Origin of the sequence: Companilactobacillus miaonis, from assembly GCF_036913615.1 — a bacterium.
In the GTDB taxonomy this organism is placed as follows: Bacteria; Bacillota; Bacilli; order Lactobacillales; family Lactobacillaceae; genus Companilactobacillus.
Map to the genome: position 1 here is coordinate 1 of NZ_JAYKTX010000015.1, position 57,671 is coordinate 57,671.

General features: G+C 35.8%; 58 protein-coding genes and 1 riboswitch (1 of these 59 running past the window's edge). Of the genes, 13 read left to right on the forward strand and 45 right to left on the reverse strand.

Going from position 1 to position 57,671, the window contains the following annotated elements; all coding sequences use genetic code 11:
• Positions 1-121: 121 nt before the first annotated feature.
• Positions 122-832 (reverse strand): GntR family transcriptional regulator, encoded by a 711-nt coding sequence (locus U8521_RS11395; protein WP_334352785.1) that lies wholly within the window; start codon positions 830-832, stop codon positions 122-124.
• Between the two features lie 226 nt (positions 833-1,058).
• Here U8521_RS11395 and U8521_RS11400 point away from each other — a divergent pair, with 226 nt between their 5' ends.
• Together U8521_RS11400 and U8521_RS11405 are read left to right on the forward strand one after the other, a co-directional pair.
• Positions 1,059-2,363, forward strand: a complete 1,305-nt coding sequence (locus U8521_RS11400; protein ID WP_334352786.1) for a PTS sugar transporter subunit IIC — start codon at positions 1,059-1,061, stop codon at positions 2,361-2,363.
• A 27-nt stretch (positions 2,364-2,390) separates the two neighbouring features.
• Complete coding sequence (locus U8521_RS11405; protein ID WP_334352787.1) at positions 2,391-3,305, forward strand: DUF7916 family protein; 915 nt, start codon at positions 2,391-2,393, stop codon at positions 3,303-3,305.
• A 64-nt stretch (positions 3,306-3,369) separates the two neighbouring features.
• Here U8521_RS11405 and U8521_RS11410 read toward each other — a convergent pair whose 3' ends face one another.
• The 12 genes from U8521_RS11410 to U8521_RS11465 all read right to left on the reverse strand — a co-directional run bounded on the left by U8521_RS11410 (position 3,370) and on the right by U8521_RS11465 (position 14,393).
• Positions 3,370-4,251 (reverse strand): aldose 1-epimerase family protein, encoded by an 882-nt coding sequence (locus U8521_RS11410; protein WP_334352788.1) that lies wholly within the window; start codon positions 4,249-4,251, stop codon positions 3,370-3,372.
• Between the two features lie 9 nt (positions 4,252-4,260).
• Positions 4,261-5,706 (reverse strand): ATP-dependent protease ATPase subunit HslU, encoded by a 1,446-nt coding sequence (gene hslU / locus U8521_RS11415; protein ID WP_334332514.1) that lies wholly within the window; start codon positions 5,704-5,706, stop codon positions 4,261-4,263.
• 18 nt (positions 5,707-5,724) lie between these two features.
• Complete coding sequence (gene hslV / locus U8521_RS11420) at positions 5,725-6,249, reverse strand: ATP-dependent protease subunit HslV (protein WP_135373355.1); 525 nt, start codon at positions 6,247-6,249, stop codon at positions 5,725-5,727.
• Between the two features lie 4 nt (positions 6,250-6,253).
• Positions 6,254-7,153, reverse strand: coding sequence for a tyrosine recombinase XerC (xerC, locus tag U8521_RS11425; RefSeq protein ID WP_334352789.1), 900 nt, complete (start codon positions 7,151-7,153; stop codon positions 6,254-6,256).
• Positions 7,154-9,238 (reverse strand): type I DNA topoisomerase, encoded by a 2,085-nt coding sequence (gene topA, locus U8521_RS11430; RefSeq protein WP_334352790.1) that lies wholly within the window; start codon positions 9,236-9,238, stop codon positions 7,154-7,156.
• Positions 9,239-9,347: 109 nt separating this feature from the next.
• Positions 9,348-10,166, reverse strand: a complete 819-nt coding sequence (gene dprA / locus U8521_RS11435; protein WP_334352791.1) for a DNA-processing protein DprA — start codon at positions 10,164-10,166, stop codon at positions 9,348-9,350.
• Between the two features lie 46 nt (positions 10,167-10,212).
• Positions 10,213-10,983 (reverse strand): ribonuclease HII, encoded by a 771-nt coding sequence (gene rnhB, locus U8521_RS11440; protein WP_334352792.1) that lies wholly within the window; start codon positions 10,981-10,983, stop codon positions 10,213-10,215.
• Entirely contained in the window at positions 10,973-11,827 is an 855-nt protein-coding gene (ylqF, locus tag U8521_RS11445) for a ribosome biogenesis GTPase YlqF (RefSeq protein ID WP_334332519.1), read from the reverse strand. The genes rnhB and ylqF overlap by 11 nt, the downstream gene beginning before the upstream one ends.
• 9 nt (positions 11,828-11,836) lie before the next feature.
• Entirely contained in the window at positions 11,837-12,061 is a 225-nt protein-coding gene (locus tag U8521_RS11450; RefSeq protein ID WP_135373343.1) for a YozE family protein, read from the reverse strand.
• 12 nt (positions 12,062-12,073) lie between these two features.
• Positions 12,074-12,664 carry a YpmS family protein gene (locus tag U8521_RS11455; RefSeq protein ID WP_334352793.1) on the reverse strand — a complete coding sequence of 197 codons (591 nt, stop codon included), beginning with the start codon at positions 12,662-12,664 and terminating at the stop codon, positions 12,074-12,076.
• Positions 12,664-13,509, reverse strand: a complete 846-nt coding sequence (locus U8521_RS11460; RefSeq protein WP_334332521.1) for a DUF459 domain-containing protein — start codon at positions 13,507-13,509, stop codon at positions 12,664-12,666. The genes U8521_RS11455 and U8521_RS11460 overlap by 1 nt, the downstream gene beginning before the upstream one ends.
• Positions 13,510-13,547: 38 nt before the next feature.
• Positions 13,548-14,393, reverse strand: a complete 846-nt coding sequence (locus U8521_RS11465) for a DegV family protein (protein WP_334332522.1) — start codon at positions 14,391-14,393, stop codon at positions 13,548-13,550.
• Between the two features lie 208 nt (positions 14,394-14,601).
• Between U8521_RS11465 and trhA the strand changes: the two genes are divergently transcribed.
• Entirely contained in the window at positions 14,602-15,252 is a 651-nt protein-coding gene (gene trhA / locus U8521_RS11470) for a PAQR family membrane homeostasis protein TrhA (RefSeq protein WP_334352794.1), read from the forward strand.
• On the opposite strand, the gene U8521_RS11475 is transcribed toward trhA, so the two are convergent.
• From U8521_RS11475 to U8521_RS11560, 18 genes are all read right to left on the reverse strand, one after another.
• A complete protein-coding gene (locus U8521_RS11475) occupies positions 15,249-15,737 on the reverse strand; it encodes a dihydrofolate reductase (protein ID WP_334352795.1) in 489 nt (162 codons plus the stop codon). The genes trhA and U8521_RS11475 overlap by 4 nt on opposite strands.
• 11 nt (positions 15,738-15,748) lie before the next feature.
• The gene (locus U8521_RS11480; RefSeq protein WP_334332525.1) at positions 15,749-16,699 is read right to left on the reverse strand and encodes a thymidylate synthase; all 951 of its coding nucleotides are present in this window, start codon (positions 16,697-16,699) and stop codon (positions 15,749-15,751) included.
• Between the two features lie 9 nt (positions 16,700-16,708).
• Complete coding sequence (locus tag U8521_RS11485; protein ID WP_334352796.1) at positions 16,709-18,604, reverse strand: ABC-F family ATP-binding cassette domain-containing protein; 1,896 nt, start codon at positions 18,602-18,604, stop codon at positions 16,709-16,711.
• Positions 18,605-18,710: 106 nt separating this feature from the next.
• Positions 18,711-18,884 carry a hypothetical protein gene (locus U8521_RS11490; protein ID WP_334332527.1) on the reverse strand — a complete coding sequence of 58 codons (174 nt, stop codon included), beginning with the start codon at positions 18,882-18,884 and terminating at the stop codon, positions 18,711-18,713.
• Positions 18,885-18,939: 55 nt separating this feature from the next.
• The gene (locus tag U8521_RS11495) at positions 18,940-19,404 is read right to left on the reverse strand and encodes a hypothetical protein (RefSeq protein WP_334332528.1); all 465 of its coding nucleotides are present in this window, start codon (positions 19,402-19,404) and stop codon (positions 18,940-18,942) included.
• Between the two features lie 53 nt (positions 19,405-19,457).
• On the reverse strand, positions 19,458-20,663 hold the full coding sequence (locus U8521_RS11500) for a CCA tRNA nucleotidyltransferase (RefSeq protein ID WP_334352797.1): 1,206 nt from the start codon (positions 20,661-20,663) through the stop codon (positions 19,458-19,460).
• Between the two features lie 88 nt (positions 20,664-20,751).
• The gene (locus U8521_RS11505; protein ID WP_334332530.1) at positions 20,752-22,002 is read right to left on the reverse strand and encodes a tetratricopeptide repeat protein; all 1,251 of its coding nucleotides are present in this window, start codon (positions 22,000-22,002) and stop codon (positions 20,752-20,754) included.
• A 62-nt stretch (positions 22,003-22,064) separates the two neighbouring features.
• The gene (locus U8521_RS11510) at positions 22,065-22,340 is read right to left on the reverse strand and encodes an HU family DNA-binding protein (RefSeq protein WP_010019909.1); all 276 of its coding nucleotides are present in this window, start codon (positions 22,338-22,340) and stop codon (positions 22,065-22,067) included.
• Positions 22,341-22,528: 188 nt separating this feature from the next.
• Positions 22,529-23,842 carry a ribosome biogenesis GTPase Der gene (gene der, locus U8521_RS11515; protein WP_334352798.1) on the reverse strand — a complete coding sequence of 438 codons (1,314 nt, stop codon included), beginning with the start codon at positions 23,840-23,842 and terminating at the stop codon, positions 22,529-22,531.
• A 3-nt stretch (positions 23,843-23,845) separates the two neighbouring features.
• A complete protein-coding gene (gene cmk / locus U8521_RS11520) occupies positions 23,846-24,508 on the reverse strand; it encodes a (d)CMP kinase (RefSeq protein WP_334352799.1) in 663 nt (220 codons plus the stop codon).
• 60 nt (positions 24,509-24,568) lie between these two features.
• A complete protein-coding gene (locus tag U8521_RS11525) occupies positions 24,569-25,675 on the reverse strand; it encodes a LysM peptidoglycan-binding domain-containing protein (RefSeq protein ID WP_334352800.1) in 1,107 nt (368 codons plus the stop codon).
• A 91-nt stretch (positions 25,676-25,766) separates the two neighbouring features.
• Positions 25,767-26,318, reverse strand: a complete 552-nt coding sequence (locus U8521_RS11530; RefSeq protein WP_334352801.1) for an ECF transporter S component — start codon at positions 26,316-26,318, stop codon at positions 25,767-25,769.
• Positions 26,319-26,388: 70 nt separating this feature from the next.
• Positions 26,389-26,508, reverse strand: a riboswitch (FMN riboswitch).
• Between the two features lie 79 nt (positions 26,509-26,587).
• Positions 26,588-27,310, reverse strand: coding sequence for a pseudouridine synthase (locus U8521_RS11535; RefSeq protein WP_334332535.1), 723 nt, complete (start codon positions 27,308-27,310; stop codon positions 26,588-26,590).
• Positions 27,297-27,842, reverse strand: coding sequence for an SMC-Scp complex subunit ScpB (gene scpB, locus U8521_RS11540; RefSeq protein WP_334352802.1), 546 nt, complete (start codon positions 27,840-27,842; stop codon positions 27,297-27,299). The genes U8521_RS11535 and scpB overlap by 14 nt, the downstream gene beginning before the upstream one ends.
• Position 27,843: 1 nt before the next feature.
• Positions 27,844-28,566, reverse strand: a complete 723-nt coding sequence (locus U8521_RS11545) for a segregation and condensation protein A (RefSeq protein ID WP_334352803.1) — start codon at positions 28,564-28,566, stop codon at positions 27,844-27,846.
• Positions 28,566-28,958 carry a RibT protein gene (locus U8521_RS11550; protein WP_334332538.1) on the reverse strand — a complete coding sequence of 131 codons (393 nt, stop codon included), beginning with the start codon at positions 28,956-28,958 and terminating at the stop codon, positions 28,566-28,568. Before U8521_RS11550 ends, U8521_RS11545 begins: the two co-directional genes overlap by 1 nt.
• A 13-nt stretch (positions 28,959-28,971) precedes the next feature.
• Entirely contained in the window at positions 28,972-29,892 is a 921-nt protein-coding gene (gene xerD / locus U8521_RS11555) for a site-specific tyrosine recombinase XerD (RefSeq protein ID WP_334332539.1), read from the reverse strand.
• 11 nt (positions 29,893-29,903) lie between these two features.
• Positions 29,904-30,764: a CvfB family protein gene (locus U8521_RS11560; protein ID WP_334352804.1), complete on the reverse strand. Its 861-nt coding sequence runs from the start codon at positions 30,762-30,764 to the stop codon at positions 29,904-29,906.
• A 252-nt stretch (positions 30,765-31,016) separates the two neighbouring features.
• Between U8521_RS11560 and U8521_RS11565 the strand changes: the two genes are divergently transcribed.
• From U8521_RS11565 to U8521_RS11585, 5 genes are all read left to right on the forward strand, one after another.
• On the forward strand, positions 31,017-32,138 hold the full coding sequence (locus U8521_RS11565) for an NAD(P)-dependent alcohol dehydrogenase (RefSeq protein WP_334352805.1): 1,122 nt from the start codon (positions 31,017-31,019) through the stop codon (positions 32,136-32,138).
• Between the two features lie 184 nt (positions 32,139-32,322).
• Complete coding sequence (locus U8521_RS11570; RefSeq protein ID WP_334352806.1) at positions 32,323-33,189, forward strand: ABC transporter ATP-binding protein; 867 nt, start codon at positions 32,323-32,325, stop codon at positions 33,187-33,189.
• Entirely contained in the window at positions 33,190-33,948 is a 759-nt protein-coding gene (locus U8521_RS11575; protein ID WP_334352807.1) for an ABC transporter permease, read from the forward strand.
• A gap of 149 nt (positions 33,949-34,097) precedes the next feature.
• On the forward strand, positions 34,098-35,063 hold the full coding sequence (locus U8521_RS11580) for a sensor histidine kinase (RefSeq protein WP_334352808.1): 966 nt from the start codon (positions 34,098-34,100) through the stop codon (positions 35,061-35,063).
• Position 35,064: 1 nt separating this feature from the next.
• Positions 35,065-35,670: a DNA-binding response regulator gene (locus U8521_RS11585; RefSeq protein ID WP_334352809.1), complete on the forward strand. Its 606-nt coding sequence runs from the start codon at positions 35,065-35,067 to the stop codon at positions 35,668-35,670.
• 142 nt (positions 35,671-35,812) lie between these two features.
• Here the strand turns inward: U8521_RS11585 and U8521_RS11590 are convergent, their stop codons facing one another.
• From U8521_RS11590 to dnaE, 6 genes are all read right to left on the reverse strand, one after another.
• Positions 35,813-36,148 (reverse strand): RNA-guided endonuclease InsQ/TnpB family protein, encoded by a 336-nt coding sequence (locus tag U8521_RS11590; protein WP_334352810.1) that lies wholly within the window; start codon positions 36,146-36,148, stop codon positions 35,813-35,815.
• 90 nt (positions 36,149-36,238) lie between these two features.
• Positions 36,239-36,508, reverse strand: a complete 270-nt coding sequence (locus U8521_RS11595; RefSeq protein ID WP_334352811.1) for a hypothetical protein — start codon at positions 36,506-36,508, stop codon at positions 36,239-36,241.
• A gap of 395 nt (positions 36,509-36,903) precedes the next feature.
• Positions 36,904-37,701 carry a DUF4931 domain-containing protein gene (locus U8521_RS11600; RefSeq protein ID WP_334352812.1) on the reverse strand — a complete coding sequence of 266 codons (798 nt, stop codon included), beginning with the start codon at positions 37,699-37,701 and terminating at the stop codon, positions 36,904-36,906.
• 122 nt (positions 37,702-37,823) lie between these two features.
• Positions 37,824-39,593, reverse strand: coding sequence for a pyruvate kinase (pyk, locus tag U8521_RS11605; RefSeq protein ID WP_334332549.1), 1,770 nt, complete (start codon positions 39,591-39,593; stop codon positions 37,824-37,826).
• 81 nt (positions 39,594-39,674) lie between these two features.
• Positions 39,675-40,634, reverse strand: coding sequence for a 6-phosphofructokinase (gene pfkA, locus U8521_RS11610; protein ID WP_334332550.1), 960 nt, complete (start codon positions 40,632-40,634; stop codon positions 39,675-39,677).
• Between the two features lie 100 nt (positions 40,635-40,734).
• On the reverse strand, positions 40,735-44,058 hold the full coding sequence (gene dnaE, locus U8521_RS11615; RefSeq protein WP_334352813.1) for a DNA polymerase III subunit alpha: 3,324 nt from the start codon (positions 44,056-44,058) through the stop codon (positions 40,735-40,737).
• Positions 44,059-44,160: 102 nt separating this feature from the next.
• Here dnaE and U8521_RS11620 point away from each other — a divergent pair, with 102 nt between their 5' ends.
• A complete protein-coding gene (locus tag U8521_RS11620; RefSeq protein ID WP_135371062.1) occupies positions 44,161-44,358 on the forward strand; it encodes a YjzD family protein in 198 nt (65 codons plus the stop codon).
• 202 nt (positions 44,359-44,560) lie between these two features.
• On the opposite strand, the gene U8521_RS11625 is transcribed toward U8521_RS11620, so the two are convergent.
• The 7 genes from U8521_RS11625 to obgE all read right to left on the reverse strand — a co-directional run bounded on the left by U8521_RS11625 (position 44,561) and on the right by obgE (position 50,933).
• Positions 44,561-45,295: a hypothetical protein gene (locus U8521_RS11625; protein WP_334332552.1), complete on the reverse strand. Its 735-nt coding sequence runs from the start codon at positions 45,293-45,295 to the stop codon at positions 44,561-44,563.
• 63 nt (positions 45,296-45,358) lie between these two features.
• The gene (gene rpmF / locus U8521_RS11630; protein WP_135371053.1) at positions 45,359-45,541 is read right to left on the reverse strand and encodes a 50S ribosomal protein L32; all 183 of its coding nucleotides are present in this window, start codon (positions 45,539-45,541) and stop codon (positions 45,359-45,361) included.
• 88 nt (positions 45,542-45,629) lie between these two features.
• Entirely contained in the window at positions 45,630-45,950 is a 321-nt protein-coding gene (locus U8521_RS11635; RefSeq protein WP_135371052.1) for a lipopolysaccharide assembly protein LapA domain-containing protein, read from the reverse strand.
• A gap of 14 nt (positions 45,951-45,964) precedes the next feature.
• Positions 45,965-46,762 (reverse strand): SDR family NAD(P)-dependent oxidoreductase, encoded by a 798-nt coding sequence (locus U8521_RS11640; RefSeq protein WP_334332553.1) that lies wholly within the window; start codon positions 46,760-46,762, stop codon positions 45,965-45,967.
• A gap of 14 nt (positions 46,763-46,776) precedes the next feature.
• Positions 46,777-47,703, reverse strand: a complete 927-nt coding sequence (gene rnz / locus U8521_RS11645; protein WP_334332554.1) for a ribonuclease Z — start codon at positions 47,701-47,703, stop codon at positions 46,777-46,779.
• A 14-nt stretch (positions 47,704-47,717) separates the two neighbouring features.
• Complete coding sequence (locus U8521_RS11650; RefSeq protein WP_334332555.1) at positions 47,718-49,646, reverse strand: acyltransferase family protein; 1,929 nt, start codon at positions 49,644-49,646, stop codon at positions 47,718-47,720.
• A gap of 12 nt (positions 49,647-49,658) precedes the next feature.
• Positions 49,659-50,933 carry a GTPase ObgE gene (obgE, locus tag U8521_RS11655; RefSeq protein ID WP_442886156.1) on the reverse strand — a complete coding sequence of 425 codons (1,275 nt, stop codon included), beginning with the start codon at positions 50,931-50,933 and terminating at the stop codon, positions 49,659-49,661.
• Between the two features lie 199 nt (positions 50,934-51,132).
• Here obgE and U8521_RS11660 point away from each other — a divergent pair, with 199 nt between their 5' ends.
• The 4 genes from U8521_RS11660 to U8521_RS11675 all read left to right on the forward strand — a co-directional run bounded on the left by U8521_RS11660 (position 51,133) and on the right by U8521_RS11675 (position 56,806).
• On the forward strand, positions 51,133-51,885 hold the full coding sequence (locus U8521_RS11660; RefSeq protein ID WP_334332556.1) for a DeoR/GlpR family DNA-binding transcription regulator: 753 nt from the start codon (positions 51,133-51,135) through the stop codon (positions 51,883-51,885).
• Positions 51,886-52,806 carry a 1-phosphofructokinase gene (pfkB, locus tag U8521_RS11665; protein WP_334332557.1) on the forward strand — a complete coding sequence of 307 codons (921 nt, stop codon included), beginning with the start codon at positions 51,886-51,888 and terminating at the stop codon, positions 52,804-52,806.
• A gap of 19 nt (positions 52,807-52,825) precedes the next feature.
• A complete protein-coding gene (locus tag U8521_RS11670) occupies positions 52,826-54,772 on the forward strand; it encodes a PTS fructose transporter subunit IIABC (RefSeq protein WP_334352814.1) in 1,947 nt (648 codons plus the stop codon).
• A gap of 336 nt (positions 54,773-55,108) precedes the next feature.
• Complete coding sequence (locus U8521_RS11675; protein WP_334352815.1) at positions 55,109-56,806, forward strand: hypothetical protein; 1,698 nt, start codon at positions 55,109-55,111, stop codon at positions 56,804-56,806.
• A gap of 94 nt (positions 56,807-56,900) precedes the next feature.
• Here U8521_RS11675 and map read toward each other — a convergent pair whose 3' ends face one another.
• Positions 56,901-57,671, reverse strand: partial view of a type I methionyl aminopeptidase gene (gene map, locus U8521_RS11680; protein WP_334332560.1) — the 3' portion only. It continues 66 nt past the right edge of the window; only the last 771 of its 837 coding nucleotides appear in the window; the start codon falls outside the window, past its right edge; its stop codon occupies positions 56,901-56,903.

Genomic DNA, 57,671 nt, shown 5'->3' on the forward strand with positions numbered 1-57,671 from the left:
ACAAAAGGTATGTCCCCCCGTGAATACAGGGAACATACCTTAGTAATTTAAAAAATATAATTTTGTCTAACTTTTCTGTTGCACTTCATTAATTTCTTAATTGATGCCGGGCTTATTTTTTTTAAACTGTAATATCAGAAATCAAATCACTCTTTGCAAAAGGGTATCTAGTTTCTAGAAGTTGGAAAGGTTGACCATCATCTAAATAATTCAGTTGCCTTATAACTAGTACTGGATCAGAATCGCTTTGAGCAATTCCATTTTTTAAATCCTTCTCACTGGCCCTTTTGGCATTGATAATCCGATGAGTTCCTTCAATATGAAAATTTTGTTCTCTTAAATTTTGATAAACTGATTTTTTCAAAATTTCCTTAGTTAATTTAATAATAGTTGTCGGCATTAAAAAATGTTCGTATGAAAAAACTTCCCCAGCTAAGAATCTAATCCGCCGAACCTCATAGATTGAGACTTCAGGCTCTATTAATAAATGGTTCCTTTCAGCATCACTTGGCATTCGTACTGAAAATTGTAAAATTTTACTTTCCAACTTATTCGATAATTCACTACTAAAAGGATCATCAAAATCAGTCACACTTTGATGATGATCATTAAGCAATGAATAGTCTTTTCTGACAAATGTTCCAGCTCCACGTTTTGAATAAATCATTCCCTCAATAATCAAATCCTTTAAAGCTTTGTGAACCGTAGAACGGGTGGTATTAAATTCCTTTGCAATTTGAGTTTGATCTGGGAGAAGGTCCCCTGGCAAATAGGTTCCATCATTAATTTTTTCTTTAATGGCTTTAGCAATTTCAATATATTTATAATTCATAAGCGATCTCTCCTAATTTATACAAACAATTTTATCATGTTTTAATATATTTTTCTTTTGCTTTTAAAAGACTAGTCATTTAATTTTAAAAGATGTTTACATTGATTTATATTTATATTATACTGTAAGCACATTCAACAGAAAGGAGAAAAATAATTAGTCTAAAGTGAGTTTTTAAAATAATTGGAGAATAGAATTTTATCAGATTATATTGGGGGAAAAGACTATGAAAGGCGGATTCAATGATTTTTTAAATAAAAAGATTCTACCTTATGCCAACAAATTAGCGGCCAATCGTGCCCTGACTGCTATCAGAGATGGCGTTGGACTAGCTGTTACTCTAATTATCATCGGTTCAATTCCTTTGATCATTAGTGCCTTACCGATAGATAATTGGGCAGAAATACTTAAGGGAATATCCCTTCCCTATTTTGGTAATCTTAGTAATTTATTAAAAGGGATGACAGATATGACCTTTGGAATTATGGTAATTCCAACTGTTTTTGGTATTGCCTACTCTTACACTAAAAGTTGTATCCAAGACGAATTAAAATCAATTGGATCAGGTTTTGTTGCTTTAGGATCTTTCCTAACTATTACACCAGTAATCGTTACAAAAGAGGGTATTGCTGGTATTGATTTAACTTACTTAGGAAGTAAAGGTTTGATTGTCGCAATTGTTTTAGGTTTGATTTCGGCAAAAATATTCTCGTGGTTCATTCTACATAATGTTGAAATCAAAATGCCAGAAAGTGTTCCACCGGCAATTTCAAAAACCTTCAGTGCATTAATACCTGGTGTTGTTATTGTCTTCATGTGGATCATCATTGCTTTAATTATCGGAATGTTTGGTTTTGATAATATCCACGAAGTAATTCTTGAAGTTTTGGAAAAACCACTTTCATTCTTAGGTGGAACCTTAGCAGGAACACTGATTGCCGTTGGTTTAAATAGTTTGGTTTGGTCAATTGGTGTGCACGGAACAGTTATCAACTCAGCTATGGGTCCAATTTGGTTAATGAACTCGGACGCTAATCGTTTAGCACTTCAACAAGGTAAAGAACTACCACATATTGTCACAAATTCATTTATCGCTAATTTCACTTATATGGGTGGATCAGGTGCCACCGCATGTCTAGTATTAGCTTTATTCATTTTGATTTTTATGAAAAAAGGCAGTGCTGAAAGTAAAACTTTAACTTCAGTTGCTACTGCCCCAGCTGTTTTTAATATTAACGAACCAATCATGTTTGGTTATCCAGTTGTTTTCAATGTCGCCATCTTGATTCCTTTCATCATCGTACCAATGATTTTTGCTACAACGACCTACTTCAGTATGAAACTTGGAATCGTTGCTAAACCGACAGGAACCGTTCTTAACTGGACTATGCCACCAATCATTTCTGGTTATTTAGCCACTAATAGTATCAGTGGTTCAATTTTACAAATTTTCAATTTAATCATCGGAACATTAATTTATTTACCTTTTGTCTCTTCTATTAACAACAAGCAGTTACTTGCCGAACAATAAATGTAAACTAAAAGGATGGTAATAAAAATGGTTAAAAGACTTATCAGTGCAACTGCCAGTGAAATTTCAAAAATGTCCAAAGATGATCTTTTCACAGCGATTAAAGCTAGTGAGGGTCGTGTTGTTATGAGTGAAAATGTTGTTGTCCACGAAACTGTTGAGGGCGGAATTACTACTAGTGAAATGGTTCGTGCTTTCGGAGCAGATATGATTCTCTTAAATGGTTTTGACACCTTTAATCCAATTGTTTTAGGAACCCCTAACCAATTAACTCTTGCAACTGCTCAGCCGGATGAATCAGTTATCAAAACTTTAAAGAAGCTAGTTGGCCGCCCAATCGGTGTTAATTTAGAACCAGTTGATCCCGATATTGAAATGCTTGAAGAAAGGCGAGAAATAGCCAAAGGTCGGCAGGCTTCAATAGAATCACTAAAAAAAGCTAAAGAACTCGGTTTTGACTTTATTTGTTTAACTGCCAATCCTGGTGTTGGAACTTCTAACAAAGCCATTGCAAATGCTATTAAACTTGCTAAAGAACATTTTAAAGGCCTGATTATTGCCGGAAAGATGCACAAGGCTGGCGGTAATGAACCGATTTTTACAAAAGAAGTAATCGAAGAATACATCGCTGCTGGGACTGATATTTTACTCTTACCTGCGGTTGGCACAGTTTGGGGGATTCGTCGTGAAGAATTGAAAGAAGCGGTTGATTTAGCTCATCAACACAACGTTTTAGCTCTTAGCGCTATTGGAACATCCCAAGAATCCAGTCAACCTGATATTATCCGTAACATGGCTATTCTCAATAAAGAAATTGGTTTTGATCTTCAACACATTGGAGATTGCCAACGTAATCGTTTTGAAAATATTGCTGAATTAAAACAGGCCTTAGGTGGCTATCGACACTATCTTGCAAGCATTGCTCGTAGTGTTGAAAGATAAATTTATTTTTCCCTACACAAAAAAGCTCAGTCAGAAACTTCTGACTGGGCTTTTAGTTTTAATTTCAATTCACTGAAATACTATAATAAGCTTCAAATTGCTCTCCCGGAGCTAAATGATTGATGCCATACTTAGTCTTCAATTGATTGTCAGTGTCACTCTTATCAGCAACGCCCCACCAAGGTTCGATACACATAAAGTTACCTTCGGTTGGATATGAGGACCACATACCGAAGAATTTAGCATTTCCGGTATCCAAAATCACTTGACGATCACTCTTTGGACTAGCAATCGTTACTTGCGTTGGTTCATTCAATCGATAAACTATCGCATCATTAACAAAGGCATCATGTTTCAAATCAAAATCTTGATTATCAACCTTTTCTTCATTGTTTAAATCAATATTTCCTGTTTCACCATTGATTGGAATCAAAGTTCTAGTTTCTTTAGGGTCTACTGAAACTTTGAAATCTTCATAATTAACGCCTTTTTCAAAAGGTACGGCAAATCCAGGATGAGCTCCGATTGAGAAGTACATTTCCTGAGATTGTTCCAAGCTATCAACTAAATAAGAAATTTGTAGCGTTCCCTTAACTAACTGATAAACTACCCGTAATTTGAAATGATAAGGATACTTTTCCAAGCTCTTTTCACTAGTTGTCAAGCTCAAAACTAGTTGTGAATCAGATTGTGAATCTAAACTAAACTCTTGATCACGAGCAAATCCATGTTGGGTCATATGATACTCTTGATCATCAACAAAGTAATGATTATCTTTTAAGCGACCAACAATTGGAAACAGAACTGGAGCATGTCTACCCCATACGTTTGGATTAGCTTGCCAAATAAATTCAACCCCATCTTTATTTGTAACACTAATAATTTCAGCACCCAGTGATTCAATTTTTACGGTTAAAAAATCATTTTTTAATTGATAGACTGTCATAATTGTCCCCTATAGTATATAACGTGAAAGGTCTTGATCTTCGGCGATTTTACCGACTTGTTCACGAACATACTCACGAGTGATGGTTATATCACCCATTTGCATATCAGGACCTTCATAAAGAATATCGGCCAAAATTTTCTCCAGAACGGTTGAAAGTCTTCTGGCACCTATATTTTGATTACTATTATTTAACTCAAAAGCAATCTTTGCAATCTCTTCGACGGATTCTTTAGTAAAAGTTAAATGTATGCCATCAGCACGTGTCAAAGCAACATATTGTTTTGTCAAGGCATTATCTGGCTTTGTCAAAATTTGGATGAAGTCGTTTTCAGTCAAATCTTTCAATTCTACTCGAATTGGGAAACGACCTTGTAATTCAGCAATCAAATCACTAGGTTTACTTTCAGCAAAGGCACCTGAAGCAATAAAGAGGATATGATCAGTATCAACTGGACCATACTTAGTATTGATTCTTGAGCCTTCAACGATAGGCAAGATGTCACGTTGAACACCTTCACGAGAAACTTCGCCAGAATTTTTCTTACTACCAGCAGCAATTTTATCGAACTCATCAATAAAGATAATTCCTTTATTTTGAGTTCTTTCAATTGCCTTTTGATAAATTTCATCATGATCGACACGTTTTTCTGATTCTTGTTGAATCAAGAGTTCACGTGCTTCTTTAACCGGCAAAGTTCTCGTGATAGTCTTTTTAGGCATCAATGAATCCATCATACCGCTCATGTCGATACCCATTTGGCCCATTTGATCATCCATTGGTCCAACTTTTTTAGACTCTTCAACTTTGATAGTTACTTCTTCATTTTCCAACAAACCTTTATCAAGTTGCTCTTTGACGCTTAGTCTTTGATTACGAATATCATCAGTAACTTCCGCATTAGCATCTGGATCTTCATCGATAGTGTCTTGGTTACCAAAGATACTTCCCAAACTTTGTGAGTTATTTGGATTTTGCATACTATTGAGCATACTCATGAAGTCGTTGTTGTTTTGGCGTTTTTCTTTCTTGATACCAGGAGCTAACAACTTAACCAACTTCTTATCCACATCACGACGAACTTCCGGTCTAATCTCATCAAACTTTTCTTTTTCGACCATTGAAACAGCCATACTTACTAAATCGCGGACCATTGATTCAACATCGCGTCCGACATAACCAACTTCAGTAAACTTTGTAGCTTCAACTTTGACAAATGGGGCGTTGACGATTTTCGCCAAGCGACGAGCGATTTCTGTTTTACCGACACCTGTAGGTCCAATCATCATCAAATTCTTAGGTGTGATTTCTTGTTGTAATTTTTCTGGGACTTGCATTCGACGATAACGGTTGTATAAAGCAATTGCTACCGCCTTTTTAGCATCAGTTTGACCAATAATGTAATTGTCTAGTTGAGCAACAATTTGCTTAGGGGTTAATGTATCTGTATCCATTTATTGTTCTCCACTCTTTTAAAATTTATCTGAAATAATATTTTCATTTGTAAAAATATCGATACTTGAAGCAATCTTGATTGCCTCGACAGCCATTTGTTCAGCATCCATATCTTGAGCATGTCTTTGCATAGCGATGGCAGCTGCTTGCGCAAAATTACCACCAGAACCGATAGCAACAACGTCTTCATCTGGTTCGATAACTTCACCACTACCAGAAATCAACAATAGATTATCTTTATCCATTGCAATCAACATTGCTTCCAATTTTTGTAGTGTAGGGTCTTTGCGCCAATCTTGGGCTAGTTCCACTGCTGCACGCTTCAGATTACCTGAATATGCCTTTAATTTCTTTTCTAACCAATCTTGTAAAGTGATAGCATCAGCAACACCACCAGCAAAGCCAATCACAACTTGGTTATCAAAAATACGTCTAACCTTGTGAGCTGAGCCCTTCATAATGTATTTTTCACCTAATGTAACTTGTCCATCACCGGCAATTGCAGTGTGGCCATCATGTTTTACAGCAACTATTGTAGTCATTTATTTACCTCGGAAAATATTTTTTATAATCATTTTGTAAATGTTCCATTGTAACGTGGGTGTAGATTTGTGTCGTTGAAAGACTCGAATGTCCGAGCAATTCTTGAACAGTTCGTAAATCAGCACCGTGTTCTAACATGTGTGTGGCAAACGTATGTCGAATCATATGCGGATGAATATCTGAAGTCAGACTAGTCTTCTTGATGATCTGATTCAAAATATATTCAATCCCTCGACTAGTAACATTTTTGCCACGACTATTCACAAAAACATATTGATGTTCTTGATGAAATTTCTTCATCAAAACAGGTCTACCTTGATCAAAGTACTTCTTCAATGTCGCTTTAGCATAGCTTCCAAAGGGAACATAACGATCCTTATCCCCTTTTCCGTGTATTAAAACGATATTATTGTCAAAATCCAATTGATCTAATAATAGATTAGCACACTCACTAACACGCATGCCAGTGGCATAGAGCAATTCTAACAACGCCGAATTTCTTAAGGATAGCGGATCATCCCCTCTAACGGCTTCAAAAAGTTGATTCATCTCTTTTTCATAGAAGAAACGAGGCAATTTTCGACCCTTGTGGCGCAACTGAATTAAATCAAACGGATTTTGTTGAATGAACTTATTACGAACTAAAAAATTATAAAACGAACGCAAAGCAGAAATTCTACGAGCTACTGTTTCTTGAGCATAATTTTTTTCATCTAAATAAGTTAAATAAGTTTCCACATCAACGCGATTGATCTTAGTGAACCCATGGAAACCACCATTTTTAGACAAAAAAGAAACAAAATTATCTATATCTTCCAAATAAGATTTTTTTGTTTCTTTCGAGTAATGATGATTAACCATTAAATTATCAACAAATTTATTGATTAAATCTTCTTCTATCATTTATTTTTGAATATCCTCTTCATAATCTCCATTTGGACAGATTACTTGACGACCACCCTTAACTTTCTTTTCAACTAAGTAGTGACCATCTTTTGGACAATCACGTCCAATTGGTTTATCCCATGAAACGAAGTCACAGTCAGGATAACGTGAACAACCGTAGAAAATACGATTCTTCTTTGATTTTCTTTCGATCACTTGTCCCTTTTTACACTTAGGACAAACTACGCCGATCTCTTTAACGATTGGCTTAGTGTTACGACAATCTGGGAAGCGTGAACAGGCATAAAATTTACCATATCTACCTAATTTGATAACCATCGGAGCTCCACAGATATCACAATCCATACCAGCTGGCTCATCTTTGATCTGAACTTTTTCAATTTTATCTTCAGCAGATTCCAATTCCTTGGCAAATGGTTTGTAATAGCGATCAACCACTTTGACCCAGTTTTCTTTACCTTCTTCAATATTATCAAGTTCATCTTCCAAGTTAGCTGTGAAATCAATATTAACGATGTCTGGGAAATAGTTTTGAATCAAATTATCAACGATCTCACCAAGTTCTGTTGGTTCAAAACTCTTACCGTTTAACTTAACATAGTAACGGCGTTGAATCGTATCAATCGTTGGTGCATAAGTTGATGGACGACCAACTCCATTTTCTTCAAGCGCTTTGACCAATGAAGCTTCAGTAAATCTTGCTGGTGGTTGAGTAAAATGTTGAGCCGGATCATTTGATTGTAGTTTAGCCTTGTCATTTTCAACCAATTCTGGCAATAAGTTGTCTTTCTTACTGCTTTCGGAAGTGCTTTGATAAACTTTGCGATAACCTTCAAATTTCATCTTTGAACCGTTGGCTCTAAACATAACACCATTTTGTGATAAATCAACTGTCATTGTATCAAAAACAGCTGGTGTCATTTGACTAGCTACAAATCTGGACCAAATTAAATCGTACAAACGATATTGGTCACGACTTAAGACGTCTTTCAAAGATTTAGGTGTCCGCATAACTGATGAAGGGCGAATAGCTTCATGGGCATCTTGAGCACCTTCTTGGTTCTTATCCTTACGTTCTTTGATAGCTGCAAATGGTTCGCCATATGCTTCGTGGATGAATTTTGATGCTTCAGCTTCAGCCACTTTTGAAATACGTTTAGAATCAGTACGCATATAAGTGATTAAACCAACTGTGCCTTCCTTACGTCCCAAATTGATTCCTTCATAAAGCTGCTGAGCAATCATCATGGTCTTTCTAGTCTTATAATTTAAGCGCTTATTAGCTTCTTGTTGTAAAGAACTAGTTGTAAATGGTGCTGCTGGGAAACGTTTACGTTCTTTTTTGGTAACTTTGTCGATATTAAAATCAGCTTTTTTATCGACACGTCCCAGAACATCTTGAACTTGAGCGTTATCTTTTAATTCTAATTTCTTACCATCTAAACCGTAAAAATTAGCTTTAAATTTATCTCTATTGTGTTTAAAAGTTGATTCAATCGTCCAATATTCTTGAGGAACAAAATTCTTGATCTCATTTTCTTTTTCAATAACTAATTTCAAAGCAATTGATTGAACACGTCCAGCACTCAATCCCTTTTTAACTTTTGCCCAAAGAATTGGCGAAATTGAATAACCCACTAAACGATCTAAAACACGTCTAGCCTGTTGAGCATCAACTAGATTCATATCGATTGATCGAGGTGTTTTAAAAGCTTGCTTAACTTTATCTTTAGTAATTTCATTGAAAACTACTCGATTTTTTCCTTCATCATCCAAGCCTAATAGATGTGAAACATGCCAAGCGATGGCCTCTCCTTCACGATCCGGATCGGCTGCAAGATAAACTCGTTTAGCTTTTTTAGCTTCTTTCTTCAAATCTTTAATAACAGGACCTTTACCACGAATAGAGATGTACTTAGGTTCATAATCATGTTCAATATCGACTCCCATTTGACTCTTAGGTAAATCACGAACATGACCAAGACTAGCAACAACGTGATAATTACGTCCCAAATACTTTTCAATTGTTTTTGCTTTTGATGGTGATTCAACGATCACCAAATTTTTCTGTGTTGATGGCACGCAAAGTGCTCCTTTCCAAAATGGTTCAGTTAAAACTGTTCAATATATTAATCACAGATTTTTATTTTGTCAATCCAAAAGATAAATTTAACAATTGGATTTCCTAAATCTAGAGATTATTAAAATCTATTAAAGGTGTCGCCCCTTCTTCAATCAACTTGTTACAACCAGCTGACAGAGTGACATCGATTCGACCGGGGATGGCTAAAACTTCCCGATTATTTTCTAAAGCTAAATCAGCAGTGATCAGTGAACCGCTTTTTTTCTTAGCTTCAGTAATAATCACTTTTTGACTGAGTCCAGCAATAATCCGATTACGTTGTGGAAAATGCCACGGTTCAATTTTACTCTTGGGTGGATACTCACTTATCACTAAACCTTTTTGCATAATTTCCGTTTGCAAAGAGCGATTCTCCTTAGGATAAAAAGTATCCAACCCACTACCAATGACCGCAATCGTTGAACCATTATTCCTTAAAGTAGTTTCATGGGCCCATGCATCGACACCTTTAGCTAAACCGCTCACAATAGTATAACGATTAACTAAACGTGGAACAAGACCACCCAGACAGCGATGACTGTAATCACTGGCCAATCTTGAACCAACAATGGCAACACATTCAGTTTTAAGTAAAGCAATATTTCCTTTAAAAAACAAGAGTGCCGGCGGATTATAAATAGTTCTTAAAATATTGGGATAACTATCATCTAGATAATTTATCGCCTGACAATTACTTTTAGGCTGATTACCTAATAATAGTAGAAACTGATGAAATTTATCAATTCCCCATTCGGTTTTCAAAAAATTAAAAGATTCTTCTCTTAGATTATCACTTTTCAGAGAAATTCTGATAATTTTCAACATAATTTGATTAGAAACCATTCCTGTCAAGCGACATTTAATTAAAAAATTGGTTAATTCTGTCATAAAAAAATCACTCCCTCAAAGTAAATTACGGAAGTGATTTGTTTTTTTAGTACATTTTATTAATATTTTTTACTGGAGCAAAACTCATTCGATGAATTTTCGTTCGACCAAATTCTGCCAAAGCTTGTAAATGTTTCTTCGTACCATAGCCATCGTTGTTTTCAAAATCAAATTCAGGATACTTACGACTATACATCATCATAAGTCGGTCACGAGACACCTTAGCGACGATACTAGCGGCTCCAATGCTCAAAGACTTAGAATCACCCTTGATCAACTTAGTCTGGCTGATATCGACTGGAATCGTCATTGCATCGACTAAGATCTGATCTGGTTTTAAATACAAATTATTAATTGAATCACGCATCGTAAGTTCCGTGGCATGATAAATATTCTCTTGATCAATCAATGAAGGACTGCCAAGAGCAACACTGATGTCAAGTGCTTGAGCGCAAATTTGTTTGTAAAGCTGATCTCTTTTTGTAATCGACAATTTTTTTGAGTCATCGACCTCATAAAGGGTATTATCTGCTGGTAAGATAACCGCAGCCGTAACGACTGGCCCTGCTAATGGACCTCGACCGACTTCATCAACTCCAGCGACTACTTTGCCCTGTTGCCAAAAAGGCTTTTCTAAAAATTCCTTGTTATGAAACCGTTCGACTAATTCTTTTTGTTGGGCAACTCTTTTAAAGTATTGCTTTAATAATTTCTCTACTCCGATTCGGGTGTCTCGCTTTAATTCTTCTAGTAAATCAGCAGAGGGATTTTCATTCAAAAATTGCTTAATTTCAGAAATCGTATACTTATTCTTCATAAAATTCCCCAGGAATATCGAAAGTCAAACGTCCCAATTTCAACTTTCTAACGTCATCAATAATTTTGCGTGACGCACGATCATAATCTTCTTTGTATCCAAATTTCTTCGTTAGATCCATCAACAATTCTGGTGTCGTATGGTTAAAAATGTCTGAATTATCAAGTTTATAAGTTGTCAATAACTGATCCATGTAATGATTTTCCAGGAAGTCGAGCGCATAAATTGCCACATCATCGGGAGCATAAATTTTTTCTTTGATAGCCCCCGATAACGCTAATTTCATTCCAACTTTAGGATCGTCGATCTTAGGCCAGAGAATTCCTGGTGTATCTAACAAGTCGATACCAATATTAGTCTTCAACCAGTTTTGATTCTTTGTGACACCTGGTTTGTTACCAGTGATAGCCACATTTTTACCAACAAAACGATTCAAGATTGTTGATTTACCAACGTTGGGAATTCCAATACACATGGCTTTGATTCGATAGTTTTTAACCCCGTTTTTTTCATAACGGTCAATTTTATCGGCCAATTCTGAACGAATCAAACTCTTGATCTGACCTAATCCCTTGTTGTGTTTAGCGTCTAATTCGACAGATTTTGTGCCTTCTTGCTCAAAATTCAACTTCCAATCAGCTGTGATTTTAGGGTCAGCCAAATCAGATTTATTTAATATGATAATATGCTTCTTCTGATCAATAATTTGCTCTAAAACGGGATTTCTTGATGAAAAAGGCAATCTTGCATCAACAATTTCAAGTACAATATCAACTAATTTTAATCGATCTTGAACTTGATTTTTTGCCTTATTCATATGCCCGGGATACCACTGTAATGCCATTGTCCTCACCTATTTCCTGTCAATTTCTTGATACTTTTGATAAATCTCATCAAAAATACTCATACTAGGCAAATAGCCTGCATTTAGCTCTAAATAATCAGAAATTTTCGTATAACTCTCCTCATGTTTTGGAAAAGATTGATCGTGAAAAGCGTTATTCGCAAATTCCGCCTCTGGTTCAACACTATCCGCATTGCGTAGTGTCATTAAATATTCGTAAAAACTTCTTCTCATACAAACCCCAATCTATTGATTATTGGTAATTTTGGTATTCATTACTTCAAATGATAACTTATTGTTCTTCAAATCAATATTCTTTGCTCTGATACCGTAACCTTCTTTGGTCGTAAATTTAGTAAACTTCAAGAGCACAGTCTTATCTTTGCCATTGATGCTGACCCAGTTAGGTGTCTTAAAACTATTCTTAATATAATTCATTACAAAAGATATTGGCAACGATAAGTCTCCGATTTTCATTTCTTTTGCTTTTAAGAGCACATCACCATTAGTTTTAGCATATGGCTGCATTAAAATCGTCACGTGAAGTTTTGCCCCTAAAAAGGAGATGTCACTTGTCAATTCAGCATCTTTTTTCAGGACTAATTGATATTCAGTTTTACCGTTATTCAAAGTATGTTTGAGATAATATTGAGCAAATTTATTTGCTTCTGCTTTGGTCATGTTAACCGTGAAAACTTTATCGTTATCATTGATCTTGGAACTAACCGTATAATTTTCTGCCGGTGAACTACTTGCTTTAATTCCGATGTAGCCAAATGCCAACACTAAAATTGCCACTAAAGCGATAAATGCGTATTTCCAATAATTCTTTTTCATTACTTAAAAAGCCACTCCTTTTTAGTACCACTAACTTTATCAAAAATCTTCTGGGTCATCATGTCATAACCGGTCCCATTTGGATGGAAATGATCCTTCTTGTAAAGATAAGGATTTACACCTTTCTTTTGTACGACTTTATCAATTTTTTTATTTTGGTACAAATTATTTATATCAACGAAGTAGACCTTGTCAAACTTCGAAGCCACTTCGGCTGAACCCTTATTCCAATTGATAAAAGCTATTTTAGCATTTTTGACATTTGATAAATAGATACTAAAAGGATTATATATTCCAACTAAATAAATTGGTGCATTCTCATTGTAATTTCGAATATCAGATAACAATTTATTTAATCTAACATCAAATTTTTTCTGTTCATCAGCAATTTGACCTGCAGTTAAATCCAAGCCCTTTCTTTGTAACAGATGCATGAAGTCGTTACCACCAACTGTTACTGTAATAATATCAGCTTTCGGTAAATCTTGGTGCATCTTCTTATCTGATTTGATTCGAGCCATAATTTGATTACTAGTATCACCAGAGACACCGTAATTATGTGAATGAGTTTCCACATCAAAATTGTTCTGGACCTTTGACTGCAAACGAGTGACATAACCGCCACCAACCTTTTTGGAGTCGCCGATTCCTTCAGTTAATGAATCACCAATGGCAACAATACTGATTTTTTTCTTTTTAGGATCAACTTTTTTCTTAGTCTTGACCTTGCTTTTAACCTGAGTTACTTCTGGTTGAGCAGATTTTTTATTGAATAAATAATAACCTGTACCACCAGCTATCAATAAAACTAAAATTACAACGATCCAAATACTTTTTTTCTTCATTTAATAATCCATCTTTCAAAAAAAAGCTGATGCATTCATCAGCTTTCTGTATAAAATTCAATTGCGAAGGCACCTGACCCGGCATGTGTTGCAATAACCGGACTTGTGACTCTAATTAGTAGTGGAACATCCGGGATGATCTCTTCTAACTTTTCCTTTAATTCGTTAACATAATCCATCTTGTCTACATACGAAATACCAACGGCTTTGATATTCTTCAAACCTTTGATTTCCTCAATAACATTATTCATGTATTTTTCAATCGTCTTTCGACCTCGACCACGTTTAGCAATATCTAAACTGTTATTCTTTACAGTCAAAACTAGATTGATATTCAACAAGGTTGATAGAGTGCCAGCGAATCGACTCAAACGACCACCACGAAGGATATTTTCAATACTCGTTACACCCATGTATAAGTATGTGTGATCGCGTAATTCATCCAACGCCTGTTTAATTTCTGCAACTGATTTACCTTCTTGCGCCATTTTGGCTGCCTTTAATACTTGAAAACCTTGGGCACGGTCGGTAAATTCAGTGTCGATAACTTCGACATGTCTTTTGGACATTTCCGCAACTTGTCGAGCGGCATTGATCGTACCACTGATGGCTGGAGTCATGATCAACATCAAGATGTCCGTATAATCTTCTGGTACTTTATCAATTACATCCATAAAGGTTCCGATTGAGGGTTGTGACGTCTTAGGTAAATCTTTAGACGAATCCATCTCTTCAACAAACTTCTCACGTGTGATATTAACGCCGTCAATATAAGTTTTATCATCAATACTGATAGTTAAAGGAACAACACTAACATCATATTTTTCAATTTCTTCTGGGGTTAACTGTACCGATGAATCGGTCAGGATTTTTACTTTACTCATTTTATCCCTCTTTCATAGGGTCTTAGTTCTAATTGCCTTAATTATAACAAACTTACTGTTTAATATTAAAAACATTAACAATATTCAAGTAGTTTTTTATCAATATATGAACAATCTTTATTAATTATACAATACACCACCCATATGAAAAGACCTTGAACACGTTTATAATACTAATAAATAGTTAAAAATAATTGAGGTCTTAAAAATGTCAAATAAACATAATCCAACCAGAGCATATTTAATAACTGATCAAGTCTTCAGTGCAGTGACACATGGTGTCGGTATCGTTTTAGCAATTATTGGGGCAATTTTCTTACTGATAAAAGGATTCCATCAAGGAAATCCGCTTAATATCACTGCTTATTTCATTTATGCTTTTACACTATTTTTCTTATATTTAAGTTCAACTTTATTTCATAGTTTGTATTTCACCAAAGCTAAAAGTGTCTTTCAAATCTTTGACCACAGTTCAATTTTTTTGATGATTGCTGGAACTTACACTCCATATTGCTTGATTGCTTTGCATTCAACTTTTGGGATTGCAATTCTCGCTTTCATCTGGACATTAGCAATTTTAGGGATCCTGTATAAAATATTTAACGTTGGTCGCTTTAAGTATTTAGAAACACTCCTCTATGTTCTCATGGGCTGGGCAATCATTATTGCTATGAAACCACTCTACTATTCTATTGGAACAGTCGGTATCTCATTGCTCGTCGCTGGTGGAGTTGCTTTTACCGTCGGTGCCTGCCTCTACTTGATGAAAAATATTAAATACATTCACGTAATTTGGCACATTTTTGTTATGTTAGGAACAGCTTTAATGTACTTTTCAGTTTACTTTTTCGTTAATTAAAGTTTATCCCAAGTTTCGAAGGTATATGGATAAAGATTATCTTTGTCCGGATGACCTTCTTTTTTTTCAACTAATTTAAACTTTTTATAGTCTAAATCGATCATTTTAGTGTCACCCTTAAATTCATGGTTGATTCTAGTTAAATAGAGTCGATCAACATCATCTTTAAACAACTTAAAAATGCCACTACCGCCGATGACCATTACCTCGTCATTCGCTTTAACATATTTTTTCAAATCAGCCTTGTCATTAATCAGAACAACTGATTCTGGTACTTTGTAATCACTATTTCTAGAGATGACAATATTTAAACGCTTAGGTAGTGGTCCATTGGGAAAACTTTCAAAAGTTCTTCTTCCCATGACGATGGGATGATTGATGGTTGTTTCTTTAAAGCGTTTCATATCAGCAGGTAAATTCCAAGGCAAGTGACCATCTACCCCAATAATGCGATTCTTATCTTCAGCCCAAACAAAACTTATCATCGAATTTCCTCCTAAACAGCAACTGGTGCTTTAATAGCCGGTTGTGGTTGGTAGTTTTTAACAATAATATCTTTAGCGTCGATCTCAAAAATACTCTTATCACTGGAAATTTCTAATTGCGGTCCGGGACTAGGATTACGTCTCAATTGCTCATGAACTTGATCCAGATGGTTTAGGTAAATGTGTGCATCCCCGAGAGTATGAACGAATTCACCCACTTGAAGTCCAGTCTCACGGGCAATTAAGTGAGTCAACAGCGCATAACTGGCAATATTGAACGGAACTCCTAAAAAAAGATCCCCTGAACGTTGATATAACTGACAAGAGAGTTTGCCATCATTAACATAAAATTGAAACAAAGTGTGACAAGGTGGCAAGGCCATCGTTGGTACATCTTCAGGATTCCAAGCACTGACGATCATTCGGCGAGAATCGGGAGTTGTCTTAATTTGATCAATGACATTTTGAATTTGATCGATAAATCCGCCATCACGTTTTTGCCAATGACGCCACTGGGCACCATAGACATCCCCAAGATTGCCAAATTTTTCTGCAAATTCAGTGTCATTTAAAATTAATTCATCAAATCGCTTTTTTTCAATGTGATACTTCTTTGCAAAGTCTTCATCAACTAAACTACGACGTCCAAAATCTGTCATATCGGGACCTTTGTAATCAGAACTCTCAATATAATTTTTAAAGGCCCATTCGTCCCAAATATGGTTATTGTGTTCCAACAAGTACTTAATATTCGTGTCACCATGTAGGAACCAGAGCAATTCACTTTTTATCAAACCAAAAGGAATTTTCTTAGTCGTCAAAAGTGGAAACGAGGCTTGTAAATCAAATCTCATTTGATATCCAAAAGTACTGATCGTACCTGTTTTAGTTCGATCATTTTTCTTATGACCGTGTTCCAAAACATATTTCAATAAATCCAAATATTGTTGTTCGTTATGCATTTTTCTCTCCTAAGCAAATTGACTTAAATATTCCCAACGTTCCATTAATTTATCAGCTTCTTGATTTAGCTCGTCCAATTGTTTTTGAGCATCCATCAAGGTCTGATAATCATTAGCGGGATCATTGAGTTGGTCTTTTAAATCAGACATCTGCTGGTCCAATTTATCGATCTTTGGCTCTAATTTCTCATATTCTTTTTGTTCCGCATAAGTCAATTTCTTTTTAGGTTCAGATTTCTTTTCTCGTTTCTTAACTTCCTCATGCTTTTGTTCCTTGATCTCGTGATGCTTAGCAAGCTTTTTCTCGTTAGCTTTTTGCAAGTAGTTCGAGTAAGAATCGTAACTCTCTTCAATGTCACCTTGACCTTCAAAAATTAGCAGTTTATCGGCAACTTTATCTAAGAAATAACGATCATGAGAAACGGCTAAAACAGTTCCTTTAAAACTGCCCAAATAATCTTCCAAAATAGTCAAAGTTTCAATATCCAAATTATTTGTCGGTTCATCTAGCAACAAGACATTTGGCTGATCCATCAAAATTGCTAAAAGATAGAGACGACGCTTTTCACCACCAGATAATTCCCGGATGAAGGCACCTTGCATCTGATGATCAAATTTAAAAGTATCTAGCATCTGTGAGGCCGACATGTGCTCGCCATCAGAATTTCTAACCCCTTGACCAATGCTCTCCAAATAACGAATGACCCGTTTATCTGGATCCATATCACGCGTGTGTTGTGTGTAATAACCAATCTTGACAGTTTGCCCAGTCTTGATTTCACCAGCGTCTAATGGAATTTGTTTGGCAATTGCATTTAAAAATGTTGTCTTCCCAGAACCATTAGCACCAGTGATTCCGATTCGATCACCTTTAGAAACTAAATAACTAAAATCATTTAAAATAATATGATTGGAAAACTTTAAACTAGCATCCTTAATATCAAAGACATCATTTCCCAAACGTTGTTGTGCAATATCGATTGACATTGACTTTTGAACATCCGGCTTGTTTTGCAGATCTTCCTTCAAATTCGTAAAACGATCTTTACGCGCTTGTTGTTTGGTTCCACGAGCCTTAACACCTGCACGCATCCATTTTAGTTCTTGTTTATAGAGTTGGGTCTTATGATGTTGCTCTGAAGCGTAGATCTCTTCATTAGCAGCTTTTCCTTGCAAATACTTTTCGTAGTTACCGTCATATTCAGTAACGTTTCGATTTTCAATTTCAAAAATTCGTGTCGCAACTTCATTCAAGAAATAACGATCATGGGTCACGAATAAAACAGAGCCCTTATATTTGCTTAAATAAGCTTGTAACCAGTCGATAGCTTCATAATCCAAATGATTAGTAGGTTCATCAAGAATCAATAAATCAGCATCCGAAATCAAAGTTTGTGCTAAAGCCACTCGTCTTTGTTGACCACCAGATAATTCTGAAATCTTTTTATCTAACTCAGTGATACCTAATTTATTGAGCATTGATTTAACGTCAGATTCCATCTGCCAGGCTTCTTGAGCGTTCATCTTTTCTTGAAGCTTAAAAAATTCATTTTGAATTTGACTATCAGTTGAATTGGCATTGAATTTAGTCAAAGAATTTTCATATTGACGAATCAGCTGAAATTTCTCGCCACTGCCATTAAAAACAGCATCGATTACTGACGAGTCTTTGTCTAAATCAGGTTGCTGCTTCAGATATGAAATTTTGTAATCTTTAGGCTTATCAACGGTAATCGTATTCAAATTGCTGTTATTGACAATTCCGTCTAGCAACGTTGTCTTACCAGTTCCATTCAATCCTAAAAGACCGATTCGATCTCCTTCATTGATCGTAAAAGTCACATCGGTAAACAATGTTCTTTCACCGAAGGACTTTGAAGCGTTTGTAATATTTAAGGTTTTCAATTATTTTTCACCACTATAATAAAAAAATTCCCCTACCCATTAGATAGAGGTATTAAGACTTTTTCAATGTTTATTATCACATGTAACCTTTAGATTGTAAAACGTCTTAACGATATTCTTGCAGTTGTTGCAAATCATAATACATCTGTTGTACTCCGCCGAATCTAACTAAAATCTTTTGGCGTGATTCATCAAAATAAACAACAGCTCCAATTTGATTTTTCATGGCATCTTTTTGATCAACAATTGTGACCATTGAACCAATTTTTAAATTTCCCATGATTATCCTTTCAACAAAAAACGGGACCGATCAAAAATCGTCCCGTCAAAATTAATTAAAGTGCATCTTTATATAAATCATAAACAGTATTTTCTGGATCGATTGAGATAAACAAATTACCACTCTTCTTTGAAATCGTTGAAGTTTGATAAGCATTGTCTAATCCTTCAGCATCCTTTTGCTTGAATGGGAAGTAAATTTGCATTGGTGCCTTATCTTCATCATCCTCAAAGACAATATCGCATTTTTCGATATCTTGATACTTAATAATACGGTTGAACATTCCATCAGCTAAAGCGGCTGTTGAAACATCAGTATCTTTAATGTAGTCAGCTGCTGGTAGAATTTCAATTCTGAAACGTTTACATGGATGGATTTCTTGCATACGTCCACCCTCAATACGTCCATAACTAGTTGTAACACGTGAAATCCAAACGTCACTCATTTCTCCATGATTAACAGTCCATGTGTCATCGTTTCTAAAATAGAATTTTAATTCCTTAAAAACATGCTTAGTCATATTATCATCCTTTCAAAACCTAAAATACTTACTGGTTTCATAATACCACAGCATTATTGATTACTTAACAAATAATGACTTAATTCTTCAAAATTATTGAAAACGTTTCCTTCCACGACAGCGCGCTCTATTTGGGACATTGATTTTCCGATGATTGGACCCGGTTTAACATTCAAAATTTGACAGATATCCTTACCCGTAATCTTTAAATCATGACTACTTTTAATAGGAATCTGTTCTACTTTTTGACTTAAAGCATCATAGTCAAAAGAGATTTGTAACATCTTGCAAAGAGAAATCACTCTTTGAAAATTGTCCAGACCTAATTTGTAAATGTTCCACAGATCATAATCACCAACTTCGAATAAATGCAGCATGCTCAAAGTATTAACACTCATTTCTCGAGTTTTATTGGAAACTTTCCAATCACGCAAAAAACGATTGAACTCACCTTGATTCAAGGTTAAAGCGTACCCAATGGCACTCCAAGCCTCTTCTTCATCAACAAAGTGTTTGTCCCGATTAGCTTCCAATAATTCGGCTAACTCCATTCGCTGATCCTTGAAACCAGGACAATAATCACTCAGATGTAATTTCAAAAATTCAGCAAATCCCGTCTGCCAACTACGGCTCAACAAGAGTTTGACGAACTCTTCACGAATTCGTTCAATTGCAATTTTTGACAATAAGGGAGCATTATCGGCGATAGCTTGAGCAGTTTTCTCTTCAACTGTGAAATTCAACTGCGCTTGAAATCTAACGGCCCGCATCATTCTTAGCGCATCCTCATGAAATCGTTCTTCAGCCTTTCCAACCGCTTTAATCACGTGCTTATCTAAATCCTTTAGGCCATCAAATTTATCGATGACATAGCCATTACGGTCGACTGCTAAGGCGTTGATCGTAAAGTCACGACGCTTTAAATCATCTTCAAGTGAGCGTACAAAAGTAACTTTATCCGGACGACGAAAATCTTGATAGCCTGATTCTGTTCGAAAAGTCGTAATCTCATAAGATGAATCATTCAATAAAACTGTGACTGTTCCATGTTGAATCCCCGTATCGACAGTTCTTTTAAAAATATGTTTGATTTCTTCAGGATAGGCACTCGTTGCTATATCTACATCATGTATCGGCAATCCTAAAATATGATCACGCACACTTCCCCCAACGAAATAAGCCTCAAATCCGGCTTGTTCAATTTTTTCTAATACTGGTAATGCTTCTTTAAAATCTTCAGGAAGTTGTTTGATTTGCATATTCGTACCTCAATTTCATTGCTTAATACAATAACTATACACGAATTTTAAGAAATATAAAAAGCCTGACAAGTGTCAGACTTTAGATTTATTCAGAAATTTGATTCAAAAGTTCTTGCATATCTTCGTTATCTGGGTCTTGCTTCAAGTACAATTGTAAAGCCGCCTTTAAAACGTCCTTATTGTCCGTGCTACGCAAAATTTCAATCAAATCAGATAAGTAGTCCAGGTTGTCCTTAAAATCGTCCAGAACTAATAAAATGTTATCCTGAGCCGACTTTATGTCGTCAGTTTCAAATTGAGATTTAGCTAAATTCCAAATTAATTTTGGTGTGTTATTGACGTCACGATCACTCAAGAGATCCAAATTACTCTTAAATTGACCTTTGGTGATGTAATAATCACTCAATTTAATAATCAAAGGCATTGGATCATCGACTGTCTTAATACCTTTTTCGATAATCTTGATAGCATTCTCCGGATCCTCAGGTGTGCCTGATTCAAACGCAATTTGATAAAGACGATCATCTAATTCATTCAAATTCAAACCTAATTGAGCGTACTTGAAAGCTTCAGAATTCTTTTTAATATTAAGATAATCTTCGGCCAAAATTGGATAAGCCGTTGGATAATCACGATTAGTATCTAAAAGTTTTTCCAAGACAGTTATTGATTTGTTGTAATTTTTAACTTGATTGTACAAGAAACCTAATTGGAATTGAGCATCCTCATTTAGTTCGATAGCATTCAAATCTTCATAGGCACTGATAGCAGCTTCATACTGACCATCCCCAGCTAAGGAACTGGCCTTTCTTAATACGATCGAAATACCTGAATAATTTTTTATTCCCATATCCAAAAGCATGTCGTAATAAGTAATGGCCTTACTGAATTTATTTTCATCAAAGTAAACTTCAGCTAATGCAAACTTAAAAACTTCTTCATCTGGAAATTCACGGATACCAGTCAATAATTTTTGCTCACTCACTTCATACAAAGCTTGTGATTGATAAATATCAGCTGAAACCAGTAAATTTTCAGCATAAGCTGGTGAGTCTGGCGTGATTTGCGAAATATAATCCAGAGCTAGATCACTTTTACCATCTGAAACGGCAATCTCAGCTAAACGGGACAAGATCTGTCCTTCAGTCGGATATAGTTTCAAAAGATGTTCGTAGACGACTTTAGCTTGGACTGATAATCCACGACTCATTAATGTTTCGGCTAAAGAAAATTTAGTTTGATCATCATCTTGATTTAGTGATTCTTGAATGAGTGAATCTACTTTGGAAAAATCACCATCATCGATTGTCTCTATAACTTCATCTGCTTTACTCAAATTATTTCCTCCGTTTTTGCATAAAAAAAGACGGTCCACGACCGCCCCTAATTAAAAATCAATTATTTAACTGAATCCTTCAAAGCTTTACCAGGTTTGAATGCTGGAACCTTGCTTGCAGGAATCTTGATTTCTTCGCCAGTTTGTGGGTTACGTCCCTTACGAGCAGCACGTTGACGAACTTCGAAGTTACCAAAGCCGATCAATTGAACTTTGTTACCTTCTGATAAGTTTTCTTGGATTGTTTCGAAAACTGCATCAACAGCAGAAGTTGCATCTTTCTTTGTCAAACCAGTTTTGCTTGCTACACTATCAATAAGTTCAGCTTTATTTGCCATATGTGAAATACCTCCGAAAATGTTAAAAAATTTAGAACACATGAACTGTCTTGAATGCGTTCATTATTCTATGTACAAAATTACCATAGCAATGCGGATGTGGCAAGCATTTACGCCGTTTTTTCTAATAAATTCCTCTAAATATAATTTTATTTATAAAAACGAATAAAACATTGCCACTTTGGGGTCTATTTCCGCTTTCTAGGCAAAATTTTAATTGGTGTTCCTTCAAAATCAAAAGTCTCTCTCAATTGATTGATCAAAAATCTCTCATATGAGAAATGCAATAATTCATTATCATTCACAAACACAACAAAAGTTGGTGGTTGAATTGCCACTTGAGTCATGTAGTAAATTCTCAATCGTTTTCCATTGACTAATGGAGTTGGAGCAATTGAAGTTGCTCGTAACAAGAGATCATTTAGAACACTTGATTGAATTCGACGGTGACGATTATCAAATACTCGTTCAACTAATTCAGGAATCTGGTCTAATCTTTGACCTTTGATGGCTGAAGTGAAGAGAATCGGTGCGTATGATAAATATTGGAATTCAACTCTAATTTGGTTTTCAAAGTCCTTCATCGTATTGGTGTCTTTTTTCAAAGCATCCCATTTGTTAACGACGATAATCACACCTTTACCGGCATTATGCGCATATCCAGCTACACGCTTATCTTGCTCACGAATACCTTCTTCAGCGTTCAAAACAACACAGACGACATCTGATTTATCGATAGCACTCAAAGCACGTAGAACCGAATACTTTTCAGTATTTTCGTAAACTTTACCGCGCTTTCTGATACCAGCCGTATCGATCATGGTAAAGTCTTTATCGAGCTTTTCATCATGATATTTAGTGTCGACCGCATCACGAGTCGTTCCTTGCATATCAGACACAATGACCCGCTCATCACCTAAAATAGCGTTAACTAATGATGATTTCCCGACGTTTGGACGACCAATAAAACTAAATTTAATCGATGTATCTTCTTCTGACTTGTCATCATGTGGAAAGGCTTTGACGATTTCGTCAAGCAAATCACCCAATCCAGTACCTTGGGCACCAGAAATTGGATTTGGATCACCAAACCCTAATGAATAAAAGTCATAAATATTTTCTCTTTGTTCAGGATTATCAGCTTTATTAACTGCCAAAACAACTGGTTTTTTAGTCCGATAAAGAATTTTAGCAACATCTTCATCTTCTTTAGTAACGCCATTTTGACCATTGACAATAAAAACAATTACATCAGCTTCATCAATTGCAATTTCGGCTTGATTTTTAATTTGAACTGACAATTTTTCGCCGCTCATTTCGATACCACCAGTATCGATCAAACGGAATTCTCTTCCTAGCCAACTAGCACGGGAATAAATCCGATCTCTAGTTACACCAGGTGTATCTTCAACAATAGATAATCTTTCATTAATTATTCTATTGAATATAGTAGATTTACCAACATTGGGGCGTCCTACTAACGCAACTACTGGAACAGCCATAATCTACCTCCCTTGTTCATTTACTATTTCTGAAACTCTCTTTACTACTTCTTCGATGGTCATATCTGAAGTGTCAACTTCAATGGCATCGTCAGCCTTTTTCAAAGGTGAAATTTCACGATGAGAATCTTTATAATCACGTGCTGCGATTTCATCTTGTAATTCTTTTAATGGCGTATTGATTCCCCGTTCAAGATTTTCTTTGTAACGTCTTTGAGCTCGAACTTCCACACTGGCAATCAAGAAAATTTTCACTTCTGCGTTTGGCAATACAGTCGTACCAATGTCACGTCCATCCATGACGATATTAGTATTATCAGCCATATCACGTTGCATTTGGACTAATTGTGTTCTGACTTCTTTGATTGCTGACACTTGTGAAACGTTATTCGTTACTTCTTCTGTCCGAATGTCTTTTGAAACATCTTCCTCATCTAAAAAGACATGTTGTCCATCACTTTCATTTGAAAAATGGATTTTATGTTCAGACATCAATTTCAAAATACCGAGAGTATCACCATAACCCACATTATTCTTTTTTGCAAGCAATGTTACTGTTCGATACATAGCACCAGTATCACAATAAACAAAATTAAGATTTTTAGCAATCAATTTTGCGATAGTACTTTTTCCAGCAGAGGCTGGTCCGTCGATAGCAATTTGCATCTAATTTCTCTCCTTAATAAAAGGGCCCAGACAAATTTGTCCCAGACCCTTATTTAGTATCTATTTTACTCTTAATGTAGTACCTGGTGTCAATGTACCAACGTTACTATTCATACTTTGTAGTTGAGCAGTTGTTAAATTATGATTGTAAGCAATTCTGAACCAGTTGTCACCAGCTTTAACAGTATAATATTGAGCACCTGTATTAGTTGTTGAACTAGTCGTTGAATTGTTAGTATTTGAATCACTCGTAGTTGAACTATTAGTACTATTGCTATCAGTATTAGTATTAGCGTTAGTTTGGTTTTGAGATTGTGACTGATCAGACTCAGTTGTCCCACCGTCACTGGCTGTACTACTTGAGTCAGAAGTACTGTTACTATCTGTAGTAGAACCGTCACTATTGCTATCTACTGTACCAGAATCATTAGTGTCATTTGATGAGTCATTGTTAGACGTAGACGATGTAGTAGATTTACTACTTTTCTTAGTAGTAGTTTTCTTCTTTGGTGTCGTCTTCTTTTTCTTCTTCGTTGACTTATCTTTATTTTCAACTGATTGACTGGATTGGGCACTATCCAAATCACTGCTGCCGCTATTACCTTTAACTGCATGAATAACGATTGGTGTGAACATAATAATGATCAAAGCAATTACTAAAGTGACCACTAGTGTGTGATTACCACGTTGCTTTTCCTTTGTAACAGCTCTAGATACATGTCCATCATCGTCAGTATCAGTATCGAAACTATTTTCCCAAGGTTTGTCGCTCTTTTTATCATCGTCGGCATCCTCATCATCTTGATCATCAAGAGCTTGTGATTGTTCACTTTGATCTTGATAATCTTGATTAGTTTCAGGTTCATCATAATCTTCATTATAATCAGGCTCAGAATCTTGAGATTCAAAGCCCTGTTTTGATTCACTTAAATGATCTTGGCTTTCTTCAGATTGAAGATGGTCCATAGAATCTTGACTATCATTAGTATTAGCCTCTTGTTCTACGGGAGCATCATTAGAAGTTTGATTATCAGAAACATCGGGTGTTGCACCTTTAATTAAATGATATTTCTTCAGATCTTCAAGACTAACGGACCCCTCAAGTCCTTGTGTGGATTTAGGAACGCGAGTATCGCCAGACATATTGTTTTTATCCTTATCGGCCATTAAAAACCAACCTCCTAATTTCTATCTCTTAAAGCATATCATAAAAGTTTAAAATTTTTCTTTAAAGATTTATAAAATTGTGTTAGTTTCGCTATTTTATTGACAAATGTCCTTTAAGTTTAGGATAACAAATGATTACCGCTAAAGAAATAATCAATGCTTTAACAATATTAAATGGTACCACACCTGTCGCCACATATTCGGCCAAACTCATATTAAGTTTCATTCCGACCACATTCATGTACAGAGGCATAACTACTAGATAATTTAAAACTGACATCACAACTGTCGTGACCAATGTCGAAACGACTACTGCAGAAATCTTATAGCCTTTTTTCCAGAAATAATAAAATGGCAACAATAATGAAACGGAACTAAAGAAAGCTGAACCATTCCCGATTAAACCAGCAACACCACTACCTGTGATCAAAACATGGACTAGAGCTTTTAACAAAGCTATCATTGTGCCACCCAATGGTCCGAATGCAAAGGTACCGATCACCACTACACAGTCGCTTAAATCAATTTTTAAAAACGGCAACCAGAACAAAACTGGAAATTCAAAAAACATCAGAATTGTTCCTAAAGCCGCAAAAACTGAAACTCCAATTAAATCGTGAAACTTAGTTAAACTTTTTCCCATAAAATCAACCCCTCTATTGATTTCCAAAGAAAAAAGGCCTATTTTGGGCACACCAAAACAGACCTTACTACTCTGTTTTCTTTCATCCAGACTTTACTGTCGGTATTGGACTTGCACCAATTCAACCAGCTTACGCTGGGTCGCGGACTTTACCGCCGGTCGGGAATTACACCCTGCCCTGAAAACCAATTATTTATTTTTATATTTATAATATAGCAGATGCCTTGTGAGGGTTCAACTATCAAATCCTCAAGCCTCTAAAGCCAATTTTAGTTTTCGCTCTTCAATTGAGCTACTTCTTGGCGAGTCAAGTCACGGTACTTACCAGAAACTAGACCGTCAAGTGTCAAGAAACCATACTTCTCACGAGCTAGTTTTTCAACATGATGACCAACTGCATCAAACATGTTCTTAACTTGATGATTGTGGCCTTCATGAATCACGATTTTAACGATTGAAGAATTCTTTTTCTTGTCTTTTGATTTAACCGTCACCTTAGCATGAGCTGAAGTATAATCCTTAAACTTGATACCATTTTCCAACTTCTTGATTTCTTCAAGCGTCAAGATACCTTCAATCTTAGCAACGTAAGTCTTGTCCACGTGATAACGAGGGTGCATCAAATGATTGGCAAACTCACCGTCATTAGTTAAAAGCAGTAGTCCAGAAGTATCGTAATCCAAGCGACCGATTGGATAAACTCGTTCTTCAACATCCTCTTCTAATAAATCAGTCACAACTTTGCGACCTTTATCATCTTTAACTGCTGAAATAACACCACGAGGCTTGTACATCAAAATGTAACGTTTCTTTTCAGTTTCTAATGGCATCCCATCAACTTCCACTTTATCGTGGTGATCAACTTTGACACCCATTTCTGTCACAACTTTATCATTAACTTTGACATGACCTTTAGCAATCAGTTCTTCTGATTTACGTCTAGAAGCAACTCCTGCGTCAGCCATAAATTTTTGTAATCTAACTTTCTCCATTTATTTCTCCTATATCGGAAGCATCCTCAAAATTTTCTATTTTTGGTAATTCTTTAATATCCTTAATACCGAAATAATCAAAGAATTCATCTGTCACGATATAAAGGTTGGGATGTCCAGGAACATCCTTTTTACCATTTTCTTTGATCAATTTTCTCATCAACAACGTATTCAAACTACCAGAACTTTGGACTCCACGAATTTCATCAATTTCAATTCGCGTGATTGGTTGTCGATAAGCGATGATTGATAAAACTTCTAGCGCTGCTTGACTCAACTTAGTAGCTAACCCAGTTTTGAAATATTTCGTTAGTAATTCACTAAACTCATTTTTAGTGACCAATTTATAAGTTGAATTATAATCAACCAACTGAATCCCCGATTCGCCATCGGTCATCAATTTAACTTTTAGCTGTTCAATATTTTGTCGCAAAGCTGCGCTATCAATTTCTAATAACTGTGACAAGTCTTTTTCCTTAATCCCTTGGTCTCCTGCCACAAAAAGAAGTGCCATTATTTTTGCTTGATACACATTAATTCCTCAATTCAATAAATAGTTCACTACGAAAATCTTCTTGGCTCACAGTAACAACTTGCTTACTTGCCATCTCTAAGATTGCCATAAAGTCAGTAACTATTTCTTCAATATTATTATTCAATTTCAAAAGCGCTTTAAAAGTTACTTTTTTAGCCACTTTTAATTTTTTCAAAATATTCTCCGTTGCATCTTCAATTGACAAAGTCTCATTCTCAATCGTTTCAGTCTCAGGACGATGATTCTTTTGTTGCTGCAACAATTCCTTATACGTCTGTGCTAAGTCATCCAAGACGACCGAACCTGGTTTTAAAAATTGATCCAATTGTTGTTTTGGCAAACTGACTTCTTTATCAAATTCTTCTTTACGGGTCGCTTCTTTTTCTTCAAAATAAGCTGCCACCCGTTTGTAAGTTTGATAAGTCAACAACTGTGAGACTAACTCATCACGTGGATCCATCGGTTCGTCGTCTTCAATCTCATCTGGTGCCTGTGGTAAAAGCATCCGGCTCTTAATTGACATCAAGGTTGAAGCCATGACCAAATAATCACCTGCAATATCTAATTGTAGAACTTTCATACTTTTCAAGTAATCGATATATTGTTGCGTGATTTGAGCAATCGGAATGTCATAGATATCTACTTTTGACTCTTTGATCAAATGCAACAATAAATCAATTGGTCCCTGAAAATCTGTTAAAACTAAATTTAATTTTTGCATTAATCGTCGTCTTGCTCTTTCTTACTTTTTTCTAACTTTTGTTTATTCTGACGCCATTTTTTGATCTGATCACTAATCTGGAAGTTACCCAAAACAACTAAATTAGGAAAGCGTTCTTGAATATCATCAAAAATTTTAAAGACATTACTTTCTGACCGGTAGGAAGGATTCAAAGAGACATATTCCACAAAAACAGTCTTCTCAGAAAATGACAGCGCTACAATGCCTGAATAATCTTCCATGTTACTTTTCCATAAGTAAAGTTGACGGTTCTCATCTTCAGAATAGAGCTTTAATTCTTGTTCTAAATTATCTAAATCTTTTAAATCACTAATATACGACAAAAAGCCCATGGCAATTTTTTTGTTCTCATCACTATATTTACTAAGCATCCATACCTCCGATCTAAGCCCGTGGGAAGGACTTGTTATAGACTTGTTTCATTCTAGTTTGATTTACATGTGTATATATTTGAGTCGTCGAAATATCCGAATGTCCTAATAATTCTTGGACAACTCGTAAATCGGCTCCATTTTCCAACAAATTAGTTGCAAACGAATGTCTCAATGTGTGAGGCGTGACATCTTTTTTAATTCCAACTTGCGCAATATACTTTTTGATCATTCGCCAAATTGATTGTCGAGTTAGTTTTTTACCACGGAAATTTAAGAAGACTTCTTTTTGTTGTCCGTATTTTTCAACCAAGGGCTGACGAGTCTCGACAAAATACTTTTTTAACCAAGTAATTGCCGTATCACCTATGGGCAGAAGTCGTTCTTTGTCACCCTTTCCAAGCGTTTTAATCAGCGGGATATCAAGGTGCAAATCATCCATACTTAAATTCACCAATTCGCTAACACGAAGCCCGGTGGCATACATTACTTCAAAAATGGTCCGATCACGGATTCCTAAAGGAGTTGTCACATCAGGAGATTCAATCAACGAATTGACTTCATCCATTGACAAAACTACTGGCAAATGTGTTCCTTTCTTAGGAGCATCGAGTTCATTCATTGGATTAGCATGAATCTTATCGATCAATTCCATCCACTGATAAAAGCGGCGCAATGAAGAGAACATCCGCATTTGCGATGTTTTTGATTTTTTTGCTTTATCCTGACTAACGAAAAATTCCGTGACTACAAAATGGTCTTCAGGATAAAATGACAAATTCTTTTTTTCCAAAAAACTACTAAATTCTAATAAATCCTGTTGATATGAAACGATCGTATTTTGAGACAAACCACGATCTAAACGCAGATAGCGGGCATAGTCAGCAATCGTATCAATCATTTTTTGATTCTTAATCGATAATTTCTCACTCATACAAAATGCCTCTACTTGAGATACGTATAACCGTCTTTTTGCTCGATTTTACCTTGCTTCATCAAGTTACCGAGGGCACGCTTAAAGCTACCTTTACTGATACCAAAGTATTCTTTAATGTCATCCGGATCACTCTTGTCAGTATAAGGAATTTTTTTATCACGAGCATGTTCCAAAACGGCTACGATCATCTTGGCGTCAGGAGTAATTTCCTCATAAGCACGTGGTCTCATCGAAAGATTCAAACGACGATGACTAGTACCAATCACTCGAGCTTTGACGTGTTGTCCAATATGAAGTGGTTCAGCTTGTTCTTTGACATGAATAAAACCGATATAATAATTCTCAGTCATGACGAAAGCCCCACTATCACGAATAGCAATAATCGTACCTTCTTCATCCTTATTTTTGACATCATCGCCAGGGCTTCGAGCAATCTGAGTATACAAGTCAATATCGGCCAATTTTCCCCAAAGTCTACCCTTATGATCAATCTCCAATTTGACCATCAAATTATCGCCCTTCTTAGGCCATTCTGAGTGTTCAAAAGGCAGATCATCCAAAGAGACAACGATATCCTTGTCGTCCAAACCAATATTAACGAAAACTCCTAAATCAGTTCTAACTTCAGTCACTTCTGCAAAATCCCAAACACCTTGAACTACAAATGGCATAACGGTTGTCATTTTATTTTTATGTGCTTGATTTTCATAAACGAAGCCACCAATTTCATCTCCCAATTCAGGGATTTCTGTTAATTCATCTAAATCTAAAGCGAAAGTATTACCCTCAATTTGAACGAAAGCTTCATCCTTATTTAGGTCAGTCACAGTTCCAACTAAAACTTGACCATACATTTCTGTTATATCCATATTTCACCATACTCTTTTAGTCATTTTTATTTGCTCTTATATTTTACCAGTTCACGTTACATAATACTTTGAAGAATGGTAAATTTCTAAAATTTATTCACTAGTTTTATCCTTCACAATAATTAATTAAATTTTAATTCTGATTTTATAAACTTTTTGAAGAAATACAATTGAATTATTTTTGATGTTGTGAAATAATTTCAAGTGTAGTAAGCGTTTACAGAATTAAAAATGGAAGAGGGATTTTTAGTTATGAAAATTAAAGCTGCTGTAGTTGATAAAGTAAATGATCCATTCGTTATTAAAGATGACGTTGAACTTGCTGAGATGACCGATGACGGTTTGCAAGTCAAAGTCGTAGCTTCTGGTATTTGCCATTCTGATGAAGCACTTAGAAAAGGCGATGCTGCCTTTAGTTTCCCAGTAGTACTTGGTCATGAGGGATCCGGTATTGTTGAAAAAGTCGGTAAAAACGTTACAAACTTTAAACCTGGCGACCATGTCATTATGTCCTTCTACTCATGTGGAGAATGTGACAATTGCTTAAAAGGTAAGCCAACACAATGCCGTAAATATGCCGCATCTAACCTTTCAGGTACTCGTCCAGATGGCTCTGATCATTTCACTGAAGATGGGCATCATGTCAGTGATATGTTCAATCAATCATCATTTACAACTCATACTGTAATTGATAAAAGAAATGCTGTTAAAGTTCCTAAGGACTTAGACCTTAGAAAGCTTGGACCTTTGGGCTGCGGTTACGTAACTGGTAGTGGTACAGTCTTCAATACTCTTCAACCAAAGCCTGGTGACACGATTGCCGTCTTTGGTACGGGTGCTGTTGGTCTTGCTGCTATGATGGCTGGTAAAATTTCTGGCTGTACAAAGGTTATCGCCGTTGATATTGTCGATTCACGTTTGGAATTAGCTAAGAAGATGGGCGCAACTGACGTCGTTAATAGTAAAAATGAAGATGCCGTCGAAGCTATCAAGAAGCTTACAAATGGTCTTGGCGTTGACTGGGCTGTTGATACAACCGGTGTTGCCAAAGTTATGACTGATTCGATTGCCGCTTTGACACAAGGTGGTACAACTGCTACTATCGCTGTTACACCACACAACATTGACATCAGTACTTGGAATGACCTCTGTGTTGATGATAAGAAGATCGTCGGTGTAAATATGGGTGATGCAATTCCTCAAGTTGACATCCCTCGTTTGATTGAATTTTACAAGATGGGTGTCTTCCCATTTGATCTAACTGAAAAATTCTATGACTTCGATCAAATTAACGAAGCTGATGCGGATTCAGTTAGTGGCAAAACTATCAAACCCGTTCTAATTATCGATAAAGATTACAAACCTGGTGAATAATGGTCACCTTTGGCAGACTGCTGGTTGGCAGTCTGTTTTTTATTTACTTATATGTTTTCGTAAAACATATAAGTAAACTCAAGAGTGACATTTGTCACATTGATAAATGACGAACGTTACTACTGTTAAATTTTGACAAATATTAAAATGAATTTATCAAATCAATTCAAACGAGGTATTAATTATGACTATCGTTTTACAAGTAGATCATCTTAACAAGTCATATCGAGAAAAAACTATTTTAAAAGATATAAGTTTTCATCTCGAAGATTCATCAGTCGTAGCTTTAATTGGAGTTAATGGTGCCGGCAAGACGACTCTGATCAACGCTATCCTAGAACTCATCCCCAAAGATTCCGGAACAATCCATTTTTCAATTAAAAATTGGAGGCAAATTACTGGTGTCATGATGCAAGACAACTTAATTCTAAATCGAATCAAAGTCAAAGAAATCATTAACCTCACTCGTAGTTATTTTAAAACTCCGCTTTCCTACAATACCTTAATTGATCTTTCCGGCTTAAAAGAATCCCAAAATACTTTTATCAATCAACTTTCTGGCGGTCAAAAACGTCGTCTATCTTTTGTATTAGCCTTAGCAGGTAATCCAGAAATACTATTTCTCGACGAACCGACCGTTGGAATGGACAGTATCGCAAGACAAGACTTTTGGAAGTCTATTGCTAAATTGAAACGCACTGGAAAAACTATTTTCGTAACTAGTCATTATTTGGAAGAGTTAGAAAACATCGCTGATCAAATTTTAATTCTAGAGGACAGGACTCTTACCTTCAATGGTTCACTTAAACAATTAAGAGAAACTTCCGGAAAAATTTTAATTGAATTTGACAGTCAATTATCAGCCAAAATTTTTAACGAGCTAGCTTCAATAGTTTCAGTGGAGCAGATTAATCAGCATTATCAAATTATTACTAATGATGTTAAGAAAACAATTTCTGAATTATCACCATTTTTACAAGGTATTGAGAACTTAAAAATCGATCAATCATCACTAAATTCAATCATTTTAAATTATCAGGAGAAAAGATAAATGGCTAATTACATATATCAACTAAAAATTAATTTTAAAAGAATCATCTTGCGAAACAAAGCTTTTTTCCTATTTGACATGTCTCTACCAATCGTTTTCTATCTTTTGTACACCAAAATACTTCCAAGTGGCGTTTCCACACAACAATTACAAGCATGGAACAAGGATTATTTAGTCGGCATGATGATCTATGGATGCCTTCTAGGAAGTATTATCACTACTGCCAACACCCTTTTGAATGATCAAACTTCCAACTTTAAAATATTTATTAGTCTAAAACCAATTTCCAGATTCCAATACTATTCATCGATGATGGTTATTTTTGTCACCTTAAATCTAATCGCCTCGATAGCAATCAGTATCGCCGGTATATTGATTAATGATATCACGCTTCCAATTAGCTCAATTTTCAAAATAATTTTGACCAATACAATTGGCACGATTCCTCTAATATTAATTGGCATCATGATTGCTTTTTCCAAAAGACCAGAACTAGTCAATTTGTTAACTAACCTAATCGTTTTTCCTCTAGCAATTATTAGTGGCCTATGGTGGCCAATGGAAATGATGCCAAAATGGCTCCAAACTTTTGGCAAATTACTACCAACTTATCAGCTGTCAATCATTGACAAAGCTTTCCTCAACCATACTGATCTAAATTGGTTCGGATTCATTAATATATTAATTTGGTTTGGGATATTTTCTTTGCTATTATTAATAATAAGTAAACTCCAAGGACATATTGGTATCGCCAAATGAAATCATTTATCGAAAATAAAATTCTTTTCCCAAAATATTTAGGCTTTATGCCTTATTTTTGGGTTTTTTCTTTATTTTTAATGTCAGGACAACTTCTCAGCGGAGAAAACAATTTGAATTTATTTAATATATTATTGGTGGTCATATTCTTGAAGTTTTATCACGATGGCTACTCACTTCATCGATTTATTGCCGCTGATATTGTAATCCAGTTAGTAATTGCTATTTATTTTACCCAAACCTTTCCTAACACAGGTGGCCCTTTATTTTTTATCTATACTGCCTGGCAAATTGGTTCACTGCCATTTAGTCAAAAACGCTTTTTACGATTTTATTTTCTATATTTGCTTACAATCATACTCTGCACCCTGGATAAAATTCTCCAGATTCCAATCACTCTTCATAATCTTTTTGGAATCGTAATCGTTTTAACCTTTACATTTGGCTCGCCACTAGCTTCAAGATCGTTAGGAAATTCATATCGTCGACGATACCGCATGCAACAAAACAACCGTCGTCTTGAAACAATCATCAAACAAAATGAGCGCGATCGAATTGCCAAAGATCTACATGACAACATTGGCCAATCGTTTTCAATCATTACACTAAGAGCTGAACTTGCAACCAAACTAATCGAAAAAGATCCTCAAAAGGCTTTACAACAATTAAAAGATATTACTAAAACTTCTCGTGAAGATTTGAATCTAGTTCGAAAAATTGTTGCGAATTTAAATGAAAAAACCATTGCTAGTGCAATGATCGAAGAAGAAAAAAATTTAAGTATCGCTAATATCCGACAGATTTCGATTAATGAACAACTCAGCAATGAATGGCCAAAGAATATTCAGCACGTTTTAGCCTCAATTATTAAAGAAACCACGACTAACGTTCTTAGATATAGTCAAGCTAATAACATGAAGTTTTTCTTTCAAGAAGACGATAATAATTTTCTGCTTGAAATTTCTGATGACGGAATCGGATTTAAAAACAATAAAGAAAATCAATCATTTGGTATCGAAGGTATGAAAAAACGCTTAATTGATTTCGATGGTCAGTTAGAAGTGATTTCTCAACACGGTGTAAAGCTTAAAATAACTATTCCTCGAAAGGACTAATATGATCACTATTTACCTTGCTGAAGATCAAGAAATGCTAAATTCAGCACTTTCAGCTATTTTAGATTTAGAAACTGATTTCAAAATTGTCGGTTCAGCAACTGATGGACAAACCGCTCTCCAACAAATTATTAATTTGCAACCGGAAATTGCCATACTTGATATTGAGATGCCAAAAATGACTGGATTAGAAGTTGCCAAACAACTCAGAATTATTGATCAAGATATCAAACTGATAATTCTAACGACTTTTGCTAGAAAAAACTATTTTGAATCCGCTGTAAGTAATCGAGTAAATGCCTATCTTTTAAAAGACAGTCCAACTGATGTCTTGGTAGGAACTATTCATCAAATCCTGAGTGGTAAGACGATTTATGATTCGGCTTTGGTTTCAACCATTTTAAGCGCTTCTAATAATCCACTTACAAAACAAGAGCTAAAAATCATGAAAGAATTTTCTCAAGGTAAAAGCACACAAGAAATTTCAAAAACTGTCTTTTTGTCTTACGGAACTGTTCGAAATTATATCTCCTCCATTCTCAGCAAGACTGGAACTCATTCACGGATTGAAGCTTTGAATGTTGCTAAGAAAAACGATTGGATGTGAACCACATCGGTACTAAAGTACCGAGCTTCTAGGAACATTCCATACTTCCCAACTAGTATTTCAACCAGTCGGTAGAGGCTAGAACTATTTTACTAAGGCTTGTTCCAAGCCATGATTCAATATATTTTTACTTGCATTGATGTCACTGGATATTACAACTAGGACAATCCCATTCTCTAATATCTAACTCATGTTTACCATCATCGTAACCACATTTTGAACAGATTTGACTAGTTTTGAATGGATTAACAATTAGAAGTTTCTTGCCGTACCATCCACATTTGTATTCAAGTATTATCCTTAATGCTCTCCATGATTGATTAGCGATAGCGCGTGATAGTTTATGATTACCAAGAAGATTTTTGGTTTTCAAATCTTTAATAACAATCAAATCATTATTTTCAACTAATTCACGAGTTATTTTATGAAGATAGTCTTTTCTTTGATTAGCTATCTTCTCACTATACTTAGCTGCCATGAGTTTTGCTCTTGTATAGTTCGAATATTGTTCTAAAGGCTTTGGATCAATCAATCCAAATTTCTTTTTATACTGGATATCTTTTAGAGCTTACGTACGTCTTCTAGCTAATCGTTTTTCCCAATAATGTTTCTTTTTAGCAAGTTTCTTATCAAAATGGATAGTTTTATACTTACTTCCATCTGAACAGATAACTAAATTTGAGACCCCCATATCAAGGCCAACAAGGTTATTGGTTTTTGGCAATTGAACTATATCTTCATCGACTGTCAAAACCGCATAATATTTACTAGTTGATGATTTATGAATAGTCACATACTTGATGATACTAGAGACAGCTCTCTTGTTCTTATATTTCATTACTCCAATTGTTCCAAACAAAGCGGTTAGCACCAAAGTTATATTCAATCAGTTCTCTTTAGTAACTATCTGGAGAGATACGTAATTTGATACCTTTTAATACCATATGAACTCCCTTCTGTAATTTGATATTGTAATTATATCACGTAAAAGGAACATATGTTTGCAAAAACACCTAAAATCGCTAATTGAGAAAACACGGCAATAAATTACCATGTTTTCTCAATTAGTGATTTTTATAAATTTCAAGCCTAGTGTTACATAACATTAATTAAAATAAGTTGTACACAATCTCTGTAAAACCAAAAAAGTGTCTGCGATAAGACAAACACTTCACCCTTCTAATTATATTTCTGTACTCTTTTATTTAACCTATGTTCATTAATTGCGCCTAACTACTTGATCTCATCACTCTGAGCATTCTCCTGTAGTCTCTTTAATAAAACATCAGCAATACCTTTAACTTGCTTGTCACCATCACGCTGGGACAAGCGATAGCCAACAAAATAAGGTGAAACAACGTATCTAGCTTCTATTTTACAAATAATTTTCTTACCAATTTTATAAAAGAAAATATTATAGGAATTAAATTTACCACCATACAGATCATCCAAAACATACTTGACTGTAACTCGAGTAAATTCAGCCAAATCATCAATATACTTAGGATTGTTGATCACGACATTAAATTCGACAAATCCCATGATTGGCTTTTCCGAAACATTCACGTTGATATGCTTTGAATTAAAAACATCCATTCCAGTGAAATTTTCTTCTTCAATGTGTTTATAGCCATCAATTTTATCCAAACCAATAATTTGAAAATGCGGATGACGCAAAGAACCTCCAGACATTGGTCCAAAATTCTTATACATCAATACACTTTCGTATTTTTTACTTTGAATCATTTCATTCCAACAATGATAGATAAATTCAAATACTTCCTGATTCTTTTTAACCGAGTAATTTGAAATATCCCCTTGATGGTCACTAGATTCGATCACCAAAGTCTGATTAGTATCTTTTAATGTTTTAAACTTGTTTTCTAACCAAATCATATCATTTTTTTGTTCAATGATATTGGTAAGATTTTTAGTGTCACAAAATGGACAATAATCTTTTTTCTTTTCAACGTCTCTTGGTTTTCCTTTAGCTTGTTCAATCTCAAAAACAAGTACATCTTTATTCGACAATCTTACACCTCAAAAATTTTTTATTAATATGATAATAACGCAAACACAAAAAAACCGAAAGAAACTCGTCAGTCTCTTTCAGTTTTTTATATTTTAAAACAGATTTAATTTTTATTTAAAAATTAAAGTGAACGTGAAGCACCCTTGTATACAACACCACGTCTTGAATCAACAGTAACAGTGTCACCATCTTTAACAAGTGATGTAGCATTCTTAGCACCAACGACAACTGGTAGACCCATAGCAATACCAACAACGGCTGCATGTGATGTCAAACCACCATTTTCAACAACTACGGCACTAGCTTTTTCAAGAGCTGGTAGGTAGTCCTTGTCTGTCATCTTTGTAACAAGAATGTCGCCTTCGTTAACTTTCTTGTTTGCTTCTTCAGCTGAGTTTGCAACTACAACGTTACCAACAACTGATTCTTCACCAACACCTTGGCCTTTAACCAATGTTGAACCGATCAATTGAACCTTCATAACGTTTGTTGTACCACTTTCACCAACAGGAACACCGGCAACGATAAGAATTAAGTCACCTTCCTTAGCAAAGCCAAGTTCTTGAGCTTTCTTAGCAGCTAAGTCAAACATTTCATCAGTGTTTTCTGGCTTGTCAGCAACAACTGGATCAACACCCCAGTTAACTGTTAAACCACGTTGTGTCTTTTCATCAAATGTGATAGCAAGAATATCGGCACTTGGACGGTACTTAGAAATCATACGTGCAGTGTAACCACTCTTTGTAGCAGCAACAATTGTGTTAATGTTCAATTCTTCAGCAGTTCTAACAACTGATTCACCGATTGATTCTGTAACGTTTGAACCTTTGTAATCTTCGAATCTTTGGATTGCCAGTGCGTTAGTCTTGTCAAGTTGTTGTTCCGTACGTTCGTCGATACGAGCCATAGCTGCAACAGCTTCTACAGGGTAGTCACCGTTAGCACTTTCACCTGAAAGCATTGTAGCATCTGTACCATCAAGAACAGAGTTAGCAACATCAGTAACTTCGGCACGTGTAGGACGTGGGTTTTCTTGCATTGAATCAAGCATTTGTGTAGCAGTGATAACTGGTTTACCTAATGCGTTACACTTCTTGATCAATGATTTTTGAACAAATGGTACGTTTTCAAATGGAATTTCAACACCCATGTCACCACGAGCAACCATCAAACCATCTGAAACTTTAAGAATAGAATCGATGTTATCGATACCTTCTTGTGATTCAATCTTAGGGAAAATTTGTACATATTCACAATGTTTTTCTTCTAGGATTTCACGAATATCTAGGACATCTTGAGCTTTACGAACGAATGATGCTGAGATAAAGTTGATACCTTCATCAAGACCGAAACGAATATCGTCTGAATCTTTTTCAGTAATACCAGGTAGACGAACTTCAACACCAGGAGCATTGATACTCTTTCTTGAGCCAATCATACCTTCGTTTTGAACAACTGTAACCAATTCACGGTTCTTGTCATCTTTTTCAGTAATCTTCAAGTCAACAAGACCATCATCGATCAATACGTGACCACCAACATGTGTATCATCGTATAGTCCAGGATATGTTGAAGCAATCTTTTCAGGTGTACCTGTCAATGAGTCATCCATTGAGATACGGATTGTTTGGCCAATCTTAGCTTCAAACTTGCCGCCTTCTTGAACTGTAGTACGGATTTCAGCACCCTTAGTATCAAGAACGATACCAACAGTCTTTCCAGTAATCTTTTCAGCTTCGTGTACCATTTCCATACGAGCTTTGTGTTCTGCATGGTCACCGTGTGAGAAGTTGAAACGGAAGATGTTAGCTCCGGCTTCAATCAATTTAACGATTGTGTCAACATCGTTACTTGCAGGTCCAAGTGTACTTACAATTTTTGTTCTTTTCATCGAGAATCCCCTTTTCTTGTTTTCATCGTTTATTGTAACAAACATTACGAAAATATGCTTAAATTTTATGAAAATAATCTATTATCTGTTAATAGATTGATTTAAGTCATATAGAGATAAATCTGGTTTGTGCTTACTATCGAATAAGTCAAGGATATTATGAGATGTAATCTTATTATCTTCGATACCGACAGCCAATCCACCTTTGCCTTCAAGAAGAAGGTCAACAGCGTAAGCACCCATCTTACTTGCTAGAACACGATCTCTAGCAGTTGGTGAACCACCACGTTGCACATGTCCTAGAACAGTTGCACGTGTTTGGAAATCACCGTACTTGTCCAATTCGTCCATGAAGTCTTGAGCATGCATAACACCCTCAGCAAGAACAATAATCATATTCTTATTGCCCTTTTCACGTCCTTCTTTGACACGTTCAGCAATTTCTTTAATATCAAAATCACGTTCTGGAACAACAATTTCTTGTGCTCCACCAGCAACACCAGCCCAAAGAGCCACGTCACCAGCACCTCTACCCATTACTTCAACAACGAAAGTTCTTTCGTGAGAAGAAGCAGTGTCTCTTAACTTATCAATGGCGTCAACAGCAGTTGATACAGCTGTATCGAAACCAATTGTGAAGTCAGTAAAAGGAATATCGTTATCGATTGTTCCTGGTAGTCCAACAGCATTGTAACCATGTTCTGTCAAACGCAAAGCACCGTGATAAGAACCGTCACCACCGATAACAACCAAAGCATCGATACCGAATTTCTTCAATTGTTCGATACCTTTAAGTTGTCCTTCGACTTTAGCGAATTCAGGATATCTTGCGGAATGCAAGAATGTTCCACCACGTTGAATACGGTCAGATACGTCATCACTTGTTAGTTGGAAAATATCGCCAGCAACAAGTCCTGCATATCCATAATTGATACCATACACTTCAAGCCCTTTATCAATGGCTCTACGTGTCACTGCTCTAATAGCAGCATTCATGCCAGGGGCATCTCCACCACTGGTCAAAATACCAATACGCTTCATTTGTTCACACTCCAAAATTATTTGTTTCTAAAACAAAACCTAATCAAATATAACATTTTTATAGGTTAGTTTGTAGAGCTGAAAACGTTTTTAGATGAATTTAATGCTCTTTTTTTACAAAAACACTTCTTTTACCCAAAAAGTTCTCTAGACGACTCTGCACATTACTATTAAAGCCTATCCATCGACTAGATTTCAACAGTAATGCCTGATGATTTTTCTCACGGTAAACAATCACCGGCATTTTACCTGGAAATTTTTCAATCAGTCGATATAATTTATCCAAATTATCAGGCGTGTCAAGCTTTTTAGATACTTTTAAATATAATTTTTCATTCGGCAATTGTATCGTAAATTGTTTAGGATCAGCTAGACGATCACCGATAAATTCTAAATCTCCTCGTTGACCAAGATTGCTGTGACCAAAGAATAGAAAAATCTTTCCATCCAATTCCATATTCTCTATTTTCTGAAAAACACGGGGAAAAATTGTAACTGAAATACTACCAGTTTCATCTTCAATCGTCATAAAACACATTCTTTGACCTTTTTTCGTCCGAATTACCCGCAAATTCTTAACTAAACCAAGAACTTTTACAGAAATTCCTTGAAAATTATTTAATTCTGAAATTTTTGTGGTTTTCGTTTCCAACATTTTGTCACGAAACTTCTCGACTGGATGTCCCGATACGTAAACTCCAAGATATTCTTTTTCTTGATTTAAACGTTCCGTTAAAGTGAAATCATCAACTTCATGTTTTTTAGGATCTAGAACATCAAAAAGTGATAAGTTATTACCCGCCAACTGAATACTCTCAATTAAGTCGCGAAAATCATACAGCAATTCCTTGCGATTACGGTTAAACGAATCGAAGGCTCCTGCTAAGATCAAAGGTTCCAAATAATCACTTTTGACGAACCTCGTATCAATTCTCTGTAAGAAATTAAGCGCACTCGTGAAGGGACCATTCTTTTGACGTTGTTCAACAATATCTCGTGCCAAATCACGTCGCATCCCTTTAACACTTAAAAGACCAAATCTAATTGATTTATTTTCGGATTGAAATTCCAGATCACTTTGATTGATATCAACATTTAAAATTTTTATTTTTTGATCCTTCGCGTCTTGAATATAAGTAGCAACTTTTGATTCGTTATTTAGATTTGAATTCAACAAACAGCTGTAAAAAATATCCGCAAAATGTACTTTGATATAGGCTAGCCAAAAGGCAATCATTGAATAGGCTACTGAATGGGACTTATTAAAACCATAATTACCAAATTTTTCAATATATTGATAAACTTTCTCAGCCGCTTCCTTTGAATGTCCATGAGAAACTGCACCATCAATAAATTTTTGACGATTCTCTTCAATCAATTTTTCATTTTTCTTACTGATTGCTCGCCGTAAAATATCAGCCTGAGCTAACGTAAAATGAGCCATTTCTGAAGAGGCCTGCATTACTTGCTCTTGATAGACCAAAACACCATAAGTTGGTTCCAAAATCTTTTTCAATGACGCATCCGGATAAGTGACAGGCTCCTGTCCATGCTTACGAGCAATAAAAGTTGCAATATTTTGCATAGGTCCAGGTCGATATAATGCATTAGTAGCCACAATATCATCAAATTTAGTTGGTACTAGACGACGTAAAACACTCCGAATCCCATCAGATTCAAATTGAAAGACACCATCAGTCGCTCCTCTTTGAAAAATCTTCAATGTGGCTGGATCATTTAAAGGAATCTTCTCTGGAATAAATTCACGACCATACGTATTGGAAATTTGATTAATTGCCGAATCGAGAATGGTCAAATTCTTTAAACCTAAAAAGTCCATTTTCAACAGGCCAACACTTTCAACATTGTTTTTAGTCTGCTGAGTTAAATTTATCCCATCATCTTCTAATTGAACCGCTACAATGTCGGTCATGGGCTTTTTACTTAAGACTATTCCTGCCGCATGGGTCGAATAATGTCTTGGTATTCCTTCAAGCCTAGTTGCAACCTGATAGATCAATTTGTTCTCACGTGATTCATTGATCAGATTACGCAATGAGCTAGATTCATCAAAAGATTCCTGAAGCGTAATATTTAATTTTCTAGGAATGGCATTAGACCACTGAGACATTTGAAATTGAGTTTGACTAAAAGTCCGGGCAATATCTCTTAAGGCCATCTTGGCAGCCAAAGTTCCAAAGGTAATAATCTGTGCCATATGATCTGAACCATATTTCTCGTGCATATACATGACCATTTCATCCCGTCGGTCATCTGGTAGATCCAAATCAATATCCGGCATATTTACTCTTTGAGGATTCAAAAATCTTTCAAACAACAAATCATACTTTATTGGATCGACTTGGGTAATTCCTAAACAATAAGAAACTAGTGATCCAGCGGCTGACCCACGCCCTGGTCCTGTTTTAATACCGATTTCATGTGCATGCTTGATAACATCCCAAACAATTAAAAAATAGTCTGAGAAGCCCATTTTTTCGATCACAGACAATTCGTAATTCAATCTATCAAGATAATCAGTGGAAATTTGATTATCCAAACGTTTAGCTAAACCTTTTTTAGTCAAACTAGTTAAAAAATCAATTGATGGTTCAGCATGTGGCGTCTCAAATTTAGGCAGTTGTGTCTCTTTAAATTCAATTTCTACGTTACATTCTTCCGCAATCTGATCAGCATTTTGAATCGCCTGATCCAAATCAACTTGAGCAAAATCATTAGTAAACGTTTCTGCTGAATGTAAATAGTGATCACCTTGTTCAACAATTTGCGCTAAATTCTCAAATCTCTGGCCAGTCCGAAGATAATTGACCACTTGATAAGCGAGATGATCGTTTTCGTTCACATACCTGACATCACTTAAGGCAACCACTGGTAAATCATTTCTTTGTCCTGCTGTTCGAATTTCCTTAACATTTTCAATCTGATGCGAGTAGATACCGATTCCTAAAAATAATGAATTATCATCAACAAGGTTCTTTAAATTATCTAAATAACTCTGTTTTTCGACAATCGTCAAAAGTTCGGTTTCACTAGCAGGCGTGATTACAAATAAATTAGTTAAATACTCTTCCAATTTTGACAAAGCCACCGTGTCATTTGACATGACTATCGAAGAAATTTTAATCAAATTCTGATATCCACTTTGATTTTTGGCTAAAAGTATCAAAGGATATGTATTTTCTGTATCGACTAAGCCTGAAGTTTCAATTGTCAAACCAATGATTGGCTTGATTCCAATTTTTTTAGCATATTTATAAAAGTCAATTGAACCATACAAATTATTCAAATCGGTTAAGGCCAAGGCTGTATAACCTCTTTTTTTAGCCTCGTCCAAAAGCTCGGTAAGTTTTGCGGGACTATGCAGTAGACTATAACTACTCATCACTTGTAGCTGTGCTTGCAATTTACCGCCCCCTTTAGTTAAAATTATATCAAAATCAAGTAGAAGTTTATTGGGTAAAACCCTTTTTTGTGCTAAACTACTTGAGAAAGTGAGATGGAAGAAATGAGATATATTGCTGTAATTTTCTGGTCAATCATGCTTGGTCAAGTTGCCGGCTTCATCGGTGGTGCTTTGAACCAACAAACTTACAATATGAATTATTCTATCATTATTAGTATAGTATTTGCTGTCATCTTCAGTGTCATTCCATTGATTCTTGACAGTTCTGTAAAAGATGAAAAACAACAAAAAAACGCTTAATAATTTAGGCGTTTTTTTGTTTGGTCAAAATAAAAGAGCGGGACATAACATGGTCAGCTTTCGAGCATTAAGGCAAATAGCACCGGGTAATCGTTCTTTGATTACCCGGTGCTATTTGTTTTAAGCGGAAAAAGCTATGTTATGTTCCGCGTTTATGCTGCAAGTTTAGTAGTAAAAAATAGTTATGTCCCAGACTCTTTTTTTAGTATTTGGTGATATACAAATAAAATTCTTTAGTTGTTAAATTAATATTGTAATTCACACCATTTGAAGTGATCTGACTCATTGAAGTCTTAGTAGAATTCTTATCAGCATTCTTAGTCTGCTTGCCAAATTCTTTCAAGACTTTCTCACCATCAGCACCCAAAAGTTTAGATACGATCATCAGATCGGTCGCCATATTTTTTTGACCGGATTTTGATTTCAAATCCTTATATGAAAACTTAGTGGCAACGCCCATTAACTGGTTGTTTTGAACGTTGAAGTACCATTTTGTTCCGTCATTCTTTTTATGTGTCGTGATGCCATTTTTTGAAATCAACTGCAATTGATCATTTGATTGCCCCATTGACAACATCGTATAGTTATACGTTTGTGCAAAAGTCAGGTAATCTGTTAAAGCTTTAGCTTTTTTTACTTTTACTAATTTTGTTTCCGTATTTTTCCCATTGACCGCTTTGATTCTTACATTCTGGTCATTATTAGAAACTGGAACCGAGATAGCAAAGTGTCCACCATCTACCGCAACTTTCTTTGTTGTTCCATTAACGGTATAAGTCAGCTTTTGATAATTTGCGGCACGACCCTTAACGATAGCCACCAAACCATCAGCACTGTATGATTTTTTCGTCGTTGATAAGCTTAATTCTGAACACCCAGTAAGCATTAAAAAGAATAGTGGAATAACCAACAAAAATAAATATTTTAGTTTTCTCATAGTTGTTTCCCCACTCGTTTAAAATATTAAAAAAAAGCCAAGACCAATTGACTTGACTTTTAATTAAGCTTCTTTGTTATCACTGATAACTTTTTCACCCTTGTACATACCTGATGGTGAAACGTGATGACTTAAACGGTATTCGCCAGTAGCAACGTCGAATTGCATGTTTGGTGTACTTAGCTTAAGATGTGCACGTCTTTGACGCTTTCTTTGTTTTGATGTCTTTCTCTTTGGAACTGCCATATTTAAAAAACTCCTTTATTTGTATTACTTAATCAAATCTAACGTTTAATATAATACTATCATAAAAACGTTTGAGCAAGCAAAATTACTATTTTGTTTGCTTTTTTGCATTATTTTCTTTCAATGCATCGGCAATTTGACTGTCATGAGAAACTTTTACATTGGAAATTTGTTTCTGAGCATGACGGTTTAGTTTGTCATCCTTTTTCTTACCAGTACTTGCCAATAACAACGTGATAAGAGCCCCTAATAACAATGAGACAATGATCAAAATGATCAATGGTAATTTTACACGCGTGAATCCAAAACTGACTGTAACTGGATTCACATTTAACACGGCAAAAATTACTACAATCAATGCAATGACTAATCCTATGACAAATCTTGTTTGCTTCCCATTACCATTCATAATTTTATCCTCGATTATTTACGATTTCCTAATGTAGCAGCAAAATAATCCCCTAAACTTGGAGCTAATTTATACAATACTGCTGCTAATTCCATAATTCTTGGACGATTGATCTCACGTTTGTTTTTATTAAACGTATTCACGATCTCCCAAGCCAATTTATTTGGATCAAGCACGAAATTCTTCACCGATTCAAGATACGTTCCGTTGTGATCAGCCACACTGAAGAAATTAGTGTCTACAGGGCCTGGATTGATAGTTGTTACCAAAACACCCATAGGCTTCAATTCAAGTCTTAGACCGTCTGAAAATGCGATTACGGCTGCTTTAGTTGCTGCATAAGCAGCAGACTTTGGTGTTGTGATCTTACCAGCCATTGAGCCAACATTAAAAATGTGTCCCCGTCCTTCGTCGATCATCTTTTCAGCCACTAGACGTGTCAACAACATTAAACCAAGAACGTTAACCCGAAACATTTTTTCAATTTTACCAAAATCAGTCTCTAAGAAATTAGAAAAATCTCCAAAGCCAGCAGCATTGACTAAAACATCAACGCTATCGGTTATTTCAAAAATTTTTTCAACACCTGAACTGATTTGCTCTGGATCACTCATATCAATACTGATAAATTCATGTTCTGCACTCTCTGCCCCAACACGAATACACTCATTTTTAACTTGTAAGAGTTTATCTTGATTACGAGCAATCAAAATCACGTTAGCTCCTGAAATTGCAGCATTAACTGCAACATCTTTGCCGATTCCAGAAGACGCACCAGTGACAACAACTGTTTGATTCAATAAATTAACCATGATCATCCTCTTTTCTATTTAAAGGGTACTTCAAACAAATCAAAATCTTTAGCAACTTTAGTATTCTTAAAGATCTTTTGGGCTTCTTTTTGCAAGACTAAAGCCCCTCTACCAGTATATCTAGCAGAAATATGGGTTAGAATCAAGCTTTTAGCGTGACTTCTTTTGGCCACCTCAGCTGCTTGAGTCGCTGTGGAATGGAAATAGTTATACGCCAATTTCTTTTCATCATTTGAAAAAGTTGACTCATGAACGATAACGTCAGCATTTTCACACAATTTATCGATTTCTGGCGTGTAGCGTGTATCAGAAATAATCGTAACGATCTTACTTGGTTTCTCAGGACCGATAAAGTCTTGACCATTGATGACTGTTCCATCATCTAATGTAACCGTCTTACCAGCCTTCAGTTGTCCAAAAATTGGGCCATTGGGAATATGATACTTAGCTAAATCATCGACCAGCAATTCACCCACGCGTGGTTTTTCAACTACTCGATAACCAAAGCAAGTTACTCGATGCTTCAATTCACCAGCATAGACTTTAAAAGTACTATCGTTGAAAATTTCACCACCTGTTTTCAATTCGATGAATTTAATTGGGTAACTTAATTTACTACCTGTTACCTTTAAAGATGTTTCAACAAACAGTTTTACACCAACGGGACCATAAATTTCTAAAGGCTCATTACCACCTTGATTTGAGCGACTAGCCAAGAGACCTGGCAAGCCAAAAATATGATCACCATGTAAGTGAGTAATGAATATCTTGGTGATTTTACGTGGTTTAATTGTGGTTCTTAATATTTGATGCTGTGTTGCTTCACCAACATCGAAAAGCCAAACTTCATTTCTTTCATCTAGCATTTTCAAGGCTGTACTAGAAACGTTGCGTCCTTTTGAAGGGACCCCAGCGCCTGTTCCTAAAAATTCTAATTCCATAAATAATTCCTATTCTACTTTTTATCTAATGTTTTCAAAATTTCTTTTGCAACAAAAGAAGTGTAATACATTGAACCTTCAGGATTTGGATGGACATTATCACCATAGAACCAATCAGTGTGGCCTTGTGACATATCGTACCAATCAATCACTGTTAGGTTCTTATACTTCCCTGCAGCTTCATTTAAGACATTATTAACTGTCTTTTCCCATGGTCTAGTTGGAACGTGAACGTTGATCCAATATACATGACGGCTTGGTCCGACCATATCCATAACCTGACCAATTTGTTGCATATTGAAAGGACCGTTAGTTCCTAAACCGATTAGAACATTTTGTGCCAAAACACCTTGACTCTTATAATTCTGCAAAATGTCCAAACTGGCATTTAATTGACGGCTGACAGCAGCATCGACAATAACCTTTTTATCATCAAATAGTTTCAAGAAATTATCTGATCCATCAGCCATGACAGAATCTCCGACTGCTGTCAAAGGAACATCCTTCAAGCGTTGCAGATCAATCTGAGTGAGACCATATTTCTCAAATTCAGTATTGATTGGATTGTCTTTAGCTGCCTTTTTATAGCGCTCATAATCGGCATCTGACATCTTACCTGTAACATTTTTTTGTTTCTCTTTGTTTTTCTTCAAATTCTCAATTGCTTTTTGTTTCTTTTTCTTATTAGCTTTTTCATTCTTATTGATCTTATTAGCTAATTGACTGTGGTTGGCGTTAGGGTTTGGTGCATCCACTGCCTTTACCACACCGTAACATCCCGTGATTCCAATGATAGCAATCACTAAGGCCAAAACACGTTGCAAACTTGATGATGAACGGAAGAAATTCTTAACATCACTCCATTTAGCGTGTGCTAATGGTTGCTCAACAAATCTGAAAGAAAATTCCGTTACCAAAACAATTAAAATTACTTCGATCACAGGATACAAAATTGGATGATCAGCAATATTTTTGAATTTCGATTCAAAGAAAATCATGACTGGAAATTGATAAAGGTACAAGCCATAACTTCTTGATCCAACATAATGGAAAACTTTATTTGATAGTAATCCATTCCACATTGAATCTGGATGAGCTACCACAGCAATGAAAATACATGTTGTTACAGAGAAAATAAACATCCCACCACGATACAGGATCGGATCAGAGTCTTTAATCGTAAAGATCATCAAAAGCATCAAAGCAAATGAAAGTAAACCAATTAGATTTAATTTCCATTTATCGCTCTTATGCAAGCCAGACTTTAATTTTTCAGCTGGCCAGATCAAAGCCAATCCACATCCCAAAAGGATCGAGTACAATCTTGTATCAGTTCCGTAGTAAATTCGACTAGGATCAACACCAGGTTTATAGAGCATAGCCATCCAAATAGCTGAAGCTATCGAAACTACCATGGCAAAGCCGAATATTCGGCTCTTTTTGACATGAAATTTGCTAAACAAAATCAAAAGAATTGGCCAAATAATATAAAATTGACCTTCAATTGACAATGTCCATAAATGAGTGAACGGCGATTCATTATTAGCGAATCTTTCAAAATAAGATTGGCCATTAAAAATTTGCCACCAGTTATACACGTTCAATATATTTGTTGCGACGATCTGATCAAAATGATAGAGCAAATCTTTTAAAAATAAGACAATATAAGCCCCAGAAGCAAGTAAAACAAACAGCATCCCTGGATAAAGTCTTTTAATTCTTTTGACATAAAAATTACTTAATGAGAATGAACCACCATAATCAACAGTATTAAAGAAATGATCTGTGATTAAGTAACCCGATATTAGGAAAAAAATTGGCACACCCAAATATCCGCCGGAAAAAACGTTAGGATTCAAGTGATACATGATAACACCAATAACCCCTAAAGTACGTAGTCCATCAAATCCAGTAATAAATCTTCTTTTCGGTGATTTATTCATATTATATAGCCCCTAAATAAATTCAAAAGTGAAATCGAGAATTGTGACTGAATCTCCTGATTCAGCACCTGCATCAATCAATGCATCTTCAATTCCCATTGATTTTAATTGTCTAGCAAAGCGCATAATTCCATCTTGGTGATCCAAATTAGTTCTTTGCAACAATAGTTCAACCTTAGCACCTTTAACAACAAAGCTGTGTTCACCATCTTTTTCAACTGTGAAGGCTTTTTGTTCAGGTTCATAATTGTATTCTTTTGTATCGTCTGTTTGTACATCAAAGTGAATTGGTTCTGCCTTCGACAATACTTCACTCGTGTGATTCATCAATTGTTTGACACCAGTATGTTGAATACTAGAGATTGGGAAGATATCGACATCTTTATCCAATTTTTCTTTAAAATCTGCCAAACGTTCTTCTGAACCAGGAATATCTAACTTAGTAGGTACGATAATTTCTGGACGTTTCAAAACGTTCTCATCATAGTTACCTAATTCTTTTCTAATTGCTAAATAGTCTTCATAAGGCTCTCTACCATTGTTAGGATCCATGTCTACTAAATGCAAAATAACTCGAGTTCTTTCGACGTGACGCAAGAATTGGATACCTAGACCAACACCATTTGATGCTCCCTCAATCAGACCTGGTAAATCGGCAATAACGAAATCTTGACCGTTATCCAACTTAACCATCCCTAAATTAGGTGACAAAGTTGTAAAGTGATAAGCGGCAATTTTAGGTTTAGCCGAAGTTGCTACTGACAATAGAGTCGATTTACCTACTGAAGGGAATCCGACCAAACCAACATCAGCAATCAATTTCAATTCCAGTTTTAAATGCTTCTCCTGGCCTGGTTCACCATTTTCAGCGATTTCTGGAGCTTGGTTTTTCGAATTGGCAAAGTGAATATTACCTCGTCCACCATTTCCACCTTTTGCTACTACTAATTCTTGATTATTTTCTGTAAGATCACCAACTAATTTTCCAGAATCTTCATCATAAACAGAGGTTCCTGTTGGAACTACGATATAGACTGGATCAGCTTTGTGACCATACATTCCTTTAATTTGACCATTTTGACCAGGTTGAGCTTTAAAAATCCTCTTATATCTAAAGTCCATCAAGGTATTCATACCCTCATTAGCCTTTAAAATAATATCTCCACCACGGCCTCCATCACCACCTGAAGGTCCACCGAGGGGAACATACTTTTCATGACGAAAGGCAACAGCGCCGTCGCCACCCTTTCCAGATCTTACGGTGATTTTAACGTTATCTACAAACATTAAAATCCCCCTTTCTAAACTTAATTATCATTTCTAAATTTTAGCACAAAATCAGACTTCATAATACTTGGAACTATGGTCAATTGTCCAGTTTTTTATTAATTGGTAAATATCACTTGAAAGAAATTGACCGTTTTTGAGATTTTTTGATTGATTTTGACCGAAAATGGTGTATTATATTTCTTGCGAGGTGATGAAAGTGCTTACCGAAGAAAGGCAACAAATTATTCTAGAACAATTAAAAATACATAATATTGTCAAACTACACGATTTGATTCCACTGACTGGTGCTTCCGAGTCCACCTTGCGTCGTGATCTGCAAGATTTGGAAAATTGTCACAAATTATTACGGATTCACGGTGGTGCTCAAAACGTTATTTCATTACATGAGGAACCGGCCCTTTCCCAAAAAGCAGCCGTGCATATTAATGAAAAGAAAATGATCGGTCAAACAGCCGCAAATTTAGTTCGAAATCATGAAGTTATCTTCCTAGATTCAGGGACGACGATTTCTTTCATGATTCCGTATTTAATTGAACATACAGACTTGTTAGTCATTACCAATAGTGTCGATAACGCTTCGATGTTGGCCGATTACAACGTGAACACATTTATTCCGGGGGGAAAATTAAAGTCATCTACTAAGGCTTTGGTTGGTTCAAATATCATTCAGACTCTAGAAAAGTATCATTTTGATCGTGCTTTTCTAGGAGCAAATGGTTTCTCGATTGATGCTGGGTACACTACACCTGACCCTGAGGAAGCAGCGATCAAGAGTTTGGCAATCAAACAATCCAATCAATCCTATGTCTTATCTGATAGTTCCAAGTTTTCGCAAGTTAGTTTCAGTCGTTTTGCTACTTTAGATGAGGTTCCATTAATAACTAGTAAGCTATCAGAAAAAGAAGCTAATTCTTTGACTAAATATACCAAGATTACGGAGGCAATCTAATTGATTTATACAATTACAGTTAATCCTTCAATTGATTATGTCCTACAATTGAAGAATTTAAATACTGGTGAGGTCAATCGTACCCAAAACGATGTCAAACTCCCTGGTGGAAAAGGTATCAACGTTTCCCGAATTATGAAGGAATTAAAAATTGATTCAACTGCCCTAGGCTTTGTTGGTGGTGCCACTGGTTCGATGTTTCAAGAACTATTAGCACAACACAATTTAAAAACAGCCTTTACTAAGGTAAAAGAAGACACAAGAATCAACGTCAAGATCAATGCTGTTGATCAAAATGAAGAAACTGAAATCAACGGTGCTGGTCCTGCTATCACTAGTGATGAACGTCAACAATTCATTGATGGACTAGATGGTGTTGGTGACGGTGATATTGTTGTCATGGCTGGAAGCCTTTGTAAAAATCTAGATGCAAGTTTTTATTTAGATATTGCTAAAAAAATTCAAGCTCAAGGTGCTGAATTCATCATTGATACTACTGGACAAGCATTGTTAGATACTTTGCCATTACATCCACTAGTAGTTAAACCAAACCATCATGAATTGGCCGAGTTATTCAACGTTGAATTTAAAGATCAACAAGAAATCATCACTTATGCTCGTAAGCTATTGGAAAAAGGCGCTAAACACGTTTTAGTTTCAATGGCTGGTGATGGTGCACTCTTAGTAACAAAGGACAAAGCTTACAAAGCCAATGCTCCTAAGGGTACAGTTATTAACTCAGTTGGTGCTGGCGATTCAATGATTGCTGGTTTTGCTGGTACATTTATGGAAACAAAAGATCCAATTGAAAGTTTCCATATGGGAGCAGCTTGTGGTTCAGCTACTGCATTTAGTCAAGATATAGCTGTTAAAGAAAAAATTGACGAAGTTTACAAACAAATTAATATTACAGAAGTTTAATTGAGGGGGACTCTTAATAATGGACTTGAAACAATTATTGTTAAAAGACGCCATGATTATGGACTTGAAAGCCACTACCAAAGAGGAAGCCATTGAAGAAATGGTTGATAAGTACTATCAAGTTGGCGTGATCGATGATAAAGATCTATATAAATCCGATATTTTAAAACGTGAAGCTCAAACAAGTACTGGTATTGGTGATGGAATCGCTATGCCACATGCTCGTGACAAAGCCGTTAAAAGAGCAACTGTGTTGTTTGCCAAAAGTGAAAAAGGTATTGATTACAAATCACTTGACGGACAACCTGCTTATCTATTCTTTATGATTGCTGCTCCAGACGGTGCTGATAATCTACATTTACAAGCACTAGCTGCACTTTCATCACTTTTGATCAACCCTGAGTTGGTTAAGAATTTAAAGGCTGCCAAAACAGCTGATGAAGTTCAAAATTTATTTGACCAAGCAATGAAAGAAAAAGAAGCAAAAGATAAGGCCGATGAAGAAAAAGAAAAAGCCAAGGCTGCTGCAGCTGCTGCTCAAACTGACTCGGATAAGAAAAAGCCTTACGTCGTTGCTGTTACTGCTTGTCCAACTGGTATCGCCCACACTTACATGGCTGAAGCTGCTCTAAAAGAACAAGCTGAAAAAATGGGAATTGATATCAAAGTTGAAACTAATGGCTCCGAAGGTGTCAAACATAAGTTGACTGCCGACGAAATCAAACGTGCTGACGGTGTTATTATCGCCGCTGATAAAAAAGTTGACATGCCTCGTTTCGATGGCAAACATTTAGTTAACCGCCCTGTCAGTGATGGTATCAACAAAGCTGAGGAATTGATTAACTTGGCTGCTGATCAAAAAGCTCCTGTTTTCCATAACGAAGGTGGAAACACTGATGCATCTGATGACGATGAAGAAGAAAAGAAATCACTATGGTCAAGAATTTATGCTGATTTAATGAACGGTATTAGTAACATGTTGCCATTCGTTGTCGGTGGTGGTATCTTGATGGCCCTTTCCTTCTTATTAGAGAATTCCGTTGGTGCTAAGTCACAATGGTTCCTATTCTTTAATAATGTTGGTAATTATGCTTTTAGTTTCTTGATCCCTATTCTAGCTGCATACATTGCCGTTTCAATTGGTGATCGTCCGGCTCTACTACCTGGTTTCGTTGGTGGTTATATGGCTTCACAGGCTACTGCATCAGTAGTCAGTTCTAAGAGTCCGGCCGGATTCATTGGCGGTCTTCTAGCTGGTTTTATCGCTGGTTGGGTTGTTGTATTCTTAAAGAAATCACTTAAGAAATTGCCTCAATCATTAGCTGGTCTTAAAACTATTTTGATTTATCCGGTTCTTGGATTATTAATAACCGGTGCAATCATGTACTTTGCTATTGATCCAATCTTTGCAGTTGTTAATGCTGCTATTACTCACTTCCTAGAATCAATGGGTACTGGTAACGCTGTTATTTTAGGTGCTCTACTCGGTGGTATGATGTCAATCGATATGGGTGGTCCTTTCAACAAGGCTGCTTATACATTTGCTATTGGTACATTTACAGCAACACAAGATGGTGCTTTAATGGCAGCCGTAATGGTTGGTGGTATGGTTCCACCTCTTGCAATTGCTATTGCTACAACATTTTGGAAGAATAAATTTACTGATCAAGAAAGACAAGCTGGTCTATCCAACTATATTTTAGGTATTTCCTTTATTACCGAAGGTGCTATTCCATTTGCTGCTGGAGATCCACTTCACGTTATCGGTTCTAGTGTTATCGGTTCCGCTATCAGTGGTGGTTTAACACAACTATGGGGAATCAACGTTCCTGCTCCTCACGGTGGTATCTTTGTTACACCACTTGCTAATAAGCCATTGCTTTACTTATTAGCTGTAATTATCGGGGCTGTTATCTCCGGTGTTATCTACGGTGTTTGGAAACCCGCTAAAAAGAATAATAAATAAGCTGAATGTCATGAGTTTGGGACATAACTATTTTTACTCCTAAACTTGCAGCATAAACGCGGAACAGGACATAACTCTTTCCGCTTAAAACAAATGGACCAAGGTAATCGAAGTACAATTACCTTGGTCCATTTGCCTTAATGCTCGAGAGTTGACCATGTCCTGTCCCGCTCTTTTTTTGAAAAATAATGAAAACAATAACATTTGTATCTCCTCATTGTTTGTTAATATATTTCTAATTTTTCTGTTCAAATTAGTAGTTTTATTCGGTATACTTGGAAACACTTTCAGGTATTAATCTGAAAAACTAATAATTTACATAAGGAGTTCCTTGCAATGAAGGCCAAAGTATTATTGTTATCTAGTCTCATTTTAGGAGGCTTTAGTGCTCCACTGGTTCAACCAACTACTGCCTTAGCAGTAGAAACAAATCAGAGCAGCAAAATCGATTCACAGGAAATTAAACTAAACGAGAAAGTTGATTTGAATAGTCTTCCTCAGACACTAAATCTTTCAATTGAGGCATACTCGTCTGCTAATGAATTATTAGAGAATGTAACTCTAACATTAGATGCAAGTGAAATGTCTAAATTGAAGAATGACCACAAAGTTAGTGTCACACTTCCTGATATTAAGACAAAATCCAACTGGGGTGGAAATTTAGAATACGCTCCTAAGGCGGAAAGTTCAGAAATTGTCTATGATGAAGCTAGTCAAAGCCTTGTACTCATTTCTGACAATCAAAAAATCACACATCCCATCTATAAATTAATTGATGGTACTGCTAAAATTCACTACGTAACTGAAGATACAAAAAAAGAACTCTTCGTTCATGAACAAGAACATGCCTTTAAGCCAGATGCTGAAGGAAAAAACGAATTTGTCATTACACCATTAGAAGAAATCTACGAAGCTCCCTATCCAATTGGATACTTTGATGCCTATGAATTAGATTTTGAAGGTTTAGCTCATTACATTCCCTTAAATGACAATACAACCGAAGTTGATTTAGACGAACCACTCATTCAAAAATACAACGAAACAGATATCAATAAAAATAGTGAATTTACTATTTACTTGAAAAAAGCCAAACCTTACACAATTAACTTCAAAGTTTATCTCGATAACAAAGAATATGTCTCAAGAACCATCAAAGGCGAACTCAACGGAACCATTCCTTTCCAGGAAGAACCTAAATTACCTGATCCAACAGTTGCTACTTTAAATAAATACAAAACAGCTTACAGTTCAACTAGCGAATACTTACCTCAATTAGGAACTGGTATCCAAACCGGTGCGGCTCTATTTTATCGTATCTTTGAGCGTAACTTTGACAATATTGGTGATGGTAGTACTAAAAACATGCTCAATACCGGAATTTATGGGATTACCGGTGAAGAATTAGAAGAGAACGAAGTTCCGGTCAGCAGCATGTATACTGGTCGTACTAGTACAATTGAACTTTACTATGAATCAATTAACCAAAATGACACAAATAATAACGATTCAAATTCTAACGAGAAACCTAATCCGGATGAAAATTCAAATCAAAAACCAGATACTGACAATGGGAATCAGTCCGCTGATAAACCCGGTAACAGTAATTTACCTAACAATAAGCCAACTAAATTTAACGGTTATGTAGGAACAATGAAAAATACAGTTTCCGTCTATTCTCTAAAAGATGGTCAAATGACTGTAGAAAAAAATAAAAAGCTAGCCAAGCATTCAGATTGGCGTTCAGACCGCATAATCATTATCGATGGCGAAAAATACTATCGCGTCGCTACTGAAGAATGGGTCAAAGCTGATGACATCTATCGTTATGAGCCAACAAACGGAATCGTTGAAACAATGAATTCTGAAATCACGCACCTAGTAAACAGTGATATGAAACAAGTTACCAATCGTGGCTTAGCTGCCAACACCGCTTGGAAATATGATCGAATCGCCTATTTAGGTGCTAATGAAACCAAACATTTCCGAGTGGCCTCACATGAATTCGTCAGTGCCTCTGACGTATCAGTAAAATAGTTTCAACTTTCTTGATTACAAAAAAATTTGAACCAAATAGGACCTGGTAATTTTTTGATTACCAGGTCCTATTTACTCTAATGTCTAGCCAATTCTAGGCTTGATTATGTTCTTTTAAATATTTACGTGCCCAAGTGAGATACTTCTCATCTTCAGCAGCATCTTGCGAAGTTAAAATTTTGGGACCATCAGCTGTAATAGCTAAAGTATGCTCATATTGAGCTGACCATGAGCCATCAGCACTAGCATAATAAATCCAATCATCATTAGGATCCTTAACTTCACGGTCGACGATTTCCCAAGTACCTTCATTGATCATTGGTTCAATCGTAATTGTCATACCATTTCTTAAACGAAGTCCTTTGCCAGGTTCTCCGTAATGCAAAACATCCGGTTGTTCATGCATTGTAGGTTGGATTCCATGACCACAAAGTTCACGAACATCCCCGTATCCATGTTCATCTTCAGTGTAATGTTGAATAGCATAACCGATATCTCCCAATCGATTACCTTCGATACTTTGAGCGATTCCTAAATATAATGACTTCTTGGTTACTTCCATTAAATCAGAAGTTTCTTGGCTAACTGAACCGACTGCATAACTCCAACATGAGTCACTTTGATAACCTTTGTAACTAACAGTCATATCAACTTTGACTAAATCGCCTTCTTGTAAAATCAAATCTTTTCTAGGTGTCCCATGAGCTACTTCGTCATTGACATCAACACAAGTGGCGTATTTATAGCCTTCAAATCCCTTTTCTGACGGAGTTGCCCCATGACTTACGATATAGTCATTAGCAAATTCCTCAATTGAATATGCTGAAATTCCAGGTTTAATAATATCTCTGAGTCCTAAATGAAC

What these genes read in the sequence shown, in the direction of transcription:
- U8521_RS11395 (WP_334352785.1), bottom strand. Translation starts at nt 832, where the DNA reads ATGAATTATAAATATATTGAAATTGCTAAAGCCATTAAAGAAAAAATT.
- U8521_RS11400 (WP_334352786.1), top strand. Translation starts at nt 1,059, where the DNA reads ATGAAAGGCGGATTCAATGATTTTTTAAATAAAAAGATTCTACCTTAT.
- U8521_RS11405 (WP_334352787.1), top strand. Translation starts at nt 2,391, where the DNA reads ATGGTTAAAAGACTTATCAGTGCAACTGCCAGTGAAATTTCAAAAATG.
- U8521_RS11410 (WP_334352788.1), bottom strand. Translation starts at nt 4,251, where the DNA reads ATGACAGTCTATCAATTAAAAAATGATTTTTTAACCGTAAAAATTGAA.
- hslU (WP_334332514.1), bottom strand. Translation starts at nt 5,706, where the DNA reads ATGGATACAGATACATTAACCCCTAAGCAAATTGTTGCTCAACTAGAC.
- hslV (WP_135373355.1), bottom strand. Translation starts at nt 6,249, where the DNA reads ATGACTACAATAGTTGCTGTAAAACATGATGGCCACACTGCAATTGCC.
- xerC (WP_334352789.1), bottom strand. Translation starts at nt 7,153, where the DNA reads ATGATAGAAGAAGATTTAATCAATAAATTTGTTGATAATTTAATGGTT.
- dprA (WP_334352791.1), bottom strand. Translation starts at nt 10,166, where the DNA reads ATGACAGAATTAACCAATTTTTTAATTAAATGTCGCTTGACAGGAATG.
- rnhB (WP_334352792.1), bottom strand. Translation starts at nt 10,983, where the DNA reads ATGAAGAATAAGTATACGATTTCTGAAATTAAGCAATTTTTGAATGAA.
- ylqF (WP_334332519.1), bottom strand. Translation starts at nt 11,827, where the DNA reads ATGGCATTACAGTGGTATCCCGGGCATATGAATAAGGCAAAAAATCAA.
- U8521_RS11450 (WP_135373343.1), bottom strand. Translation starts at nt 12,061, where the DNA reads ATGAGAAGAAGTTTTTACGAATATTTAATGACACTACGCAATGCGGAT.
- U8521_RS11455 (WP_334352793.1), bottom strand. Translation starts at nt 12,664, where the DNA reads ATGAAAAAGAATTATTGGAAATACGCATTTATCGCTTTAGTGGCAATT.
- U8521_RS11460 (WP_334332521.1), bottom strand. Translation starts at nt 13,509, where the DNA reads ATGAAGAAAAAAAGTATTTGGATCGTTGTAATTTTAGTTTTATTGATA.
- U8521_RS11465 (WP_334332522.1), bottom strand. Translation starts at nt 14,393, where the DNA reads ATGAGTAAAGTAAAAATCCTGACCGATTCATCGGTACAGTTAACCCCA.
- trhA (WP_334352794.1), top strand. Translation starts at nt 14,602, where the DNA reads ATGTCAAATAAACATAATCCAACCAGAGCATATTTAATAACTGATCAA.
- U8521_RS11475 (WP_334352795.1), bottom strand. Translation starts at nt 15,737, where the DNA reads ATGATAAGTTTTGTTTGGGCTGAAGATAAGAATCGCATTATTGGGGTA.
- U8521_RS11480 (WP_334332525.1), bottom strand. Translation starts at nt 16,699, where the DNA reads ATGCATAACGAACAACAATATTTGGATTTATTGAAATATGTTTTGGAA.
- U8521_RS11490 (WP_334332527.1), bottom strand. Translation starts at nt 18,884, where the DNA reads ATGGGAAATTTAAAAATTGGTTCAATGGTCACAATTGTTGATCAAAAA.
- U8521_RS11495 (WP_334332528.1), bottom strand. Translation starts at nt 19,404, where the DNA reads ATGACTAAGCATGTTTTTAAGGAATTAAAATTCTATTTTAGAAACGAT.
- U8521_RS11500 (WP_334352797.1), bottom strand. Translation starts at nt 20,663, where the DNA reads ATGCAAATCAAACAACTTCCTGAAGATTTTAAAGAAGCATTACCAGTA.
- U8521_RS11510 (WP_010019909.1), bottom strand. Translation starts at nt 22,340, where the DNA reads ATGGCAAATAAAGCTGAACTTATTGATAGTGTAGCAAGCAAAACTGGT.
- der (WP_334352798.1), bottom strand. Translation starts at nt 23,842, where the DNA reads ATGGCTGTTCCAGTAGTTGCGTTAGTAGGACGCCCCAATGTTGGTAAA.
- cmk (WP_334352799.1), bottom strand. Translation starts at nt 24,508, where the DNA reads ATGCAAATTGCTATCGACGGACCAGCCTCTGCTGGAAAAAGTACTATC.
- U8521_RS11525 (WP_334352800.1), bottom strand. Translation starts at nt 25,675, where the DNA reads ATGGCCGATAAGGATAAAAACAATATGTCTGGCGATACTCGCGTTCCT.
- U8521_RS11530 (WP_334352801.1), bottom strand. Translation starts at nt 26,318, where the DNA reads ATGGGAAAAAGTTTAACTAAGTTTCACGATTTAATTGGAGTTTCAGTT.
- U8521_RS11535 (WP_334332535.1), bottom strand. Translation starts at nt 27,310, where the DNA reads ATGGAGAAAGTTAGATTACAAAAATTTATGGCTGACGCAGGAGTTGCT.
- U8521_RS11545 (WP_334352803.1), bottom strand. Translation starts at nt 28,566, where the DNA reads ATGCAAAAATTAAATTTAGTTTTAACAGATTTTCAGGGACCAATTGAT.
- U8521_RS11550 (WP_334332538.1), bottom strand. Translation starts at nt 28,958, where the DNA reads ATGCTTAGTAAATATAGTGATGAGAACAAAAAAATTGCCATGGGCTTT.
- xerD (WP_334332539.1), bottom strand. Translation starts at nt 29,892, where the DNA reads ATGAGTGAGAAATTATCGATTAAGAATCAAAAAATGATTGATACGATT.
- U8521_RS11560 (WP_334352804.1), bottom strand. Translation starts at nt 30,764, where the DNA reads ATGGATATAACAGAAATGTATGGTCAAGTTTTAGTTGGAACTGTGACT.
- U8521_RS11565 (WP_334352805.1), top strand. Translation starts at nt 31,017, where the DNA reads ATGAAAATTAAAGCTGCTGTAGTTGATAAAGTAAATGATCCATTCGTT.
- U8521_RS11570 (WP_334352806.1), top strand. Translation starts at nt 32,323, where the DNA reads ATGACTATCGTTTTACAAGTAGATCATCTTAACAAGTCATATCGAGAA.
- U8521_RS11575 (WP_334352807.1), top strand. Translation starts at nt 33,190, where the DNA reads ATGGCTAATTACATATATCAACTAAAAATTAATTTTAAAAGAATCATC.
- U8521_RS11585 (WP_334352809.1), top strand. Translation starts at nt 35,065, where the DNA reads ATGATCACTATTTACCTTGCTGAAGATCAAGAAATGCTAAATTCAGCA.
- U8521_RS11590 (WP_334352810.1), bottom strand. Translation starts at nt 36,148, where the DNA reads ATGGCAGCTAAGTATAGTGAGAAGATAGCTAATCAAAGAAAAGACTAT.
- U8521_RS11595 (WP_334352811.1), bottom strand. Translation starts at nt 36,508, where the DNA reads ATGAAATATAAGAACAAGAGAGCTGTCTCTAGTATCATCAAGTATGTG.
- pyk (WP_334332549.1), bottom strand. Translation starts at nt 39,593, where the DNA reads ATGAAAAGAACAAAAATTGTAAGTACACTTGGACCTGCAAGTAACGAT.
- pfkA (WP_334332550.1), bottom strand. Translation starts at nt 40,634, where the DNA reads ATGAAGCGTATTGGTATTTTGACCAGTGGTGGAGATGCCCCTGGCATG.
- U8521_RS11620 (WP_135371062.1), top strand. Translation starts at nt 44,161, where the DNA reads ATGAGATATATTGCTGTAATTTTCTGGTCAATCATGCTTGGTCAAGTT.
- U8521_RS11625 (WP_334332552.1), bottom strand. Translation starts at nt 45,295, where the DNA reads ATGAGAAAACTAAAATATTTATTTTTGTTGGTTATTCCACTATTCTTT.
- rpmF (WP_135371053.1), bottom strand. Translation starts at nt 45,541, where the DNA reads ATGGCAGTTCCAAAGAGAAAGACATCAAAACAAAGAAAGCGTCAAAGA.
- U8521_RS11635 (WP_135371052.1), bottom strand. Translation starts at nt 45,950, where the DNA reads ATGAATGGTAATGGGAAGCAAACAAGATTTGTCATAGGATTAGTCATT.
- U8521_RS11640 (WP_334332553.1), bottom strand. Translation starts at nt 46,762, where the DNA reads ATGGTTAATTTATTGAATCAAACAGTTGTTGTCACTGGTGCGTCTTCT.
- rnz (WP_334332554.1), bottom strand. Translation starts at nt 47,703, where the DNA reads ATGGAATTAGAATTTTTAGGAACAGGCGCTGGGGTCCCTTCAAAAGGA.
- U8521_RS11650 (WP_334332555.1), bottom strand. Translation starts at nt 49,646, where the DNA reads ATGAATAAATCACCGAAAAGAAGATTTATTACTGGATTTGATGGACTA.
- obgE (WP_442886156.1), bottom strand. Translation starts at nt 50,933, where the DNA reads ATGTTTGTAGATAACGTTAAAATCACCGTAAGATCTGGAAAGGGTGGC.
- U8521_RS11670 (WP_334352814.1), top strand. Translation starts at nt 52,826, where the DNA reads ATGGACTTGAAACAATTATTGTTAAAAGACGCCATGATTATGGACTTG.
- U8521_RS11675 (WP_334352815.1), top strand. Translation starts at nt 55,109, where the DNA reads ATGAAGGCCAAAGTATTATTGTTATCTAGTCTCATTTTAGGAGGCTTT.